General features: G+C 46.3%; 51 protein-coding genes (2 of these 51 only partly in view). 21 read left to right on the forward strand and 30 right to left on the reverse strand.

The features are described from left to right. From FEM55_RS03245 to FEM55_RS03260, 4 genes are all read right to left on the reverse strand, one after another. Positions 1-481, reverse strand: partial view of a cell division protein FtsX gene (locus FEM55_RS03245; protein WP_138279867.1) — the 5' portion only. The gene continues 398 nt to the left of window position 1, outside the view; the window shows 481 of its 879 coding nt (coding positions 1-481); the start codon lies at positions 479-481; its stop codon lies beyond the left edge, outside the window. Between the two features lie 129 nt (positions 482-610). Beyond that, complete coding sequence (locus FEM55_RS03250; RefSeq protein ID WP_138279868.1) at positions 611-1,207, reverse strand: bifunctional nuclease family protein; 597 nt, start codon at positions 1,205-1,207, stop codon at positions 611-613. A 348-nt stretch (positions 1,208-1,555) separates the two neighbouring features. Continuing rightward, positions 1,556-2,530, reverse strand: a complete 975-nt coding sequence (locus FEM55_RS03255; protein ID WP_138279869.1) for an electron transfer flavoprotein subunit alpha/FixB family protein — start codon at positions 2,528-2,530, stop codon at positions 1,556-1,558. 33 nt (positions 2,531-2,563) lie between these two features. Further along, complete coding sequence (locus tag FEM55_RS03260; RefSeq protein WP_138279870.1) at positions 2,564-3,301, reverse strand: electron transfer flavoprotein subunit beta/FixA family protein; 738 nt, start codon at positions 3,299-3,301, stop codon at positions 2,564-2,566. A gap of 93 nt (positions 3,302-3,394) precedes the next feature. On the opposite strand from FEM55_RS03260, the gene FEM55_RS03265 reads away from it, so the two are divergent. Further along, a complete protein-coding gene (locus FEM55_RS03265) occupies positions 3,395-3,721 on the forward strand; it encodes a tetratricopeptide repeat protein (RefSeq protein WP_138279871.1) in 327 nt (108 codons plus the stop codon). Between the two features lie 169 nt (positions 3,722-3,890). Continuing rightward, the gene (locus tag FEM55_RS03270) at positions 3,891-4,247 is read left to right on the forward strand and encodes a hypothetical protein (RefSeq protein ID WP_138279872.1); all 357 of its coding nucleotides are present in this window, start codon (positions 3,891-3,893) and stop codon (positions 4,245-4,247) included. Positions 4,248-4,335: 88 nt separating this feature from the next. Here the strand turns inward: FEM55_RS03270 and FEM55_RS03275 are convergent, their stop codons facing one another. Beyond that, positions 4,336-5,640: a Gfo/Idh/MocA family protein gene (locus tag FEM55_RS03275; protein WP_138279873.1), complete on the reverse strand. Its 1,305-nt coding sequence runs from the start codon at positions 5,638-5,640 to the stop codon at positions 4,336-4,338. Positions 5,641-5,809: 169 nt separating this feature from the next. Then, positions 5,810-7,114 carry an acetylxylan esterase gene (locus FEM55_RS03280; RefSeq protein WP_138279874.1) on the reverse strand — a complete coding sequence of 435 codons (1,305 nt, stop codon included), beginning with the start codon at positions 7,112-7,114 and terminating at the stop codon, positions 5,810-5,812. Positions 7,115-7,264: 150 nt separating this feature from the next. Here FEM55_RS03280 and rluF point away from each other — a divergent pair, with 150 nt between their 5' ends. From rluF to ggt, 4 genes are all read left to right on the forward strand, one after another. Next, complete coding sequence (gene rluF / locus FEM55_RS03285; RefSeq protein ID WP_138279875.1) at positions 7,265-8,008, forward strand: 23S rRNA pseudouridine(2604) synthase RluF; 744 nt, start codon at positions 7,265-7,267, stop codon at positions 8,006-8,008. A 90-nt stretch (positions 8,009-8,098) separates the two neighbouring features. Further along, the gene (locus FEM55_RS03290; RefSeq protein ID WP_138279876.1) at positions 8,099-8,803 is read left to right on the forward strand and encodes a hypothetical protein; all 705 of its coding nucleotides are present in this window, start codon (positions 8,099-8,101) and stop codon (positions 8,801-8,803) included. A gap of 193 nt (positions 8,804-8,996) precedes the next feature. Beyond that, entirely contained in the window at positions 8,997-10,070 is a 1,074-nt protein-coding gene (locus FEM55_RS03295; protein ID WP_138279877.1) for an AI-2E family transporter, read from the forward strand. 105 nt (positions 10,071-10,175) lie between these two features. Next, positions 10,176-11,870, forward strand: a complete 1,695-nt coding sequence (ggt, locus tag FEM55_RS03300) for a gamma-glutamyltransferase (RefSeq protein ID WP_138279878.1) — start codon at positions 10,176-10,178, stop codon at positions 11,868-11,870. A gap of 10 nt (positions 11,871-11,880) precedes the next feature. Here ggt and FEM55_RS03305 read toward each other — a convergent pair whose 3' ends face one another. Both FEM55_RS03305 and FEM55_RS03310 read right to left on the reverse strand, forming a co-directional pair. Then, a complete protein-coding gene (locus tag FEM55_RS03305) occupies positions 11,881-14,010 on the reverse strand; it encodes an outer membrane protein assembly factor BamB family protein (protein ID WP_138279879.1) in 2,130 nt (709 codons plus the stop codon). A gap of 24 nt (positions 14,011-14,034) precedes the next feature. Continuing rightward, positions 14,035-15,990: a sialate O-acetylesterase gene (locus FEM55_RS03310; RefSeq protein WP_138279880.1), complete on the reverse strand. Its 1,956-nt coding sequence runs from the start codon at positions 15,988-15,990 to the stop codon at positions 14,035-14,037. A gap of 148 nt (positions 15,991-16,138) precedes the next feature. Here FEM55_RS03310 and FEM55_RS03315 point away from each other — a divergent pair, with 148 nt between their 5' ends. After that, the gene (locus FEM55_RS03315) at positions 16,139-17,044 is read left to right on the forward strand and encodes a glycosyltransferase (protein WP_138279881.1); all 906 of its coding nucleotides are present in this window, start codon (positions 16,139-16,141) and stop codon (positions 17,042-17,044) included. Here FEM55_RS03315 and FEM55_RS03320 read toward each other — a convergent pair. From FEM55_RS03320 to FEM55_RS03335, 4 genes are all read right to left on the reverse strand, one after another. After that, positions 17,019-18,020 carry a glycosyltransferase family 2 protein gene (locus tag FEM55_RS03320; RefSeq protein ID WP_138279882.1) on the reverse strand — a complete coding sequence of 334 codons (1,002 nt, stop codon included), beginning with the start codon at positions 18,018-18,020 and terminating at the stop codon, positions 17,019-17,021. The two genes, FEM55_RS03315 and FEM55_RS03320, sit on opposite strands and share 26 nt — an antisense overlap. A gap of 2 nt (positions 18,021-18,022) precedes the next feature. Continuing rightward, a complete protein-coding gene (locus tag FEM55_RS03325) occupies positions 18,023-18,958 on the reverse strand; it encodes a glycosyltransferase family 2 protein (RefSeq protein ID WP_138279883.1) in 936 nt (311 codons plus the stop codon). Positions 18,959-18,962: 4 nt separating this feature from the next. Then, entirely contained in the window at positions 18,963-20,783 is a 1,821-nt protein-coding gene (locus tag FEM55_RS03330; RefSeq protein ID WP_138279884.1) for an ABC transporter ATP-binding protein, read from the reverse strand. A gap of 112 nt (positions 20,784-20,895) precedes the next feature. Further along, positions 20,896-21,879: a glycosyltransferase family 2 protein gene (locus FEM55_RS03335; protein WP_138279885.1), complete on the reverse strand. Its 984-nt coding sequence runs from the start codon at positions 21,877-21,879 to the stop codon at positions 20,896-20,898. Between the two features lie 787 nt (positions 21,880-22,666). Here FEM55_RS03335 and FEM55_RS03340 point away from each other — a divergent pair. After that, the gene (locus tag FEM55_RS03340; protein ID WP_138279886.1) at positions 22,667-23,851 is read left to right on the forward strand and encodes a putative sensor domain DACNV-containing protein; all 1,185 of its coding nucleotides are present in this window, start codon (positions 22,667-22,669) and stop codon (positions 23,849-23,851) included. 36 nt (positions 23,852-23,887) lie between these two features. Here FEM55_RS03340 and dinB read toward each other — a convergent pair whose 3' ends face one another. Next, on the reverse strand, positions 23,888-24,994 hold the full coding sequence (dinB, locus tag FEM55_RS03345) for a DNA polymerase IV (RefSeq protein WP_138279887.1): 1,107 nt from the start codon (positions 24,992-24,994) through the stop codon (positions 23,888-23,890). 150 nt (positions 24,995-25,144) lie between these two features. Here dinB and FEM55_RS03350 point away from each other — a divergent pair, with 150 nt between their 5' ends. Next, positions 25,145-27,289, forward strand: a complete 2,145-nt coding sequence (locus FEM55_RS03350) for a M43 family zinc metalloprotease (RefSeq protein ID WP_138279888.1) — start codon at positions 25,145-25,147, stop codon at positions 27,287-27,289. A 67-nt stretch (positions 27,290-27,356) separates the two neighbouring features. Here the strand turns inward: FEM55_RS03350 and FEM55_RS03355 are convergent, their stop codons facing one another. Further along, positions 27,357-27,752, reverse strand: coding sequence for a hypothetical protein (locus tag FEM55_RS03355; RefSeq protein WP_138279889.1), 396 nt, complete (start codon positions 27,750-27,752; stop codon positions 27,357-27,359). 350 nt (positions 27,753-28,102) lie between these two features. Between FEM55_RS03355 and FEM55_RS03360 the strand changes: the two genes are divergently transcribed. The 4 genes from FEM55_RS03360 (at position 28,103) to FEM55_RS03375 (ending at position 34,853) form a co-directional block, all read left to right on the forward strand. Further along, positions 28,103-31,471, forward strand: coding sequence for a SusC/RagA family TonB-linked outer membrane protein (locus FEM55_RS03360; protein WP_138279890.1), 3,369 nt, complete (start codon positions 28,103-28,105; stop codon positions 31,469-31,471). Between the two features lie 12 nt (positions 31,472-31,483). Next, positions 31,484-33,082 carry a RagB/SusD family nutrient uptake outer membrane protein gene (locus FEM55_RS03365; RefSeq protein ID WP_138279891.1) on the forward strand — a complete coding sequence of 533 codons (1,599 nt, stop codon included), beginning with the start codon at positions 31,484-31,486 and terminating at the stop codon, positions 33,080-33,082. Positions 33,083-33,163: 81 nt separating this feature from the next. Then, positions 33,164-33,922, forward strand: a complete 759-nt coding sequence (locus FEM55_RS03370) for a 5'-nucleotidase C-terminal domain-containing protein (protein ID WP_138279892.1) — start codon at positions 33,164-33,166, stop codon at positions 33,920-33,922. Beyond that, a complete protein-coding gene (locus FEM55_RS03375) occupies positions 33,900-34,853 on the forward strand; it encodes a metallophosphoesterase (RefSeq protein ID WP_138279893.1) in 954 nt (317 codons plus the stop codon). Before FEM55_RS03370 ends, FEM55_RS03375 begins: the two co-directional genes overlap by 23 nt. 13 nt (positions 34,854-34,866) lie before the next feature. Here FEM55_RS03375 and FEM55_RS03380 read toward each other — a convergent pair whose 3' ends face one another. The 3 genes from FEM55_RS03380 to FEM55_RS03390 all read right to left on the reverse strand — a co-directional run bounded on the left by FEM55_RS03380 (position 34,867) and on the right by FEM55_RS03390 (position 38,498). Then, on the reverse strand, positions 34,867-36,480 hold the full coding sequence (locus FEM55_RS03380) for a Na+/H+ antiporter (protein WP_138279894.1): 1,614 nt from the start codon (positions 36,478-36,480) through the stop codon (positions 34,867-34,869). 25 nt (positions 36,481-36,505) lie between these two features. Then, a complete protein-coding gene (locus tag FEM55_RS03385; RefSeq protein ID WP_229209069.1) occupies positions 36,506-37,876 on the reverse strand; it encodes a cytochrome P450 in 1,371 nt (456 codons plus the stop codon). A gap of 142 nt (positions 37,877-38,018) precedes the next feature. Further along, positions 38,019-38,498: a Dps family protein gene (locus tag FEM55_RS03390; protein WP_138279895.1), complete on the reverse strand. Its 480-nt coding sequence runs from the start codon at positions 38,496-38,498 to the stop codon at positions 38,019-38,021. A gap of 204 nt (positions 38,499-38,702) precedes the next feature. Between FEM55_RS03390 and FEM55_RS03395 the strand changes: the two genes are divergently transcribed. Next, on the forward strand, positions 38,703-39,386 hold the full coding sequence (locus FEM55_RS03395; protein ID WP_138279896.1) for a lipid-binding SYLF domain-containing protein: 684 nt from the start codon (positions 38,703-38,705) through the stop codon (positions 39,384-39,386). Between the two features lie 221 nt (positions 39,387-39,607). On the opposite strand, the gene FEM55_RS03400 is transcribed toward FEM55_RS03395, so the two are convergent. The 9 genes from FEM55_RS03400 to FEM55_RS03440 all read right to left on the reverse strand — a co-directional run bounded on the left by FEM55_RS03400 (position 39,608) and on the right by FEM55_RS03440 (position 47,047). Next, positions 39,608-39,799 (reverse strand): hypothetical protein, encoded by a 192-nt coding sequence (locus FEM55_RS03400; RefSeq protein WP_138279897.1) that lies wholly within the window; start codon positions 39,797-39,799, stop codon positions 39,608-39,610. 30 nt (positions 39,800-39,829) lie between these two features. Next, positions 39,830-41,542 carry a GMC oxidoreductase gene (locus FEM55_RS03405; RefSeq protein ID WP_138279898.1) on the reverse strand — a complete coding sequence of 571 codons (1,713 nt, stop codon included), beginning with the start codon at positions 41,540-41,542 and terminating at the stop codon, positions 39,830-39,832. A gap of 12 nt (positions 41,543-41,554) precedes the next feature. After that, the gene (locus tag FEM55_RS03410) at positions 41,555-42,745 is read right to left on the reverse strand and encodes an esterase (RefSeq protein WP_138279899.1); all 1,191 of its coding nucleotides are present in this window, start codon (positions 42,743-42,745) and stop codon (positions 41,555-41,557) included. Between the two features lie 228 nt (positions 42,746-42,973). Continuing rightward, positions 42,974-43,453: a TlpA family protein disulfide reductase gene (locus FEM55_RS03415; protein ID WP_138279900.1), complete on the reverse strand. Its 480-nt coding sequence runs from the start codon at positions 43,451-43,453 to the stop codon at positions 42,974-42,976. Between the two features lie 182 nt (positions 43,454-43,635). Further along, positions 43,636-44,058 carry a VOC family protein gene (locus FEM55_RS03420; protein ID WP_138279901.1) on the reverse strand — a complete coding sequence of 141 codons (423 nt, stop codon included), beginning with the start codon at positions 44,056-44,058 and terminating at the stop codon, positions 43,636-43,638. Positions 44,059-44,089: 31 nt separating this feature from the next. Continuing rightward, positions 44,090-44,350, reverse strand: a complete 261-nt coding sequence (locus FEM55_RS03425) for a hypothetical protein (RefSeq protein ID WP_229209070.1) — start codon at positions 44,348-44,350, stop codon at positions 44,090-44,092. A 179-nt stretch (positions 44,351-44,529) separates the two neighbouring features. Beyond that, complete coding sequence (locus FEM55_RS03430; RefSeq protein WP_138279902.1) at positions 44,530-44,952, reverse strand: secondary thiamine-phosphate synthase enzyme YjbQ; 423 nt, start codon at positions 44,950-44,952, stop codon at positions 44,530-44,532. Between the two features lie 21 nt (positions 44,953-44,973). Further along, a complete protein-coding gene (locus FEM55_RS03435; RefSeq protein WP_138279903.1) occupies positions 44,974-46,299 on the reverse strand; it encodes an MFS transporter in 1,326 nt (441 codons plus the stop codon). A gap of 229 nt (positions 46,300-46,528) precedes the next feature. Beyond that, the gene (locus FEM55_RS03440) at positions 46,529-47,047 is read right to left on the reverse strand and encodes a DinB family protein (RefSeq protein ID WP_229209071.1); all 519 of its coding nucleotides are present in this window, start codon (positions 47,045-47,047) and stop codon (positions 46,529-46,531) included. Positions 47,048-47,245: 198 nt separating this feature from the next. On the opposite strand from FEM55_RS03440, the gene FEM55_RS03445 reads away from it, so the two are divergent. From FEM55_RS03445 to FEM55_RS03460, 6 genes are all read left to right on the forward strand, one after another. Next, positions 47,246-47,566, forward strand: a complete 321-nt coding sequence (locus FEM55_RS03445; protein WP_138279904.1) for a hypothetical protein — start codon at positions 47,246-47,248, stop codon at positions 47,564-47,566. Between the two features lie 36 nt (positions 47,567-47,602). Then, positions 47,603-47,749 (forward strand): hypothetical protein, encoded by a 147-nt coding sequence (locus FEM55_RS24850; RefSeq protein WP_171036455.1) that lies wholly within the window; start codon positions 47,603-47,605, stop codon positions 47,747-47,749. Between the two features lie 42 nt (positions 47,750-47,791). After that, positions 47,792-47,914 carry a hypothetical protein gene (locus FEM55_RS25285; RefSeq protein WP_262710575.1) on the forward strand — a complete coding sequence of 41 codons (123 nt, stop codon included), beginning with the start codon at positions 47,792-47,794 and terminating at the stop codon, positions 47,912-47,914. A 745-nt stretch (positions 47,915-48,659) separates the two neighbouring features. Continuing rightward, entirely contained in the window at positions 48,660-50,897 is a 2,238-nt protein-coding gene (locus FEM55_RS03450; RefSeq protein ID WP_138279905.1) for a bifunctional alpha,alpha-trehalose-phosphate synthase (UDP-forming)/trehalose-phosphatase, read from the forward strand. A 5-nt stretch (positions 50,898-50,902) separates the two neighbouring features. Then, positions 50,903-51,490 carry a Crp/Fnr family transcriptional regulator gene (locus tag FEM55_RS03455; RefSeq protein WP_308420185.1) on the forward strand — a complete coding sequence of 196 codons (588 nt, stop codon included), beginning with the start codon at positions 50,903-50,905 and terminating at the stop codon, positions 51,488-51,490. Between the two features lie 70 nt (positions 51,491-51,560). After that, positions 51,561-52,142 (forward strand): DinB family protein, encoded by a 582-nt coding sequence (locus tag FEM55_RS03460; RefSeq protein WP_138279906.1) that lies wholly within the window; start codon positions 51,561-51,563, stop codon positions 52,140-52,142. A gap of 41 nt (positions 52,143-52,183) precedes the next feature. Here FEM55_RS03460 and FEM55_RS03465 read toward each other — a convergent pair whose 3' ends face one another. From FEM55_RS03465 to FEM55_RS03480, 4 genes are all read right to left on the reverse strand, one after another. Beyond that, on the reverse strand, positions 52,184-53,254 hold the full coding sequence (locus FEM55_RS03465) for a dipeptidase (protein WP_138279907.1): 1,071 nt from the start codon (positions 53,252-53,254) through the stop codon (positions 52,184-52,186). 143 nt (positions 53,255-53,397) lie between these two features. After that, complete coding sequence (locus FEM55_RS03470; protein WP_138279908.1) at positions 53,398-54,510, reverse strand: D-TA family PLP-dependent enzyme; 1,113 nt, start codon at positions 54,508-54,510, stop codon at positions 53,398-53,400. Positions 54,511-54,561: 51 nt separating this feature from the next. Next, complete coding sequence (locus FEM55_RS03475; RefSeq protein ID WP_138279909.1) at positions 54,562-55,038, reverse strand: RidA family protein; 477 nt, start codon at positions 55,036-55,038, stop codon at positions 54,562-54,564. 33 nt (positions 55,039-55,071) lie between these two features. Beyond that, positions 55,072-56,376 (reverse strand): gluconate:H+ symporter, encoded by a 1,305-nt coding sequence (locus FEM55_RS03480; RefSeq protein WP_138279910.1) that lies wholly within the window; start codon positions 56,374-56,376, stop codon positions 55,072-55,074. A 276-nt stretch (positions 56,377-56,652) separates the two neighbouring features. On the opposite strand from FEM55_RS03480, the gene gyrA reads away from it, so the two are divergent. After that, positions 56,653-57,671: the 5' portion of a DNA gyrase subunit A gene (gene gyrA / locus FEM55_RS03485; protein WP_138279911.1), read on the forward strand. 1,615 nt of this gene lie beyond the right edge of the window; only the first 1,019 of its 2,634 coding nucleotides appear in the window; the start codon lies at positions 56,653-56,655; the stop codon falls past the right edge of the window.

Below are 57,671 nucleotides of genomic sequence, written 5' to 3' on the forward strand. Positions count from 1 at the left end.
CATTTCGGTTGATGTTGTCCGCCAGATTTTCCTGATAAACAACTTCATAAACACCTTTTATTTTTTCAAGATCTTTTTTAATCAGCTGCAATTTGGCTTCTTCAAAATAGTCTTCCTGAATTCTTACACGATAGCTGTCCCGTAACGGATTTTCTCCCAAGAACGCCACAAAGTCTTCCTTGGTACCCTGAATAAATTCCTTGGCAGCTTCTTCCTTGGAAACAAAAGTAATCGGTTGTACTTCGGCAGAAACAAGAACGTAAGGTTTGGCCTGGATTAAGCTCAGTATGGAATCCTGGCCGGCCTTGTTTACTTCTTTGTCAACAAAAATACGTACTTCAATATTTTCACGGATAATGGAAACCAGTTTCTTGGATTGTATTACCAGAAGCCCGCAAAAACCGATCAGGAACAATGCAGCCGTCAGGCTAATAACAATCATGGTGTTGGGATAACTTCCGATCTTCTTTTTTTTCGGCATAGCAGCGTAAAATTTCGCTTATCGTTAGAAAGGTTAAAACGATTAACGGCAAAAATAAGGATTTAAATCTTAAATGAGCGAACCGGAGCAATCCTTAACTATTTTTAACTCTGTGGAAAACGGTGCGCCTTAGTTTCTGCGGCCCATTTCATCCCGGATTTTAGCAGCTCTTTCATAATCTTCCTTCGACAAAGCATCTTCCAGCATACGCTGAAGTTCGTCATAGGCAAGGTCGCGAAGCTGGTTTTTTCCGGCTCCTGCGGTTTTAAGTGTTTCTCTTACTGCTTCTTCGTCTTCATCCTCATCTTCGGACAAGGAACTGGAAACAATTCCGGCTTCAGACAAAATAGCTTCGTAAGTATAAATTGGTATGTCAAAACGCAGACCGATTGCAATGGCATCCGAAGGCCGTGCGTCAATTTCAATTTCCCGAAGTGTATCGGTGCAAACTATTTTTGCGTAAAAAATACCTTCTTTAAGATCTGAAATGACAATTTCCTTTAGAGTATAATTCATTCCATCCGCAAATGACTTAAACAGATCATGCGTCATCGGACGATTGGGAATAATGTTTTCAATCTGTACAGCGATAGCCTGGGCTTCAAATACACCAATAATAATAGGCAAACGGCGGTTGCCTAATTCTTCTCCAAGAACCAGGGCGAAGGAACCCGCCTGTGACTGGCTTGGGGAAAGCCCCAGAATTTCTAACTTGATTTTTTTCACGTTAAACTAAATGCAGTAGAATTGTTTTAATTGCAATGGACTGTGCTTGCGATCTGTAATGTCTTCTTCTATTGACAGGTGACTTTCACAATTCTGATTCTGCAATTGATAGTCAATGCATTAACATCTGAGCGGTTGAAAGTGTTCCTGTCATTTCATATCCCGGATACGAATGAAGGTGCAAAAATAATTAACCCATGCTGCATAAAAAAATGCAGTATGGGCTAAAAACGGGTTTTGCAATATTTAATTTTAACAATCCGTGTTAAATCACTGAGTAAGAAGGTACTTCTGTCATGTTAAGAAACAATTGGCCGCTTGTTTTATTAAAATAAAGCCGTTTTGTCTTCACTTCAACTTTTTTGCCGCTTCGGTTAGTCTGGGCAGAATTTCGAAGATATCGCCGACGATGCCGTAATCCGCAGCTTTGAAAAAGGGTGCTTCCGGATCTTTATTGATGACGACGATGCATTTAGAGCCGTTCACGCCGGCAAGATGCTGGATCGCGCCGGAAATTCCGCAGGCAATGTACAGGTTTGGTGCAACCTTGATCCCGGTCTGGCCAATGTGTTCATGATGCGGACGCCAGTCGAGGTCGGATACCGGTTTGGAACAGCCGGTTGCTGCGCCGAGTGCATGGGCAAAATCCACAAGTGGCTGCCAGTTTTCAGGACCTTTCATGCCGCGTCCGCCGGAAACAATGATATCGGCTTCGGTCAGTGAAAGTTCGGTATTCGTTTTTTCAACCTGAATGACAGTCGCCTTGAAGTCCTCTCCGCGGAATGCCGGTGAGAATGGCACAATTTCAGCATTCCCGGTTGCAACTGCATTTTCATCCACTTCGATGACATTCTTTTTTACAACCAGAATTTTTATTTCCGAATGGATCTGAGTTGTTGCAAATGCCTTACCGGAAAATACGCTGCGTGTTACGGTGAAAACGCCGTCGGTTTCCGGAAGCTGCGTAACGCCGGAAACAACCGCCGCTTTCAGTCGTGCCGCAGCGCGTGCCGCCATGGCATCACCCAGGCCGGATTTGGGAAGAATGACTACTTTGCTTTCTTCCTGCTGAACAGCCTGCACCAGAATGTCGGCATATGCCATGCTGTTTTCGTGTTCCAGCCTTTGATCGGTTGCATGAAGCACTTTTGCAGCTCCGTATCTGCCCGCTTTTTCCAGTTCGGATGCATCGGCATTTCCGATGGCTAGAACAATTGCTTTTCCACCGTTCTTTTCCGCAACTTTGGCGCCGTATGCTATGGTTTCCAGCGAAGTTTTTTTGATTGAACCGTTTTCCAGTTCTATATATATCAGGACTGACATGTTCTTTTATTTTAATGGTAAAAAAATCAGTGATTAAAGAACCTTTGCCTCAGTTTTCAAAAGTCTTATCAGCGTTTCTGCTTCACTGGCCGGAATCATTCTGCAGGCACCTTTAGGCGCCGGCAAGGTATATTTTTCAGGCGTTGTCAGGATTTCGGATGCAACGGGTTCCACCACGTTCAGCGGTTTGGTCCTTGCGGTCATGATGCCGCGCATGTTCGGGATTTTCCATTCGGCGATCGGTTCCTGGCAGCCCAGGACCAGCGGCAGTGACACTTTTAGGATTTCATTTCCGCCATCTATTTCTCGGGTGATCGTTGCCTGGTTTCCATCCAGATCCAGCTTCATGACCGGCGAGTAGGAGGGAATTCCGAGCATTTCACCAACAAGTCCGTGAACAACTCCGCTGTTGTAGTCAATTGATTCGCGGCCCATCAGGATCAAATCGTAACTATTTTGCTTGGCAACCTGTGCAATCTGGAGTGCTGCATAATAGGAATCCAGTGGTTCCGCATTCACCCGGATAGCATCATCAGCACCGATGGCAAGCGCTTTCCGGATCTGTGGGTCTGCTTCGGCGCCACCGACATGCAGCACAGTCAGTGTTCCTCCGGACTGTTCCTTGATTTCCACGCCTCGTGCGAGTGCATAATCATCATACGGCCCGATGATGTACTGTATGCCGTTTTTATTTAGCTTGGTGTCGTTGTCTGTAAAGGCTATTTTAGCGGTTGTATCCGGTACATTGGTTATACAAACGAGTATTTTCATGGTGATGCAGTTATGAATTGTAATACTTCTGAGAATAACTTTGTCCATGCAATTTACGGAAAAACTTAAATAGTATGCAAGCATAATAATACCATGACAAATTCTCTGCTCGAAAATTTACTGGCTTTTTACAGGGAAGATCCCGATGATCCGTTCAACATGTATGCACTTGCCATGGAATATGCCAAGAGCGATCCGGCCAAAGCCGGTCAGTTTTACAACATGTTGCTGACGGAGCACAGCGCGTATTTGCCGACTTATTATCATGCAGCAGCTTTTTTTGCATTGCGCGATAAAGTGGAACAGGCTGATGAAATTTACCGGAAAGGCATTGAACTGGCTCTTTTACAAAAGAATAATAAAACACATCAGGAATTGGTGAGGGCCTACCGGAATTTTCTGGATGAAATGGATGATTAAGTCATTTCATTTGTATTTGGTCATTGTTGCTAAAAACCGTACCTTTAAAAATTAGTAAGAATTACTGCATTTCAACCGGGTTCGGTTAACACTTTTCCTCAGCACAGGTTAGTTATAAGTATATTGTGGAGTTCCCCATTATGGAGGGCAAAATTATTCGTTAAAATTTATGGAAAAGGAATTATATATTCCACTTGTTGTAAAGTGGGCCCAGGCTCATGGATTCAAAGACATTCAGGCAAATATGGAAGGGTATGAAATCCCGAAATCATATGAAAGAGCTGCGGACAATATCAAGTTCACACCCGATGTTACGGGCGTGAACATGTTTAATCGTCATTATCTTGAAGTTTCGGTTAAAACAGATCAGCTCCGCGGCAGCATCAGCAAATGGAAACTGCTGAGCGAACTGGCCGGAATGAAAGGCGCAAAACTATACCTGATGGCGCCAAGAGGGCACGTAAGGTTCACACGCGAGCTGATCGACCAGTATAACATTCCTGCGGAGGTAGTTAAAATTGACTGAAAACCGGAAGTTAGCCTGGATATAGGTTTCGGGTGTTGTTAGGAAACGTTCCTAACAACACCCGATTTCAAATTGTATATTCCGTTTTTCAGGCTTTCGGATACTTCCATTCACCTCTGTATTCTCTGCTCAGTAATTTGTTGGCTTCTTCATCGCCGGTGATCAGTTCCTTTTCTCCGTCCCAAACAATACTTCTTCCCAGTTTGTAAGACAACATTCCCAAAAGTGCCACATTGGTCGACCGCTGACCGGTTTCTATATCGCATACCGGTGGTGTGTTCGTTTTGATGGAAGTAAGAAAATTGGCCCAGAGCTGCTGTATGTTCTGGTCGTCCGGCTTGTTCAGCTGCGCATCCTGATGAATGACCGGTTTGTTCGGATTGGCAGGGTAAAATGTCCAGCCGTCCAGCCAGCCCATGTGGAAAGTTCCTTCCGTACCGTAAAAATAAACGCCGACTGCTTGTTGCGGATGCGTTTTTTCGGCATGATTGGCTGCAAAGTTCCGGTGTTCCCATTCCAGTGTAAAGCCGTCAAAATCATAAACTGCCACCTGATGATCCGGTGCATCCGTATTGTCCTGACGAATGGCTCTTCCGCCAGTCGAATACACTTTCTTTGGATATTTCTGCTCCGACCACCAAAGTACCTGATCCAGCCAGTGAATTCCCCAGTCGCCCAAAGTGCCGTTGGCAAAGTTGAGGTAATTCCGGAACCCTTTCGGATGAATGGTTTTGTTGTAGGGAATCAGGCTGGCGGGGCCGCAGTAAAAATCCCAGTCCAGTCCTTTCGGCGGTTCCTCTTCGGCTACTTTTTGTCCGGGGCCGCCGCCATAATGTACAAATGCTCTTGCCATACCGATTTTTCCGGCTTTTCCTGATTTCAGAAATTCCATTCCGGAGACATTATGCGGAGAAACACGCCGGTGCGTGCCCACCTGAACAATTTTACCCTGTTTACGCGTGGCATTCACCATGGCGCGTCCCTCATTGATCGTGTGAGAAACCGGCTTTTCCACATAAACGTGAGCGCCCGATTCCACAGCCGCAATGCAGCACAGCGCGTGCCAGTGATCCGGCGTAGCCACAATTACAATTTCGGGCTTCTCTTTCAAAAGCAGTTCCCTGAAATCACGGTACAGTTTCGGTTTGTCCGAAGTAAGTTTCCCGACTTCATTCTGACAGATTTTGAGCTGGTTTTCATCTACATCGCAAAGTGCGACCACTTTGCTTTCACCGGCCTGTATGGCACAGCGCAGAATATTTGTTCCCCACCAGCCTGCTCCGATCAATGCGGTCCGGTATGGCGCTGCGCGTTTTAACGCCGTAAAAAGCGGAAGTGCAGAAAATGCAGCACCTGCCAGTGAAGATTTTTCAATAAAGGTTCGACGATCCATATATGGCTGTTACTGAATGAATTTTTTAATTTTAGTCATGATCCAGAGGTGGCTTTTGGCGGTTGGCAGTCGGCTTTTAGCTGTTAGAAATGAATTGTAAGCATACAATGTCAAACCAATCCCTACCAATCAATCCCCTTCTCCCTTCCACCTTTTTCCCTTTTTCCTTTCACATCTTTCCCCCTTTTAACTTCCCGATCAGCCAGTTATTCATCAGGTCCTTTTCTTCCTGATAAGTCCAGTGTCCGGTATCCTGATAAAGTTTCAGCTCTTTTGGTGCAGTGGTCACATTGTAGGCGGCGTACATGGAAGTAGGAGGGCAGGTTTCATCGTTATAGCCCCAGATGTAAAATCCCGGAACTTTCAGCCTTCTTGCAAAATTTACAACATCGTAATAGCCCAGCGTTGCCAGCTTTTCTTTTGTATTGTTTGCCTGAATGCTTCCTTTATCAAAATAATGCGGCCAGCCGCCGGCGCGTCCGTGAAGATAACCCGTGACATCGCTGAGCGCTGGATAAAAAGCGCCGAGCCATTTGACGCGCGGGTCAAGCGCAGCCGTAACAATGGAAAGCGCACCGCCCTGACTTCCGCCGGTAACAGCCAGATTTTGTCCGTCGAACTGTGGAAGGCTGGTCAGAAAATCATTCGCGCGAACGCAGCCCAAGTAAACCCTTTTATAATAAAACTTGTCCTTGTCGTCCAGATGATACGACTGATAGCCATTCAGGGCGCCATTGCCAAGGTCCGTATAAACCGAGGGATCCATGATGACAGAAATGCCGTGTATGCCTATTTCCAGGGTAATGATTTCCTTGTCTGCCGTTCCCATATCGCCATAGTACGGACGTATGCCGGCGCCGGGAACTCGCAGCAGCGCAGGATATTTTCCTTCTTTTTTCGGAATGCTCAGAATGCCGTAAACTCGGGTTCCCTGCCGGTTATTCTGTAGATTAAGGTGATAAACATTCGTTTTCTCCGTGCAGCGTTCCGGGATCAGTGTCATTTTTGCATCCATCGGAACGGCAGCGAGTTCTTTTTTGGCAGTTTCCCAAAAAGCATCAAAATCATCCGGATTGGAAACAGTCGGTTGTATTTTTTCCGGTTCAAAACCTGCTGTTGCAAGCCCGCGGTATTCGCCGCCGTCCACACTTGCATAAGCAATGCATCTCAGAAATCCGGGAGTTTTCAAAGTGCCGCCGTCTATGTCCAGTTTGCCCTCGGCCAATGTTTTGGATTCTTTGACAGTCGGTTCCATTTTTTCGAGGCCGATTTCATAGCGTACCGGAACATTTTTAACCAGATTCCCATTTCTTAAAACAGCTATCGAGAATTTTACTTTTTCTCCGGATTTGTAAGTCCAGTTTTCATGATCTGCCGTTACAATAACTTCAATGGCGCGACGCGGAGGCTGCGCATACAGACCGGAAATGAACAGCCATAAAAAAAGGTTGAAAAGTAAAATGCGAGTTTTCATGTAAGGATGGAATAATTTGCAATGATTCTACTTTGAGATAAAGAAAACATCAGCCGGAATCTTTACCGTAAATGGATATTTTTTGTGATTTGGTGTAATTTGCAATGCACGACGTGATCTTCAGAACGCAGTTTTTAAAATGAAAAGGATTTGATCAGGATCAATAAATACATCAGTGAAACGGGTTTTTGTTCAAGAAGAGAAGCAGACAAGCTCGTGGAACAAGGCCGGGTTATACTTAATGGACGAAAAGCGGTGCTGGGCGACAAAGCTTCCGCCGAAGATCAGGTTTTTATTGACGGCAAACCGCTGGTGGTAAAAAAAGCCGGCGTTTACATTGCCTTCAACAAACCGGTGGGCATTACCTGTACGACGGAAAGGCATGTAAAAGGAAACATCATTGATTTCATCAGGCATCCCGAACGCATATTTCCCATCGGGCGGCTGGACAAACCTTCGGAAGGGCTTATCTTTCTGACAAGCGACGGCGATATTGTAAACAAAATCCTGCGTGCCGGAAACAATCATGAAAAGGAATATGTCGTGACGGTTGACAAACCGGTTACGGCGGAGTTCGTCGCCAGAATGTCTGCCGGCGTTCCGATCCTGGGAACCGTTACACGCAAGTGTGTTGTGCGAAAAGATAGCAGCTATGTTTTTACCATTATCCTGACGCAGGGACTGAACCGGCAAATCCGGCGCATGTGTGAATTTCTGGGCTACAATGTTCAGAAGCTCAAACGTATACGAATTATGAACGTGACTTTACAAAATCTACCGACAGGAAAATGGCGGAATCTGACGGCCGATGAATTGAAGTTTATTCAGGATGCCGTAGCCAACTCGGTCAAAACGGAAGAAGGCTCGCTGGCAGCAGACTGGGATGAAGAGTAACCTGTTTTTTCATGCCGGATCAAACAAATAAAGAGGTTACCATACCAGAATTGTCTAAATTTAATAGCATAAGTTTAAATACAGACAAACATGAAAAGCACGCTGCTGATATTGCTTTTTTCGGTCATCCGGTCGATTGCATGGGCACAAAGTGCCGAACCCGTTTATAGAATTAAAGATCCGGGCGAAATCAGTAAAGTCATTCCGTTTAAAGACCGGTTCCAGTTTGACCAGTTTCAGGACGGGAAAGTACATTTCCGGAATGGGAAAGTATCCGCAGCCAAGCTGAATTACAGTTATGTTTATGCGGAAATCATGTTCATTGCTCCCAAAAAGGATACTTTGCTGCTGGCAGATCTGGATTATATCCACTTCGTGTCACTTGCAGACCGGGTGTATTTTTACCTGAAAGGGCATGGTCACATGGAGCAGATCGCCAATTTTGGTCGCGTTGGGCTGGGCAAGAAAACTTTTTTTATGAACCTGGGCAATGAAAGGTATGCGGCTTATGGACAATATTCGTCAACATCTGCCATTTCAAGCTATTCTTCTTTCATCAATCAGGATGGCATGATACAGTTTCTGAAAGGCAACAATAAAGTAGTCATGAAAAAACACGCTGCCTACTTTTTTATTGACCGTAATGAAAGGTTTCTGATCGCCAACCGGCAAAATCTGCTTAAAGTATACTCCTCGCACAAGAAAGCAATCAATCAGTATTATAAGCAGCATAATCCTGATTTTGACCAGGAAACAGATTTGAAAGCGTTACTCGAATTCTGCAGTACGCTCTGAAACCAGCTGTTTGCACGTATACGGATACACGAAAGTTTTTTTTCCGGTAAAAACATTTCTCACGCCTGCCCGTATATTGCTTGCAGGCAATTTCCGCATCAAGCATTAGCCCCTTGCTGGATCTGTTTCCATTCATTTTAATCCTTTTTTAATCCGTGGAATGGTTTTTTGAAGTTATCAAAAAACGAAATTCATGAAGGAAGAACTATCAAAACTGTTAAAATGGGTATTGCTGCTGATTGCGATACCGGCCGGATTATATCTTGGAAAAACTTTTCTGGCACCCTTGGCCATTGGTGCCGTTCTGGCCTTGATGCTTATTCCTGTCATGGACTGGTTTATTTCCAGAAAGATCAGCAAAGGTTTTTCTGTTGCGCTGAGTACTTTGATTTTGTTGCTGTTTTTCATTTTTCTGGGCGGGCTGTTGTTCGTTCAGGTGAAAGTAATAGCCAAAGACTGGCCGGAAATTGAAAAGCAATCCGGGCAATATCTGGAAAAAGCACAACGTTTTGTTGAGGAAAAATCGGGACTGAACCCGGATCAACAACTGGATAAAGTCAAGAATGTCATTTCAAAACTGGGCAGTTCCGGGCCCGCTGCGCTTGGTTCCGTCGGAAGCGTTTTTGCCAATTTCATTCTGGTTATTGTTTATGTCGTACTCCTGCTTTCCCAGCGGGATCGGTTTGTTGCATTCATTTTGCGCCATTTTCCGGAACAGGAGCATTTCAGGGTGCGTAAGGCCATGAAGGAAATCCGGAAAACTTCGGGCGGCTATTTTTTCGGAATGCTGAAAGCCATGATGATCCTGGCGATTCTGTACGGAGCCGGATTTCTGATCGGAGGCGTTAAATATGCTTTTCTTCTTGCCTTGATTGCAGCGGTTTTTTCATTCATTCCTTATGTCGGCAATGTAGTCGGCGGCGGACTGGCTGCGGTGCTGGCCCTTGTTTCCGGCGGACCTTCCAGCGTTCTGATCGTTGCTATTGTCATGACAGCCGCCCAGATGATCGATAATTATGTGACGCAGCCGTATGTTGTCGGTAAGGAAGTGGATCTGAACCCGTTCATGACCATTACTTCAGTCATTGCCTTCGGAATTCTCTGGGGCATTCCGGGTGCCATCATTGCCATTCCCGTTACGGGAATCCTGCGTGTCTTATTTGAGTATCTTCCAAAAACAAAGTCTCTTGCATTCGTGATGGGAAACGAGAAACCGGAAAAATTTTTGCTGAAGAAAGAACCGGAGGATGCAGGTAAAAACGCCTGATTGTCAGCACGCGTCTTTTCGGGAATTTACAGTACCCACGTTGGAAATATGATGGGAAAACTTTAAACTCGTGTTTCCGGTTCAGAAAATTCATCTTATGCCCACATGAAAAAACTGAGTTTATTCCTTATCTTTTTATCCGGCTTTTATGCGCTGCATGCACAGGATCGCAATTACGGTAAAACGTTTTCCAAAAGATCCGTCGTGATGGCACAAAACGGTATGGCAAGTACTTCCCATCCCTTGTCAACGCAGGTTGCTGTGGAAGTCCTGAAATCCGGCGGCAATGCCATCGATGCGGCCATTGCAGCCAATGCCATGGAAGGGCTGGTGGAACCGCATGTAAACGGAATCGGCGGCGATCTTTTTGCCATTGTATGGGATGCGAAAACCAAAAAACTGTACGGGCTGAATGCTTCGGGCCGTTCCCCTTACAGCCTTACGCTGGAAGAGTTTAAAAAACGCGGGCTTACATCCATTCCGTCCAAGGGACCATTGCCGGTGTCGGTTCCGGGCTGTGTGGACGGCTGGTTTGAACTGCATAAAAAATTCGGTAAACTGCCGATGACGGCTATTTTGTCCAATGCCATCAAGTATGCCCGAAACGGTTTTCCGGTTCATGATGAAGCTGCCGGTTCATGGGCAAATATGATCAATGCGTTCGGTGACCTGCCTAATATAAAAACAACGTATGCACCAAACGGGCATGCGCCGGCCCGCGGTGAAATTTTCAAAAATCCGGCATTGGCAAATACTCTGGAAAAAATAGGTAAAGGCGGGCGCGACGTATTTTACAAAGGTGATATAGCCAGAACGATCGCTGCTTTTATGAAACAGGTCGGCGGTTTTATCACGGAAAAAGATCTGGCCGATCATACTTCAACCTGGATCGAGCCGGTATCGACGAACTACCGCGGTTACGACGTCTGGGAATTGCCGCCGAACGGACAGGGCATAGCAACCTTGCAAATGCTGAATATTCTGGAAGGTTATGATTTTTCCAGAATAGCTTACGACAGTCCGGAACGCATTCACTTGTTTACAGAAGCCAAAAAGCTGGTTTTTGAAGATCGTGCCAAGTATTATGCGGACCCTGAATTTGCAAAAGTTCCTATAAAGGCATTAATATCAAAGGAATATGCAGCAGAAAGAAGAAAGCTGATCAATCCGAAAAGGGCAGCTTCCCGTCTGGAAGCAGGTAATCCGGCACTGAAAGACGGGGACACCATTTACCTGACCGTTGCAGACAGTGAAGGAAATATGGTTTCACTGATCCAGAGCAATTATCGTGGATTCGGTTCCGGAATGGTGGCTGAAAACCTGGGATTTATGTTCCAGAACCGCGGCGAAATGTATAGCCTTACCGAAGGTGAAAACAATACCTATGCACCGCATAAAAGGCCGTTTCACACCATTATTCCTGCTTTTATTACCAAAAACGGCGTTCCTTACATGAGCTTTGGCGTCATGGGCGGCAGTTTTCAGCCACTTGGACACACGCAGATTGTGATGAATATGATCGATTACGGCATGAACCCGCAGGAAGCAGGCGACGCGCCACGTATTGATCATCAGGGATCATCAGAACCCACCGGCACTAAAATGACCGACAGCGGCATCATCACCATGGAATCCGGCTATTCTTACGAAACAATCCGCGAACTGATGAAAATGGGCCATAAAGTAGGCTATGCCGCCGGAGCCTACGGCGGTTATCAGGCTATTATGTTTGATGCCGCCCATAAAGTTTATCATGGTGCCACCGAATCCCGGAAGGACGGACAATCAGCCGGTTATTGATTACCAAAGTTTAATTCAGTGCAAAGGCGACATACTTGTTGCCTTTTTTTGTGCCCAGCTTTGTTCCGCCGCAGGCAATGACCACGTACTGTTTTCCATTTACTTCATAGGTCGAAGGCGTAGCGAACCCTGCGGCGGGCAGTATGGTTTCCCATAACAGCTTGCCGTTTCGTTTATCAAAAGCGCGGAATTTGCCGTCTTTGGTTGCGGCTATAAACAACAGTCCGCTTGCCGTTACGACGGGTCCGCCGTAATTTTCCGTTCCTGTAACCGCAGCGCCCTTCGATTTCAACGATTCCACTTCTCCGAAAGGAATTTTCCACAGATATTCGCCGGTATTCAGGTCAATGGCATTCAGTGTTCCCCAAGGCGGCGCAATGGCCGGAAGTCCCCTGGCATCCAGAAATTTGTTGTATCCGGTGCTTTGATATGGAAGATACGTTTTCTCGGAGGCCGGCATGGAGGCAACGGCTTCTGTTTTTTCATCCCCGAACAGAAAGGAAATGACGGCCTGTTTTTCGGATGCAGACAGCATTGTAAATCCGGGCATCCGGCCTTTGCCGGCTGTTATAATCTGACTTACGTAAGCACGATCACGGCGTGAACTGATGTCAACCAGCGACGGATAGCCGCTGATGGCATTGCCTTTTCGTTCCGGTCCGTGGCAGTTTGCACAGTATGTAGTATATGTTTTTTCACCCGGGCTCAGGCTGGAAAGTTCACTTTCTTTCGGCGTATCTTTCATGGTCAGAATCCACGCCATTTCATTGCTGTTGACGTACAAAATGCCTTTGTCCGGATCAGCGGCTGCGCCGCCCCATTCCGCGCCTCCGTCGAATCCCGGCATGATGATGGTTCCTTCCTTGCTTGGCGCAGCAAACAATTCCTTTTTATAATTTTTAAACTTCGCGATCAACGAATCACGATCGGGAGCGTACAGGCTGATATCTTTTTCGGTTAGCGTGTAAGCATGGCGCGCAAAGGATGCCGGTTTGGAAGGCACCGGCTGTGTAGCCCACGGAAATTCTCCTTTCAGTGCCTGTTTCGGAGCAGCTACTTCCTTGATCGGAAACAATGGTTTGCCGGTAACCCGGTCAAATATAAAAACGTAACCCTGTTTGCTGACCTGTGCCACGGCATCAATACTTTTTCCGTTTTGCTTAACGGTAATCAGGTTTGGCGGAGCCGGAAGATCCCGGTCCCACATGTCGTGGTGCATCGTCTGATAATGCCAGAGCCGTTTTCCGGTACGTGCGTCCAATGCAAGTAAACAGTTGGAAAACAGATTACTGCCTTTTCGCTTGCCGCCATAAAAATCGTATCCCGCAGAACCCGTCGGCACGTATAGTATGCCTCGTTTACGGTCGATGGCTGTTCCTGACCAGTTGTTGGCAGCACCGGTGTACGTGTTTTTATAAGCGTCCGGCGGAAACGTTTCATAGCCGAATTCGCCCGGATACGGAATGGTATGAAACGTCCATGCCAGCTTTCCGGTACGTACATTGAATGCACGAAGGTCACCCGGAGCCGCATCGGATTCTTCCGAAAGCCTTAAAGGCATAATGATCAGATCTTCGAAAACGGTTCCGGGCGTGTTGGAAACCATGTATTTGTTCAGCGCAATTTCCGGTAGTCCTGTATGAAGGTCTATTTTGCCATGATCACCGAAACTGTCAATCGGTTTTCCGCTTCTGGCATCGAGTGCGTATAAATAATGACCCATCGCATGCATGATGCGTTTGTCGTTTCCATCACTCCAGTAAGTAAGTCCACGGCTTGTATTGGAACCGTTGCTGGATTTGTCGCCAAACAGCCAGAGCTGCTTTCCCGTAGCTGCTTCCAGTGCGAATGCCTGAACGGTGGCGGTAACGCCGTAAAGCACGCCGTCCACAATGATCGGGTTCACCTGCGTCTGACCGGAATCCGGCATTTCGTACGTCCAGGCTACTTTCAGGTTCTTGACATTTTGCGGATTAATCTGCGTCAGGGAAGAATAATGGTTGCGGTCGGGACCGCCGAGGTATTCGGACCATTCGGTATTTTCAGTTTCCTGATCGGAATAAATAGTTTTCCATGCACTCAATGTCAGTGCAGATAAAGCGAGGCAAACGGTCAGCGGACGAAGGATTGTACGGAACATTCAGGGATGTAATTCAGATTCTAACTATTCAAACTTTTTGTCAACGGTGATGCCCGGCCATGAATCCGACCGGAAACTGCTTGCCGGAAACCCATCGGTACTGTACAGGTTTACTTCTGCCGGGGCATCTGACCATGCATATCTTACGGCTACCGGATTAGGAACTTTCGGATTGTAAACCACCACGTTTTTACCGCTTATTTCAGCTTTGGCATAATGAAAAACCTTATCGTCACCGGCAATTTCAAATCCTTTCAGATAGCCGTAACGGTCTTTCACCATCAAGCCGTTTTCCGCATGTCTGAAATAAACTTCTGCTTTCCCGTCCCTGAATTCCACATGATCCATTACGGGGGAAGCAAAGGGTATATCCATGCCATAATCCAGTTTCAATGCATTGGCAGCAAGCCTGTGCGCAACGTCCTGCTTGTTGACAGGATGGATATTATTCGGGTTTCCAACATCGGTACTGACAGCCATGCCTGTTTTTGGAAGGCTTAAAGTCATATTCTGTGCTTCGCGGAGTTCTGCCCAGCCACTGCCTTTGTTGCTGCCGTTATCGGAACCGAAACTGGAAAGCTGAACCCAGTAAAACGAAAAATCGTCTTTCCAGCGTTCTCGCCAGTCATTGATCAGCAAGGGAAACGTTCGGCGGTACTGAAAAGATCGGCCCGCATTGGTTTCACCCTGATACCAAAGCGTTCCGCGGACAGCAAATGGAATCAGCGGAACGATCATGGCATTGTAAATCGTAGTGCCGACATTGTTCATCAAATGCGCATAGGCATGTTTTTCCGCAAAGGAAGGCATCAGTTTCCAGTCCGTGGAAAGACTGATTTTACGCTTGTTGTACTCGATATACAAATCAGTTGCAGAACCTGAAAGGCCGGGCCCGAACCAGGGTGTATTCACCATATTTCCCAGTTTGATCACCAGCTGGTTTTTCCCTTCCTGCCAGGTATTGGCTGCCAAAGTTATTTTCCTGATGCCATTCTGAGCGCCCTGATACCGTAATTTGCCGTTGATATAAATTTCATTGGGGCTGTCATTTTCCGAAAGCGACAGAATTGTTTCTTTCGAGACGAGGTCTGCAGGAATAGTCACTTCCTTTGCCATAAATCCATTCCACCGAAACCCCATCAAACCTTTCCAGTCCCATTGTCCGACGGGATCGGAGGCTTCCTGCCAGTTTGAAAAATCGGCGTTTCCGGAAACGTACTTGCTTTCATCTTCCGGCGTCGGATTGAAAGACGCATTTTTAAACAACTGCTTCCGCAATTTGGCATCCATCATGGCGTCGGCAGTTTCCCAGGTTTCAGGCAGGTTCTGCGCATACGGTTTCAGCTCTTCGTCTGTCATCATGGCTTCCTTACTGATCCAGCCTTCAATCTGGGAACCGCCCCACGAAGCATGCAGAATGCCGACAGGCACATGCAGTTTCTGATGTATTTCCCTTGCAAAGAAAAATCCGATGGCGGTAAAATCGCCGACCGTTTCCGAAGAAGCCAATTTCCAGTCACCCGATTGAAGGTCATCTACGGGTTTAAGTGTCACTTCATGTTCTACCTTGAAATGCCGGATTTGCGGGAAATCTGCATTTTGCCTTTCTGCTTCATAATCCTTGGCCGAAGACACCGGCCATTCGATATTGGATTGCCCCGAACAAAGCCATACTTCGCCGATCAGAACGTCATTAACAGTTGCATTTCCGGACTTTGCCGCAGCAATCAGAGTATGGGGGCCACCGGCTTCCAGCGGGGTAAACTTTACCTGCCATTTTCCGGACTGATCGGCTTTGGTACTTGCGGTTTGTCCGGCAAGGGTCACTTTGACTTTTTCTCCGGCTTTTGCCCAGCCCCAGACAGGAACCGGTTTCTGGCGCTGGAGTACAACATGATCTGAAAAAATCCGGGCAAATTTTACCTGACCAAAAACGGTCGATTGAACAAGGAAAAAAAGCAGAAAACAAAAGCGGTTCATCGGGCAAAAGAAAATGGGAATATTGTTTATAAATGCTACAGAGATGCAATTTCTACTTAAAACATTAATTTTGCATGCCTGATCAGCCGGATGCTGAAACATTTGCCCGGAAGAATCTGTAGCCATTATTCTTACTCATCGTTTGTGAATGATTTCTGTTATCATCTGTTCAGCCAATGCTGAAGACCTTTTGCTCGTTAAGAAAAATATTGCTGAAACCATTGGCGTAGCACATGAAATTGTAGCCATTGACAATCGTAAGGCAGGAAAAGGCATTTGCGAGGTTTACAATGAAGGAACACAGAAAGCCGCATACGATCTACTTTGTTTCATGCATGAAGATGTGCAGATCAGGACCCATGAATGGGGAAAAACGGTTCTGAATATATTTTCTGATGATGCCGACACAGGTGTGCTCGGCGTGGCCGGCGGCGGCTACAAATCACTTGCTCCTTCCGGCTGGTACCAGTTCGAATTTCATTCGGAAGAGCGGTCTTATCAGAATGTGCTTCAGGGTTTCAAGCTGGACGAAAAAGACGAGATCCATGCGTATCATAATCCCAAAAACGAGCATCTGAGCAATGTAGTGTGCGTCGATGGTTTATGGTTTTGTACACGGAAAAGGATTGCTTTGAAATATCCTTTTGACGCAAGGACATTGCAAGGTTTTCACGGGTATGACCTTGATTTTTGCCTGAGCGTTTTTCAGGAATATAAAGTGATAGTTACGTATGATATTCTGATGAAACACGCTTCGGAAGGAAATTTCAATAAATTGTGGTTTGATGAAATCCTTAAACTGCACAGAAAATGGAGTAAAGTACTACCGCTGACCACATCGGACGTCAGCGACAGGGAATTTTATTTTACCGAAAAAAGGTGTCTTAAAAAAGCCATAGAACAGATGCTTCGCTGGGATTATTCATTTTATCAGATCCATCGGATGATTATGAATGCTGCGAAATCCAGAGTGCGCACCAAACTTTACTTCAAAGCATATTTGCATTTGCTTCAACTTAAACTGAACATTATTCCTCTTCCACCCAAAAGCTGAACATGCGGACCCAGAGCAGTTTGGCGCGCAATCCCCAGATCTGACGGTAAACAAACGCTTTTTTGGTAGCTTTCCGGTATTTCTGAATAAAGTATAAAATGTCGAAATGCCTGTCGATGAACTGGGCATACCGGAAGGAAAAAAAGGTATCCAGCCGTTCTTCGAAAAGGGTCAGAAATGTATTCAGAAATTCGGGATTTCTGTTTTTCTGAAAAGTAGCGCATTGCTTGATCCATTTGAGATCTTTCCGTAGCTTTTTGATGTCGCGGTTTTCATGGTAATTTCTCCTGAATTTCTTGCGCTTGTTCAGAATGTCCGTTGACGTGGTCGGATGCTGGCGGTAACTGACGAGTGCTTGCGGTACAAAGTCGATCGTTCCCAGATTGACGGCTATATAGGCAATCCAGTGATCATGAAAATGTTCAGGATGAAAAGGCAGGATTTCATTGACGAGTTCCTTGCGGAAAAAACAGGTATGGCCCGAAACACAGTTGAAAAAATAAAACACTTCCGGCTGGTTTCCGCGATATAAATGAATGATATCCGACATTTTCATATCGATCATTTTGCCGTTATCTTCCATAAAGGCAGAATCATGATAAATCAGCAGGTTTGTACCGATGTGTTCGTATTGTATCCGGATTTTGTCCAAATGCCAGATGTCGTCCTGATCAGAAAGCGCGATGAATTCACCGGTGCACAACCGGATTGCTTTTTCGAAATTCTTGACATAACCCAGATTGAATTCGTTTTCAACGACTTTGAAAAAAGGAAATCGCTGCTGGTATTCTTTCAGGATAGCCCTGGAAGAATCCTTGCTGCAATCGTCTACGGCAATGATTTCCAGGTTCGGGTAACTTTGACCTACGAGTGAATCAAGCTGTTCACGCAGGAATCGTTCTCCGTTATAAACACAGAGTGCAATGGATACAAGTGGAAGGTCAGGCGATTTATCGTTTGGCGGATTGAACTGCATAGTTACCCGAGAACCCTTTTAGCTTTGGGTCCCCATATTTTTCTGATTGTAAAAAAAAACTTGCTTACTTCTGACTTTTTAAGCAGCGCAAGCAGGATTTTCCTGTTTCTCCATATGGTGATGGCATAAGGAACATACACAAAGGAAGCATTTCTGGCAAGGCTTTGCTGATATAATTTCAAAGTAAGCCTTTGCGGCTCATGTCCGAACTTTTCTGAACAGAGTTTAAGCCAGTTACTTTCCCTTTCGATCTCTGCAATTTTCTGGTTCGTGGATCTGGCCGTTGCATGCAGGGCGAGCATATCTGTATTGTTTTTCTGATGCTGTCTGTATTGAACAAGGCACTGATCAACAAAATCGATGGAACCGTTTTTTGTTGCCACCAATGCTAGCCATTGATCGTAATGAAAATCGCGCGGAAACGGAAGGGCCTTTCGCAGAACGGACTGCCGCATGAAAATGCTATGGCCGGAAACACAGTTCAGGTAAAGGAAAGCCTCCGCGCGATTGCCACGGTAAAAGTTAAACTTGTCCGATATTTTTGTTTGCATGGAATTCCCGGCATGATCAATGAACTCGGAGTCGTGGTAAATCAACTCGTTTTCCTGAATGGCTTCCAGTTGAATCTGTAATTTGTCCGTATGCCAGATATCGTCCTGGTCGCAAATGGCAATGTACTTGCCGCGGCAAAGTTGCAGCGCTCTTTCAAAATTTTTATTGTAGCCAAGATTCTGATCGTTCCGGTACAGCCTGAAACGCAGATCCTGCGAAGCATATTCATTCAGGATCTTCCAGGTATCATCGATGGAGCAGTCGTCCACAGCCACGATTTCCCAGTTTTCAAATTGCTGCTTAAGAATGGAATCCAGCTGTTCTTTCAGAAACGCTGCGCCGTTATACGTGCAAAGCGCAATGGATACCAATGGCGGGTTCTCCATCCGGCTACTCGTTGAACGTTTGCATGTCGATCAGCCTTTTGTAAAGACCTTCGCGGGCGATCAGTTCCGTGTGATTTCCCTGCTCCACAATTTTTCCTTCTTCCAGAACCACAATGCAATCTGCTTTCTGAATGGTGCTCAGGCGGTGGGCGATCACAAGCGAAGTCCTGTTCTGCATCAGGTTGTTCAACGCTTCCTGAACCAGTTTTTCTGATTCGGTATCCAGCGCGGAAGTGGCTTCATCCAGCAGCATGATCGGCGGGTTCTTCAGAACAGCTCTGGCGATGCAGATGCGCTGTTTTTGTCCGCCCGAAAGTTTCATGCCCCTGTCTCCGATATTGCTCTGGTAACCGTTATCGGTTTCCATGATAAAGTAATGCGCGTTGGCCACGCGAGCGGCAGCTTCTACTTTCTCCGGCGTGGCGTCGTGATTTCCGAAGGCAATGTTGTTGTAAATGGTGTCGTTGAAAAGCATCGATTCCTGATTAACCACTCCGAACAAAGCCCACAACGATTCCTGCTTTACCTGTTTCACATCCATGCCGTCAATGCTAACGCTGCCTTGCTGTGCATCAATAAATCGTGGCAGCAAATCCATCAACGTTGATTTTCCTCCTCCCGACGGTCCGACAAGCGCAATCGTTTTTCCTTTAGGAATCGTCAGGTTGATGGATTTCAGGACGTTCTTTGACTGATAGGAAAAAGATACATTGCTGAGCTTGATCTGCTGACTGAATTCTTTGAGTTCAATCGCATCCGGCGCATCGTAGATTTCCGGTTTTTCATCAATCAGGTCCAGCACGCGTTCTCCGGCTGCTATGCCGGCATGGATCGTGCTGAACGAATCCGTAAGTGCTTTCGCCGGGCGCATGACTTGTGAAAAGATGGCAATGTAACCCACAAACTTGGCTACCGTAAGCTCCGACTGATTGTCGATAATCAGCGATCCGCCGTAAAGTACGATCAGTGCAACCATGGCAACACCCAGAAATTCGGAAACCGGGCCGCTCAGCTGCTGCCTTCTGGCCATTTTGCGTCCGAGATCAGAATAACGTATATTTTCCTGATGAAACTTGTCCTTGATATCTTCCGTCGCGTTAAATGCCTTGATGATCTTGATGCCGGACAATGCTTCATCCAGATAACTGATCATCAAACCGAACATATGCTGGGCAAGTGCAGCCTGCTGCTTCAATCTTTTTACGATCTTGGAAATAAGAAACGCAGAAATCGGGATCACCAGAATGGCAAACAGCGTAAGCTTGACAGAAGTGGCAAACAATACGAAAACATACGCAATGAGTTGCAGCGGTTCTTTAAAAACAACCTGAAGTGTTCCCGTTACCGAGAACTGGACAACCTGCACGTCCGAAGCAATTTTGGAAATAATATCACCTTTACGCTGGTTACTGAAATAGCCGACATGCAGATTCATGACGTTATTGAAAACCGTTTTCCGCAAATTCAGCAGCGTATGGATACGCAGGTTTTCCATGACCCTTTGCGAAAAATACTTGAATACATTGGAAAGCAGAACCGAAACGACAATCACGCCGCAAACAAGCTGCAGAGCACCGTGCGGACCGTACAGGATATTGGCCTGCTGTGCATAATAACTCAGCAGGCCGGCCACATCCCAGCTTTCCGGTCTTTCCATCAGTTGCGCTCCTTCCTTGCTGCTGTTAAACAGCGTGCTGAGCAGAGGAACCAGAAGTGCCAGATTTAACGTATTGAAAATGACACCCAGAATCGTAAATAGGATATAAGGAAATGCGAATTTGGCAATCGGCTGGGCAAAAGATAATAGTCTGAAGTATGTTCTCATTATTTAGGAAGGGCATATGACCATATGCCGGAATATAAATAGCCGGAAACTTTGAAAAATTTCCGGTTCGGGGTGCAAATTAATGCATATCGGTTAAAAGTGCCGCTTAACTTTATAATTTAATTACCTGCTTGTATTTAAGCATCATCTTGATATTTTCGATCACATCAATGATTCCGATGTTGGATTTGTGATTTTTCATCTGTGTTTTGAATGCCGTTTTTTTCATCGAAAGCTCGTTCATATTTTTCAGGAAATCCAGATAGGCCTGAGCCTTGTAAAACTGAAAAGTAAGAATGCTCGGCAATACGTCACTGAGAATCACCTGCAGATGATAAAAGTTCAGGTCCATGCCATGCAAATGCAGATGATGCATGTAATAGCGGTTCCTGAAATAGATTCTTTTTACTGAATAATTGTCCTTGTGTCCTTTGGTGCTGGCAGATACTTCGTGGCGGCAGACGGCATTGTGTTCGTAATAGCATTTCCAGCCCAGCCTCCATGCGCGGATCGACATTTCCTGATCTTCGCCGTAATAAGGGTTGAACATTTCATTGAACCCGTTGATGGCTTTCAGTTTCCGTGTATCCATCAGCGCGATGGCACCGGAAAGGTAAAAGGTAGGCGTGAGGCTGTCGTTATCCTTAAGATAAAAGAAATTGCTGGGTTTTATCTTTCTGCCCAGAATCTTCGGGGAACGTGCCGCATCCAGAATGTTATCGTCGTCCATGCCGATGATCCTGCCCATGACACCAAAAGTGTCTTCCAGTTCAAAGTACTTGTAAAGTTTTTCAAAATAGCCTTCTTCCAGCGTTACATCCGTATTCAGCAGAAAAATCAGATCGTTGGTTGCTTTCTGAATGCCCAGGTTGCAAGTGTGGGAAAACCCCGAATTTTTTTCCTTGCGAATGATGGTCAGGTCGTTTCCGTAATTTTTTTCAAGGTAATCAACCGAATCGTCTTGCGAAGCATCATCAACGATTATGATCTGGACTTTGGTACCAAGATTTTTCAGGATCCTGTAATTACTCTCGAAATATTTTTCGAACAAATGCTTACCGTTGTAATTAGGTATGACTACCGAGATGCTTTTCATTAATATTCCCATTTAAGTGTAGAGTATATTTTTACCCGATAGTTATTTGTTTAGATTCACCTCTTTACTTAATGAAACGGCGTGCACTGACTGCCAATCAAACGCCATTGTTCCGTATTTCATTGCCTTTCTACGATTTTTCATCAACTCTTCTAAATTATCGAACCATAATTAATCCAATTCTGCAGGAAAATACCATGCATATACGCGTATGCGGTAATTGAATCGGATCAATGGTAAATGGATTTTCTGTTCCTGCATTAACATTTTACTATCTGTAAGCTGAACAGGTTCGGAGAACCGGACGGGCCTTTTAACAAAATTTCAGAGAAGTGTTCGCTGAACGGTTGTCAAAACATACAGGAAGTTCTTCACCGTTTGTATATTTTTACTAAAAATTTGAATGCTTCGTTGCAGGCAATATATACTTTTTCCGTGATCAGTAACCTTGAGTGTCATTTTGGTCAATTAATTATTGGTGTTGGCAAATATGCATTTTCTGATTTATACGACTCGTTCAGATCTGCAAAGGTTGGAAGCTCTGGTAAATTATTTATACAAATATGAAGGTATAATTAGTTTTCGGAGACAAATTATTTGAAATCTGCAAGTAGTTGCCTGGTAATCTGGGTGATAATCTTGCTATTTGAGCAAAAAAATACTCAAACTGTTTGCCCAACTTTTTGTCGTTCCGGTTTGTTACTATTTTAAGATTGGCCCTGAATCTTGTCCATTTGTTTTGCCTTCACTGGTCTAGTGAAAAACTTTATTTTGTAAGTCGCTGATTATGATACTGGATAATATAGAATCGAACATTGCGAACGGCGAATCTGTGCCGGTGACAGCGTATAAGTCAGCCCGTGCGGTTGCCGGACTTGTGGAAAGTCATTTTGAACGACATCACCGATCGGTCAGCAAATATGATGGTCAGGAACTAGCTCCCAAACCGGATGCAAAAACCATCGAGGCCATTATCGATACGACTTTCTGGGCCAGCCTGAGAAGAGAAGAAGGAAGATCGCCCAAAATCTCGATCGCGTTTATTCCTCCGAAATGTGCCGTTAACCCGCTTGTTTTTGGTGAAAAGCTGCCATTTACATCCAACACATTAACGAAACTTGCACCGGCTGTCGAACGTTCGGGCATTCACCTCGGGGTCTGGATGGAGGACAATATGCTGTATATCTGGGGTACAACCCGCGTTATTCCCGGGCTTTGCTTTGTACTGGAAGTAATTGAGCCCGGTATGCTGGTGATCAAACACAGACGTGTGGACGGATTCGGAAAGTTTGTGAATGTGGCTGTGCTGAAAGGGGACCAGGTAAAAATCGTGGATGAAGATAGCGGCAGTGTCCGCGATTGTCCGTCCATCATCAATTCCATGATCGGTTTTACATCGCCCAATTTATGGAATGATTCGCTCAATTTGCTTGTGCAGCTTGCCGTTTCCATGCGTGGTCACGAACGCGGAGGCATTTTGCTTGTGGTGCCGACCAACAAGGAAGAATGGCGTAAATCCATTATACATCCGATTACGTATCCGGTTCAGCCGGCGTTTTCCGAGTTGTCAGAACTTTACCGGGAGTATCTTCTCGATCCACATCCGGGCAAATCGCAAAGTCAGCTGAGCTCGGCCATTAACGGATTGGCCGGACTGACGGCTGTGGACGGTGCAACGATCATCAATGATCATTATGAACTGCTTGCGTTCGGAGCAAAAATCGGACGTGCGCCAGGCGGTCATCCGGTAGAGGAAATGCTTGTAACAGAACCGGTAATCGGAAATAAAGGTATTGTCGTGCATCCGGTACAAACGGGCGGAACACGGCATTTGTCCGCGGCACAGTTCGTGTTTGATCAGCGCGATTCCATTGCGCTGGTTGCATCGCAGGACGGGCGTTTTACCATTTTTTCATGGTCACCATGTGAAGGGAAAGTACAGGCGCATCGGGTGGATGCTTTGTTGCTGTGAGTAGTGAAATGTGTTTGTTAAGATTTGAAAAAGGTTTTATGTGAACAGTTCCAGTTGTTCGGGGTCTCTGGGTTTTCTGGACCTGATTTCGGGTTCACCGAAGTTGGAAAGTGAAATGCCCAGCAAACGGACGGTTTTTTCTTCGAAGTTCACTTTTTCGAGCAATTGCCGTACTGTTTCAATAATCGTGTCAAGATCGCCAACCGGATTGTTGAATGAATGGTTTCGTGTGATCTGGGTAAAATCGCTGAATTTAATTTTCAACGTTACAGTCCTGCCTTTCAACTGCTTTTTGACAAGCCGGTTATGAACGGTTACTGCGATCCGGTCGAGCTCTTTGTACATTTCTTCCAGATTTTCCAGGTCGTACTGAAACGTATCTTCCGCACCCAGCGATTTGGTTTCCCGGTGCGTTTGTACTTCGCGGTCATCCATGCCGCGTACGATCTTGTAATAGAAATGTCCCGTTTTTCCGAAATGCTTTACAAGTTCATCTTCGGTTAGTTTCTTCAGATCAGCGCCGGTAAAAAGCTGCATGTTTTTCATTTTTTCGGCCGTCACCTTTCCAACGCCAAAAAACTTTTCTACCGGCAGGTTGTTAATGAAATTCTCTACTTTGGAAGGTCCGATAAAGGTCAGTCCGTCCGGTTTATTGATATCTGAAGCGATTTTTGCAACAAACTTGTTGATGGAAATCCCGGCCGAGGCAGTTAGGTTCAGTTCATCTTTGATTGCTTTTTTTATCTGCGCCGCAATTTCCAGTGCAGAACCTATCTGCAATTTGTCTTCAGTCACATCCAGGTAAGCTTCATCCAGCGAAAGCGGTTCGATCAGATCGGTATAACGATAAAATATTTCCCTGATTTTGGCGGAAACAGCCTTGTAAACTTCAAACCTCGGATAAACAAACACAATATCCGGACAAAGTTGCATGGCTTTTCTGGACGACATCGCTGAGCGTACCCCGAATTTTCTGGCTTCATAACTCGCTGTCGCCACTACGCCTCTGCCCGAAGGAGATCCGCCGACAGCCAGCGGTTTGCCCCGATATTCGGGAAAATCGCGCTGTTCCACCGATGCATAAAATGCATCCATATCGATATGAATGATTTTGCGGAATTTGACCGGTGCCGGAGCTGACATACAGGAACGGTTTTATATAGATAGATTCGTTGTTAAAAACACATTAAAATAAAAAAACAGTGCATCAGTCACGCACGTTTTATCGTAGTACCATCATGCTCATCCGATTTTTTTATCATCCATTTTGCTTTAAGTTATAGTAACAAAATAATGCGATATACTGTACCCGGTTTTAAATATTTTTTCACATTTATTCTGCTGTTCTTTTTCCTTGCGCCGCCTGTTTTGTTTGCGCAGGAACGCTGCGGTTCCATGAGCCTGCTGAACAAAAGGTTTCAGGAGCGCCCGGATTTAAAAGTCTTGTTCAATCAGCGGGAAGCGCGGCTCAAACAAATCATCAATGCGCGCATAGCCGCGGGGAAATCGATGAAAACAACGGCAGAAGTAACGATTCCCGTCGTTTTTCATGTTGTCCTGACCCGGCAGTCGCTTGTAACGGATGAGCAGATTCTGGCGCAGCTGGACACCATTAATAAAGACTATGCCGGATTGAATGCCGGTGCAGAAAAAATCCCGCTGTATTTCAAACCGCTTTTCGGACAATCCGGCATCCGGTTCTGCCTGGCTCAGCGAACGCCGGATGATGTGCCTTCTACGGGAATTGTAAGATACACTACGCTGAAATCTTCCTTTGATTATACAACCAACCAGCTCAAACATGCGGAATCCGGCGGAGCCGATGCGTGGGATACAGACCGCTATCTGAATATCTGGATCACGGATTTATCCAGTACAACCTTGGGCTATGCAACTTTCCCGGACGACGGCGTTCCGGACGAGCAGGGCGTTGCGATTGATTACAGCAGCTTGCCCGGTGGCAGTGCAACGGGTTATAACCAGGGCAAAACCCTTACGCATGAATTGGGTCATTATTTCAGTTTGTATCACATCTGGGGCGATGACAACGGAACCTGCACGGGTACGGATGAAGTGGAAGATACGCCTAACCAGAGCAATAGTACAAGTACATGCCGGACCGGAATCGTAACCGACAGGTGCACCCCTTCGGCTCCGGGAATCATGTACCAGAATTACATGGACTATACACCGGATGCCTGTCTTTACATGTTTACCAAAATGCAGGTTGCCCGCATGGAAGCCGCATATGAAACATATCGTTCCCTGCTGAGTCTTTCCAATGGCTGCGTGCCGGTGAATCTCAAAAGCAAGGATGCTTCCATTAATGCCATTACGGAACCTGAACAAAGACTTTGCACCAATGTATTTGCGCCGAAAGTTACGCTTATAAACAAAGGCCGTGAAACGTTAACTTCCGTCATAATTCATGCCGTCATTGACAATGGAACGGTTCAGAACTATAACTGGCGCGGTTCGTTACAGACGTATGAAGAGACGAGTGTTACACTTCCGGCCTTAACGACTACCGAAGGAAACCATGTCTTGAGTGTCTATACAACCAATCCTAACGGCGGAACGGACGAAGATGCCACGAATGATGAAGCCGAGTTTGCATTTATTTATTACGAAGCGTTTGATGCGCCAGTTACCGAAAGCTTTGAAAGCCTTTTTCCTCCGGCAGGCTGGGATATTGTCAATCCGGACCGGGGTATAACGTGGCAGCAAACCACTGCCGCAGCCAAAACCGGCAATGCTTCCGTTCACATCGCCAATTTCAATAACCTGGCGATCGGGCAGAGGGATTTTCTGAGATCGCCTGCTGTCACTATTGCAGGCACCGATTCTGCCTATGTTTCGTTCCAGGTGGCAGCTGCGACCTATACGAATGCATCCGCCGTTCAAAATGTCTGGGATACTTTGCAGGTGATGATCAGTACGGATTGCGGACAGACTTACACGAGTGTCTACAAAAAATGGGGGTCTTCACTTGTAACCAGAAATTCTGCCATACAGACCGCATTTGTACCGAATGCCAATGAATGGAGACAGGAACAGATCAACATCACCCGTTTTATAGACAGCGGCGAAATTCTTGTGGCATTTGTAAATACAAACGGCAATGAAAACGATATTTTCCTGGACGACATCAATATCCGAACCGTTACAGTAAATCCTAATCTGAAAGAAGCCGGATTTCTGGTAACGCCCAATCCTTCAAACGGTGTCGTTTCCGTGCAGTTTTATCCGCATCCGGCAGGATTGCAGTCAGTGGAAATTTACAATGTGAACGGACAAAAAATAGCGGAACAGGTCATTGCGGGAATTGTCAGCACGAATGTTTATGAATTTGACCTGACAAACAATCCATCAGGGCTCTATATTGTGAAAGCCATGTTTGAAGACCGGGTACTTACCAAGAAAATCGTGAAAAACTAGGCGGGATAGCAGGAGCGCATTCCGGCTTTTTCCACAACAACTGGGAAACGGCCGGAATGCGATTATTTTAATATATTCTTTTGACCACTACTTTGCTGTTGGTCTGGGAAATAGCAAAATCCTTTGCGTTTTCATTAGGCGGTGAAATGAAAATCTGTTTTTTCTTTTTGCCATCCGTACTGATCCAGTTGGCCGAGTAGATTTCCGGTAAAGTTCCGGCATAAATAGGACGGTTATCCGAATACATGAAAACTTCTTCCTCTTCGTAAGCCATTTCAAGATCGCTTCCTTCTATGACATCGCAAATGATTTTCAGCTTGCCATAATCGTCATCCACCAGTCCTTTTATCCTGGCTTTTCCGAAAAAAGGATCTTCTTCAAAATCCCACCGAATATAATATTCAATCACATTACCTATTTGAGAATCAATATAATCAGCAGTTAGCAGTTGTTCCTGGCTCATGGTCGTATCTGGTTTCTTATACTCCTAATTTTCAGTTCATTTTCAATCCCAGGAGATTTGGGCATTTTGACAAATGTAATTGTATCGGTCATGTTTCCAAAAATAATGACCGGTGTTTCCGCTTTATTTGAAGATTAGCAAATTACATACCTGTCCGTATTTTCGGTGCATTGTATGCACAGATAACAGCAGGTTAGCACCATCCGGCATTTTATTCATTTCCGACACATTTGAACACCCCGAAAATTGATTGAAAAAAGTGAAAACATACAACGGTATAATATTTGCTCTGGCACAAATAGCTTTATCCTATTCTGGACATCGTCCAGTCACCTAGCCAAGAAGTACATATGCAAAAAATTCAACCGTTGAATTTCTTCAGGCAGTGTTATGGCCCTTTGGTTTTTCCACGATCCGGCATAGTCCTGCTGCTGCTGATCCTTTTTCCTCCTCCGATTATACTGGCACAACAGAGCAGACCCGATACTACTTTCCGACCAGATTCTGTAAATAAAAAACCGTCCGTTCTGCCCCGTCCGCCCCAGAATTTTGACCCGCTTGTAAAACCCGCTCCGATCGATACAAGCAGCACTCCTGAAAACAGAACAGACAGCCTTGGCCAGGCTGAAAACAGTAATTCAAGGACCCCGGCAAATTCCCGCATTGTAAAAGGAAAAATAGTGGATGAGAAAGGTTCAGGTCTTCCCGGCGTTAGTATTTTAGTAAAAGATATCAAAATACAAGCTGTTTCAAATCCGGACGGTCAGTTTGAAATTCATGTTCCTGAAACGGGTTCTATTTTGGTTTTCAGCTATATAGGGTTTAAAGCCAGGGAAGTTGCAGTAAATAATCAAAGCCAGCTGAATGTGCAGCTGCTGCCAGAAGCCAAATCGCTGAACGAAGTCGTGGTTGTGGGCTACGGTACGCAAAGCAAGCGTGATCTAGCAGGAAGTACTTCCCGGGTTTCTGCTACGGAGTACAAATCGGCCGTGATCAATACGGTGGATCAGGCTTTGCAGGGCCGGACTACGGGCGTTCAGGTTGTGGAAACTTCGGGTGAGCCCGGCGCTGCTTCCGTAGTCCGGATCAGAGGCAACAACTCGTTGAGCGGAAACAACGAGCCGCTTTATGTAATCGACGGCTTTCCGATGCCGCCTTACCGCGAAGCCGGCGCCAACTTTACCGGTGCATACACGCAGAACGGGCTTTATGGCATCAACCCGAATGATATTGAAAGCATGGAAATCCTGAAAGATGCCTCGGCCACAGCTATTTACGGATCAAGGGGTGCAAATGGCGTGGTACTTATTACGACAAAATCGGGCAAACGCGGCGAAGGTCGGATTGAGCTGGTTAATAAAACATCGTTCGGCTCCATTGCCAATCCGATCCGCATGATGAATTCCAGACAATATGCCGAAATCATCAATGAAAGTTACAGCATTTCGGGCCGTATGCCGCCATTTGAAAATCTGGATAGCGCCATAACGAGTACCGATTGGGTTGACGCCATCACGCAACCCAGTTTCCGGGAAGACATTACGTTGAGCCTTTCAGGCGGTTCGCCCAAATCATCTTATTATATTTCGGGTAATTACCTTCAGGAAAAAGGTACCATCATCCATTCGGATAATAACCGGGCAAGTCTGCGCGTAAATCTGAACAATGAACTGAATGACTGGTATAACGTTAAAGGCCAGTTTGCCTTCACACGGCAAAAGTCCAACCGTGCCGTTACGGCTTCCAGGGCATGGCCAAGTTCCGGCGGATTGATGGACGGCCTGCGTGCCGCACCCACATTAGGTCTGGATTATCTCGGTAACAACAGTCTGGGAATTCCGGATTACCAAGGCTATTATTTTTCAAATCCGTACAACGAACTGACTGCCAAAACGGATCTGACACAAAACGATTACTCCGTTCTGAACATTGAAAATTATTTTAAAATAGTCAGTGGCTTGCAGCTGGTCGTCAGTCTGGGCGGAAACCAGAACCTGACGCGCCGGAAAGTTTTCCTGCCGCCATCCACTGCAGAAGGAAACCCGGTTAAAGGAAGAGGAAGCAACAATACTTCCAATACATACAGCTACAACGTCAATGCCTACTTCCTTTTTGAAAAAACCTTCACCCAGAATCATTATCTGAACGCCACCATGGGTGTGGAATATAACGACCAGACTGTTGAATTCGTCAACACAAGCTATTCCGGCTTCAATGTCCCTTATTTTGGCGTGGACAATATTGGCAGTGCACAGTCGCAGGCCATAGGCTCATACAAGGAAAAACGCATTCTTCAGTCCGCATTTCTGCGTGCAAACTACTCTTTCAAAGGCAAGTATGTTCTGAATACGTCCATCCGGATGGACGGCGCTTCTGCTTTTGCAGCCAACCGGAAATACGGATTGTTCCCATCGCTGGCACTTGCATGGAACCTTGAAGAAGAAGCTTTTATGAAAGGTCTTACTTTTATTTCCAATGCCAAGCTGCGGGCGTCGTATGGCGAGACGGGCAGTCAGGCCATCGGGCCGTATTCGTCTCTTTCCCAGTACAGCAGCGGATTTTACGAAATTGGCCCCGCCGGAAGCGGAAGTGTAGTCAATACCGGCATTTACCCGAATACCATTGCAAATCCCAATCTTTCGTGGGAGCGTACACGTCAGTTCAACGCCGGCGCAGATTTCAACATGGCCCGGAACCGGCTGGTTTTCAGTTTTGATTATTACGATAAATTGACTTCCGACCTGTTGCAGCCAAGGAAGGTGCCGACGCAATCGGGTGTGGGAACCATTACCGATAATTACGGAACCATGCGGAATCGCGGGCTGGAACTGAGCATTCAGGCATTTGTGGTACAGAAAAAGAATGTAACTTTCTCATCCCGTTTCAATATCTCCCGAAATGTGAATACCCTTGTGGATCTGGGAGAAAGAACGCAGTCGGATTACGTGAACATCAATGGAAACCTGTTGGGCGGTGTATCCGGAATACTCACGCCCGGTCAGGAAGTCGGACAGTTTTTCGGATATAAAGTGGCAGGATTAACGCAGCTTACCGATTTCGATGAAAACGGAAACCCGACTTTTCCCACCTTTGAAGGTCCGCGCCCGCCGGGAAGTACCGGAACTCCGCTTTACGGTGCATGGATTTATGCGGACACAAACGGCGACAACATCATTACCGCTGACGACCGCATGGTTCTGGGCAAATCCACGCCTGATTTTACTTTTGGATGGAGCAATGATCTAACGTGGAAAAATTTTACGCTCAATGCTCTGATTACGGGTTCAGTCGGGAACGATGTGCTTAATCTGACAAGCTTTTACATCAATAACGGTGTGGTGGATTATGGCGGGGTGGGTTTCAACCAGTCTGAAGAATGGTTTTACAAACGGTATACGACAGCCAATCCGCACAACAATCCCAGATATCCCGGCATTCAGCGCGGCATTGCTTCAGGCGATATTAATTCCACCATGCTGGAAGACGGCAGTTTTGCGAGACTGAAAATGCTGAGTTTGTCCTATACTTTCCCGAAAATCGGTCCTATTAAAGATCCGCGGCTGTTTGTAACAGGAACCAATTTGTGGACACTCACCAGCTACACCGGTTTTGATCCCGAAGTGAGTTCCTATGCACAATCGCTTTTGCAGCAGGGTATTGACTACGGCGCCTATCCGTCGCAGCGTTCTTACACCATCGGTTTTTCCTGTAATTTCTGAAACGGCATTCTTATGACTAGCATCAATTCTTCTGTTAAAAGCGCCTTTGCTTTCGTACTGTTCATGCTTTGCCAGGCTTGCCGTGAAAACCTGGAAGAATCCCCGTTTTCTTCCCTGAGCAAGGACGTTGTCTTCAAAGATGAAGACGGACTGAATCAGGCTACGATCGGGGTTTATCAGGCCTGGACCGCTCCCGATTTTTCCGATATAACAAGCCGCTTTATTCTGGCTGAATCCGGCCATCGCTATGCCACTGCGGGAATTTTGGGTTCGGGTTCCGATCCTTATTACCGTTTTGGTCATGTGGCTTCATCTGGCGCATTTGAAGCTGTTTGGGCCAGATTTTACAAAATCATTTTTCGTGCCAATACGGTCATTGATAATGCAAAACAGGCAGTTCCGGCCGAAGAGGAAGAAGCTGATCCGTACCTTGCAGAAGCAAGATTTTTACGGGCATACGCCTATTTTAATCTGGTAAGGCTTTTCGGAGGTGTTCCATTGATAGTAAAGGAAATCAAATCACTGGATGACACCGAGCTCATATTTGCGCCGAGAGCAACCGATGCAGCTGTTTATGAGGCGATTATTGCGGACTTGACTTTTGCTGAAAACAATCTGCCGGATTCCAGAGGAGGAGCAGAGCTGGGCCGTGTCTCGGCAGGAACCGCCAAAGCGCTGCTTGGAAAAGTTTATCTGACCATGGCGGGCAAGCCGTTATCCAGAACGGAAAATTACCAGAAAGCCGTAGATAAACTGAGTGAACTGACCGGTCCTGAGAATGAAGAAAAATATGATTTCGAATTACTGCCGGACTTTGCGGATGTCTTTGCGCTCAGCAATGAACGTAACCGTGAAATTGTGCTTTCCTTTGGTTATTTCATCAATTCTTCCAACCCGAACGGCAATATTCTTCCCTTCAATCTCTTTCCGTCCGGACTAGTCAACGGCGATGAGCAAACCAATTACGGGCTGACGTATGCGTTTTACCAACAATACGAAAAAACCGATACCCGCCGGGATTTTACGCTTGTGGAACGTTACGTCTTCAGGGGCACTGCAAGAGCCGGCGCAGAACCGGGCGACAGCCTTATTTATGAACCCGGAACAGGCAATTACATTAACAAACGTACCAAAACGCCACTCGGCCATAACGATTTCAGATACGGAATGGCTTACGGAAAACTGGCCCGTGAACCGCGTCCGGCCGGCGCTGCCATTCAGGGTTACAGTGCCGATCTTATTGAGATGCGGTTCTCGGATGTTTTACTTTGCCTTACAGAAGCATTGGTGGAAACAGGCAAAACAACGCAGGCACTGCCGCTGCTCAATCGCGTTCGCGCGCGCGCCAAGGCAACTGCGCTGAAGCTGGCGACAGCGGCAGAACTGAGAACAGCCATCCGCAAAGAACGGCGCCTGGAACTGACGGGCGAGTTCAACACGGTATTGGATATCCGCCGCTGGGGAACGCTGAATGAAGAGATAGCAGCCATGTCGTCGGATCAGATTGTGGACAATAACCTGGTGCCTTACACGCCCAGACTGGAACTTTACCCGATTCCGCAATCGCAGATGGATGCCAATCCGAATCTTGTACAAAATGCCGGCTGGTAATTGATCTGATCATTCAGGTTTTTCCGGCATGGCCTGAACGGTAAGTGATTTCATACTACTTTTGTATTCAAATCGGCAACTATGAATTTACCCGGAAAATACCTTCATAAAGCGTTTGCGCTACTGTGTTCTGTATTACTGATTGCTTCCTGTCACCATCCTTTGACCGTTGCCACAAGCAATTACAAGCAGTATGCGATTGATGCACAAACCGGTGCAGATTCGGCTTTTATAAACTACTATTTGCCGTACAAGGAAAAAATGCAGGCGGAAATGGATAAGGTTATCGGCCAGACCGAACAGGAACTTACCAAACCTGCAGCGCCGGAAACGCTGATGGGCAACTTTTTTGCAGATGCCCTGCTTACCGAAGGATTAAAGAAAGATCCGTCTATTCAGTTCACACTTTCGACCAAAGGCGGCTTGCGTACCACATTTCCGAAAGGCAACATTACCGTTTCGCATGTGTTTGAACTCATGCCATTTGAGAACGAAATGGTGGTGCTGAAACTCACTGGTGAAAATGTCCGGAAGCTGATTGATTTCATTGTGAACAAAGACGGTGAACCCATATCCGGCATGCGCATGAAAATCCGGAACAAACAGGCCTATGACGTTACCATCGCTGGCCAGCCTTTTGATGTAAACAAGACTTACAACCTGCTTACGTATGATTACCTTGCCGATGGAGGCGACGATCTGGAATGTCTGCGAAATCCGCTGGAAAGGCATGAAATCAACAAGAAAGTAAGGGATGCACTGCTCGAAAATATCACGGACTTAACCCGGCAAGGAAAAAAAATCAACGCTCAGCTCGATGGAAGAATTGTTATTGAATAAAAACAGCCGCAGGGATTTTCTCAGGAAGACAGGTGCTGCCGCAGCGTTAATGACATTGGGTCCGGTACCGTTTGCTGCATTGGGCAAAGATGCCGTCGTACAGCTTACCATTCTGCATACCAATGACGTACATAGTCGTATTGAGCCATTTCCCATGGACGGATCGCGTAATCAGGGCCTTGGAGGCGTAGCGAGAAGGGCTGCATTGATAGCGAAAATACGGCAGGAACAAAAGCATGTACTTCTGCTGGATGCAGGTGATGTTTTTCAGGGAACGCCCTATTTCAATCTGTACGGCGGCGAACTGGAATTCACGCTGATGAGCAAAATGGGATACGATGCGGCTACCATGGGAAACCACGATTTCGACAACGGGATTTCCGGTTTTGTAAAACAGCTTCCGCATGCGAATTTTCCGTTCATCGTCAGCAATTACAATTTTGATAATACCGAGCTGCAGGGAAAGGTGTTACCGTACAAGGTATTCAAAAAAGGAAGTGTAAAAGTCGGTGTTTTCGGGCTGGGCATCGAACTGGCCGGTTTGGTAAACAAGAAAAATTACGGCGGAATCGTTTATACGGACCCGATTGCCAAAGCCAACGAAATGGCTTCACTGCTGCGAAACGAACTGGGTTGTGAAATGGTGATCTGCCTTTCGCATCTTGGCTATAAATACAAGGACGACAAAGTGTCGGATCAGGTTCTGGCACGTTCAACCAGAAATATTGATCTGATCATCGGAGGCCATACGCATACGTTTATGAAGGTGCCGGAAGAAATCATGAACCTGGACGGTAAGCCGGTTCATGTAAATCAGGTTGGATTTGCAGGAATAAATCTGGGCCGGCTGGATTACTTTTTCCATAAAGAAACAGGAAAGAAAAAAATGGTGGCTTCTGTTTGCCCGGTAAATGAATACGGCATGGTATAGCAGCGGCCAAATGTCAGTCGATATGCAGAAATTGCTGTCTTATTTTTTCTTCTTCCAGATCAAGCTGCGCCAGGTGCTGCCGGATCACTTCCTCTTCAAACATGGCTTTTTTATTGAATTCATGCAGCAGCGACCTTTTATGGTTTAATAATTCTTTGGCAATCGCCCGGTAAGCAGCAATATCCGCAAAGCCGGAACTGATTTCTTCGGGCTGCTGAATATGGTTCAGAAATCCGATATCGCCTTCAAGCTTGTATATAAGGCTCTGCAACAAATCATTCTGCGTGATCTGATCTGCAAAGCGGGTATTGATCATGTTCAGCGATTCCTCCGCCAGTTTCCTTCGGATCATGACATCCTGCTCGTGTGATGACAAGGAATAATCCAGTTCTTTTACATTCATCCACCGGATAACCAGCGGTAACGTAAGACCCTGAAAAACCAGCGTCACCAGGATGACCACAAAGGTGATGAAAAGGATGAGGTTACGCTGGGGAAAAGGCTGTCCGTAATCGGTAAGCAACGGAATGGACAATGCCGAAGCCAGCGAAACCACACCGCGCATCCCGGCCCAGCCGAATATGACCGGCCCTCTGAGTCCGGGCCTGCTGTCGGCTGTCGTAATAAATCGGCTGATCATTACGGTAAAGTAGGAGGCACCGATGGTGCTTGCCATGCGGGTTACAATAACAACCATTGAAATGATCAGTCCGTATTTGATGGCTTCTGAAAGCGAGGTTTCACCCAGTTGCCTGACAATAACCGGGAGCTGTAAACCAATTAACATGAAAATGATTCCGTTGAAAACAAACCCGACCGTAGACCATACCGTATTCGTATACATTCGGCTTAAATGACTGAAAATAATCTGGCTGCGGCTGGAAAGGAACAATCCGCCGGTGACAACCGCAATAACGCCTGAATAATGGAACTCTTCGGCCGTAATGTACATGGCATAAGGTGCGACAAACGTCAGCGTCGTATCGATACTGGGCGTTGTAGGCATCCATCTGTGAATGGCATATAACACCAGTGCAATGAGTAGCCCGATGGCAAATCCCATGATAATGACCATAAAAAAGCTGCCGACTGCATCGGAAAAAACAAAAGTCCCGGAAGAAATCGCTATGACTGCAAACCGGAATACGATGAGGCTGGAAGCGCCGTTGAGCAAACTTTCACCTTCTATGATGGTAATCAGCCGTCTGGTTACCTTTATGTCTTTCAGGATGGAAGTGGCAGCCACTGCATCGGGTGGCGATATGATTCCGCCCAGTAAAAAGCCAAGGGCCAGCGTAAATTCCGGAATCAACAAATGGTTGACGTAAGCGATCACGCAGGAAGTCAGAATTACGATGCCGAATGCAAACGAGCCGATTACGCGCCGCCATTTCCAGAAATCTTTCCAGGATGTCTGCCATGCCGCTTCGTACAAAAGCGGCGGCAGGAAAATCAGAAAAATCAATTGGGGATCTACCGTAACCACCGGCAGCCCGGGAACAAAACTCAGCGCCAGGCCCCCGATTACCAGCACAATAGGGTAGGATATTTTGATCCGCTGTGCCAGCATCACCAGAAAAAGTATAACGACAATCAGCGAAAGGTAAAGGATAATGGTATGATGCATAGGAGGACTCTGATGACGAACTTGGTTATTTTACAAACAGTTTGATTCCGCTAGTCGATTTGAGTACAATCTGCGGCAGCATGCCAACCGGATGAGAAGGATCATTTTCAAATGTAAACCGTTTGACAAGCGCCGCCAGAATCAGCTGCATTTCCATCAAGGCAAATTGCTGTCCGATGCAAATACGAGGTCCGGCTCCAAATGGAAGATAATTGAACTTCGGTCTGTTCCTGACGTTTTCCGGACTGAAATTTTCCGGGTCAAACGTCAGCGGATTGTTCCACAAGTCGGGATTGCGATGAAGCTCAAAAACAGACAGAAAGATGGAAGTGCCTTTTCCCAGCCGGTAACCTTCAATTTCGGTATCCGATACTGCCTCACGCGTCATGGTCCAGGCCGGCGGGTACAATCTTAATCCTTCTTCCACAACTTGCCGGGAATATGGCATGGCCATCAGCTGTTCGAAGGATGGCACATCCTGAAAGATTTCGGCTTCTTTTCTGAGTTTTTCCACGATGGCGGGCTGCCGGGCAAGTTCCCACAAGAGCCAGCTCAGTCCGGTTGCAGAGGTTTCATGTCCCGCGGCAAACATGGTGATTGCCTCATCCCGGATCTGCTGATCGTTCATCTGTTCGCCGGTTTCTTCATCGGTACTGTCAAGGAGCAACTGAAGCAGGTCATTGGGTTTTTCACCGGAAATTCTGCGATCCTGAATGAAGTCAAAAACAAGCTTGTTAAAATAACGCAGATCCGTGCGGAACTGGCGGTTTTCTCCATTCAGTGCCATGAGTGGAATACGGTACGGCCTTCTTACGCGAGTAACCAGGTATCTCTGTGTCCGGCTGACCTGCTGGTAAATTTTTGCCTTATCCTCGTTGGTCATGTTCCCAAACAATGTTTTCAGTGCAATGTCGGCGGTAATTCCCATCATACTGGCATCGATGTCAATGGAATTCTTGCCTCTGAAAATTTCCATTTCATCCAGAAACCGTGAGGTCAGCGTGCCCATGGCAAGAAAAAGTTCCTGCAACCGTTCACGGTGAAAAGCCGGCTGAACAAGCCTGCGCTGCCGTAGCCAGAAATCGCCGTCACTCGTTACCAGTCCGTTTCCAAGAACCGGATACAGCATTTTGGAAGAACTCCCTTTTTTGAAATTACGGTTATTCTGCTGCAGTATATGCCTGAAAAAAGCAGGATCACGGCTGATCACAAATTCCCGGAACAACCGGAGTTTATAGGTGCTGCCGCATGTTTCAAAACCCTGATGAAGGTAACGAAGCGGGTCGCTTGCAAATTTAAGTGGATCAAACAGGCTTATTTTTCCGATGTTAAAAACAGGAACAGGAGGCATCGTTACAAATGGTTTGAGAATAATTGCAAGTAAGCCATTAGACAAACAAAAAACCACCCTGATTTCAGGATGGTTTGACAATTTCAGGTAATTAGATGTATTGCTTTCAGCGATTAGCCGTCAGACGTTAGCTTTTAGTGTGTAAGTAACTATTCACTAACAGCCATTAGCTAACAGCCTCAAAAAATCACTTCTTGCCGGCAAAGGATCGTAACATCCAGGTATTTTTTTCTTTATACTGCATAAAGCGGTTTACCATATCATTGGTACCATCGTCGCCGGCTTCTTCCGTAGCCATCAGCAGAACACGTTCCATTTCAATCAGCTTCGCCATATCGTCAAGCAATGCATCCACCATCTGCAGATCCGGCATACCGATGGTGTCTATTTCCTGAATGCTGGATTCATTGATATAGTCCTGAAAACGGCTGTGCGGCGGTTTCCCCAATGTCAATACTCGTTCGGCAATTTCGTCAATGGTTTGCTGTGCGTTGGTATATAATTCTTCAAACTTCACATGCAAGGTGAAAAAGTTCTGTCCTTTGATATTCCAGTGGCAGCCTCTGAGTTTCTGGTAATGAATATGGTAATTGGCAAGATAGTCGTTCAGAAGATCTACAGCAGGTTTTACTTCCTGTTCATTCAGGCTGATCGTTTCGGCATTCATAATATGATGTATTAGGTTGATGTTAATTCCATTTTGACCATACCAAAATCATACCAGAATTAGGATGTAAAAGGTATATACGTCCACAGAGTCAACATTCAAAAACCGCCTCGTACTGGCATTCAGACATAATTTTATTGGCTCGGACTGTACAGCGGCATGATCCTTTAACGTTTGTATCTCAACAATTATCCGATTTACAACATGCGTATTGAAAAACTTAGATTGCTCAGATTACAGATTGTATTATTCCTTGCTGTCGGACTAATCACACCGGCTTTTGCACAGGACAAGGAAGAAGAAAAACTGGAAGCTGCTATTAACGTACTGAACGGTTTCAGCGAAATGCAGGAGAATATCCCGGCACAACTGCTGGCTATTTCCAAAGGAATTATCATTGTACCGAGAATGATCAATGCCGGGCTTATGATTGGCGGAAAACACGGCAAAGGCATTGCCATGGTGAAAAAAAGCAATGGAGAGTGGAGCGATCCGGTTTTTATCACGATTACAGGCGGCAGTATCGGGGCACAAATTGGGGTGCAGGCGGTAGACCTTGTTCTGATCTTTAAGAACAGCAAAACGCTTACGGATATCGGGAACGGCAGTTTTACACTGGGCGGCGATCTTTCCGTAGCAGCCGGACCGATGGGCAGAAGCTCTTCGGCAAACACGGATTACAAGTTGGAAGCAGAAGTTTATTCCTATTCGAGAAGCAAGGGGCTTTTTGCCGGAATTACCCTGAACGGAGCCGCACTGGGCGTTGACAGCAAAGCAAACAACGCGTTTTACGATAACTTTTCAGATGCGAAAACCGTATTTACCCGTTCCAATGATTCTTCCAAAACAGTTAGAGAATTAAAAGAAACACTGGATGATCTGAATTGATTTTCCTGAGCCTCAATTTATCAAGAAATCATTCCAATAAGTAGAACTTTCTACTTTGTCAAACTGAGCCAGATAATCCCAAAGCTCAGTTTGACAATTCCTGAAACGAACCAAAATCCCAGTTTTCCAAAAAGTCCATGACTATCCATGACAATCACATGACTATTCATTACACTCCATGACAATCCCTGACAACCTATGACAATCCATGACGTCACAAGTCAAACCGCTTCACAATTCTTTTCATTATAAAACTTGATTTCCCCTGTCTTTTCGCTTCTGCATTTGATTTTCCCCGTCACCTTTGTAACAGCTCCTTTCTGAATGGATTCATGATTCAGAATAATCCAGACATCCGGTTTTCCTTTGATCTTTACACGGGTACCGTCGAAGAATTTCTGAACACTGGCCATTGTATCTTTTTACTTTTTGTTAAACAATCCTCAAATATTGCCTTTTTTCATTTCTTCCACTGCATGGTTTGCCGCCCGTGCCGTAAGTGCCATGTAAGTCAACGAGGGGTTTTGCGTGGAGGTGGAAGTCATGCAGCCGCCGTCTGTCACCAGCACATTTTTGCAGTGATGCAGCTGGTTCCATTTGTTCAGCATGGAAGTTTTGGGGTCGTTACCCATTCGTATGCCGCCCATTTCATGGTTTTCACTGCCGGGATTGCGCTTGGTATCAGCGGTTTTGATGTTTGTAAATCCTGCTTTTGACAGCATTTCACTGAGTTCGGTATAAAAGTCCCGGACCATTTTCATATCATTGTCATCAAAAGCCACATGCATTCTCAGCTGCGGAATTCCCCATGCATCTTTCAGTTGCGAGTCAAGACTTACAAAATTGTTTTCTTTCGGAATCGTTTCGCCCATCATCTGAATGCCGAGGTTCCAGCCGCCGTTTTCTGTGCCAAATAAACTTTCCTTTAAAGCCGTTCCGATTTCAGAAGTATCATTTCCCATTTTGGAAGCTGAAAAAGACGCTGCGTATCCGCGCAGAAAGTCCGTTTCCTGTTTGAATACATTCCTGAAACGCGGAATGTAAGCACCGTTAGGCCTGCGTCCGTCAACGGTAAATTCATGAAAACCGTCGTAATCCGCACTGACACGGCCGCGGTAATTGTGAAAACCGATGTATTTGCCAAGTACGCCGCTGTCATTACCGAGTCCGTCTGGAAAACGGCTGGACCGGGAATTCAGTAAAATAAGATTGGAGTTTATGGCAGAAGCATTTACAAAGATAATCCGGGCATAATACTCTGTCACTTCCTTCGTCAGCGCATCTACAACCCGCACGCCGGTTGCTTTCTGCTTTTTCTCGTCATAAATAATGGAATGAACAACCGAATGCGGCTTCATTGTCAGATTCCCCGTTCTTTCTGCCCAAGGAATGGTGGAAGCATTGGAACTGAAATAGCCGCCGTACGGACAACCCCGCTGACACATGGTGCGGTGCTGGCACTTGGCGCGTCCCTGTTCCGTATGGATCGGCTGCGGATCAGTAATATGTGCGGCCCGGCCAATGATGATCGGTCGGGTATTCTGATAATTTTTGGCTGTTTGCTCACTGAAATGCTTTTCCACGCAAGTCATTTCATGCGGCGTAAGAAATTCTCCGTCCGGAAGCTGCGCGAGTCCGTCTTTGTTACCTGAAATTCCTGCAAATTTCTCCACATAACTGTACCACGGCGCAATATCGGCATAGCGGATCGGCCAGTCAATGGCAAAGCCGTCGCGCGCCGGACCTTCAAAGTCATAGTCAGACCAGCGTTGCGTCTGCCGTGCCCAGAGCAGCGATCTTCCGCCAACCTGATATCCGCGCATCCAGTCAAACGGCTTGTCCTGCACGTACGGGTGTTCTGCATCTTTCACCACGAAATGCATGGCATCTTCCTTGAAAATATAATGTTTGCTCGCGATCGGATTTTGCTGCCGGATTTCCAGTGAAGGCTGGCCGAGATGTTCAAATTCCCAGGGCTGCATCCAGGCCGTTGGGTAATCTTTAATGTGCCTGACATCCTTTCCGCGTTCCAGCATCAGCGTTTTCAGGCCTTTTTCGGTCAGTTCCTTTGCCGCCCAGCCGCCGCTGATTCCCGTTCCGACCACAATGGCATCGTAAGTTTGTCCTTTTACAGCATCTATATTAAAGTATGGCATATCCATCGGTTTTTATTTCTTGTTCCACAAATTGGGGAGCAGTTTGTCATGCAGTAAAAGCCGCCAGGTTCCCCAGTCATGCGCGCCTTCGCCGCCGATAAAATACTCATGTCTGATTCCCCGTTTTTCAAGTGCTTCATGCAGCGCAGCAGACCTTTTACCCACAAAATCCAGCTCGCCGCTTCCAAGTCCGACCAGCAGATAATCCACTTTCTCTTTTACCTTCGGATCATTGAAAAAAGAGGGGTTGAGTTTTTCCGGTTCCAGGTCGCCGGCGCTCATGACGCCAAATGAACTGAACAGGTCCAGTGCTTTGAATCCTACCGCTTCGGTATGCCTTCCGCCCATTGACAATCCGGAAATGGCGCGGCCTTTTCGGTCGGTTACCGTACTGTACGTTTTATCTACAAACGGAATGATATGGTTCCGTAGTTCATTTTCGAACAAGGTATATGTTTTTTCCAGATGCTGCGGGTGATTCCGGTGTAAAACCTGGTTGTTCGGCATCGCAATGATCATCGGAACCATTTTACCTTCCGATAAAAGATTATCCGCAATGAAGTTGGCACGCCCATCCTGCGACCAGCCCGAAGCAAGTTCCCCGCTTCCGCCCAAAAGATACAGTACGGGATATTTTTTGTTTTTATTATAACCCGGTGGCGTGTACACAAACATTTCCCTTTCGCCGTCCAGTACATCCGAATGATAAATATGCCGCGTCACGCTACCGTGCGGAACATTGCGTGCATCGTAATACGCCGGACCTTTGTCAGGAACGATCACGCTGCTGTAACCGGGCTGATTGGAAGAACCTGTGAAAGTATTGTTCGGATCAACGACCTGAACGCCATCCAGTATAAAACGGTACACGTAAATGTCCGGTTTCACCGGTCCGACGGTCAGTGTCCATATTCCGTCAGCACCTTTTACAAACGGAATGGGTTGTTTGGTTTTCAATGCGAGCAGCATGGGCCCGCCGGTCAGTTCCGCTTTTTGTACATCCGGCGCTTTCAGCCGGAACGTAATGGTATGGTCATCATGAACTTCCGGCGAAACGACATTGCCGCCGTATGGAAAAAGATTCTGCGTATTTTTCTGAGGGTTCCAGTCCAGATTTACATTGGCTTGCTGCGCATAGGCATACGGAGCAACCGAGCATAAAACGGCTGAGAGTATGCGGAAGCATTTACCTGATTTGTTCATTTATTGAATGTTTCTTTGTTTTGGTGACCAAGTATAACTACCATTTCAAAGTCAGGGCAACAGCCGGATTACTTGTAAATACCGGAATAAAGTAAGTTGCTGTCCGAATTCGATTCCTTGAAATCAACTTTTCTGGAAATCAAAAAAAATCCGTGCATAGATCGATAGGATCATACACGGATCAGGGTGTTGAATGGCAGGTTAAAGAAATGAAACCGAAATTTGTATCTAGATCTGTTTCAGCGTTTTGAAGATTTCGGCATGCGGCTGTTCGCCTTCAAAGGTTTTCACCAGCTTGCCGGATTTGTCGTAAATCGCAATGTAAGGAAACGAACGGATCTGATAGTAGCGCTGCACGGCATAGGAAGTGCCCTCGGTTCCTACTTTCACATTGGAATAACTTCCCAGATTGTACTGCGATACAAACGGCTTCAGCATATCCATGGCCTGAAAAGTCACCATCACAACCTGCTTGTTGGTAAAAACGTTGAAGTTCTTGATCATGTCTTTGGTAAAGTTCTGGCAATGTTCACAATCCGGGGAAAAGTAGATAAGCACCACCGGGCCGGCAGCCAGTTGCGAGGAAGTAAATTGCTGGCCGTTGGTCAGACGGATCTGAAACGGGGCGATTTTATTTTGTACTGCCTGCGAGAATGCAAGGTTTCCAACGATTAAAAAGAAAAACAGGAATATTAATTTACGGCTCATTGCTATCAGAATGATACAAGTTTAAGATTCTGCAAGTTATTACACTTTTGCTGTTTTATCCTGATCTGCAGCACGTATGTTTGTTAATTATTCTGAACGAATGATACTCAGCCCGGTTTTTTGCAGGGGCATGAAAACGGCAAATGATCCCATGAACTTGTGTCGGGAAAATGCTGCGTTGCTCAGTTGGGCGTGAAGTTCACCATCCAGTTAATGCCGAACTTGTCTGTGAACATGCCGAAATAATCGCCCCAGAACGCTTTTTCCAGCTGTACAATCACCTTTCCGCCTTTGGAAAGTCCGTAGAAAAGTTTATCCGCTTCCGCTTCACTTTCCGTTTGAATGGACAAATTATAATTATTTCCTTCAATCAGCCGCTGGCCCATGGATTCCAGTGCATCGGTGGCCATCAGTATCGTTCCATGACCAATCGGCAAAGCGATATGCATGAGTTTCTCCTGATCCTGCTCGGGCAGATTGCCTGCTTCAGGCGTATCTTTGAACCGTTGTACGGCCAGAAATTCGCCTCCGAAAACAGATTTGTAAAAGTTGAATGCTTCCTCGGTATTACCCTGAAAGTTGAGATACGGATTGATTGTTGCCATTTTTGTTTTATTTGGTTGTTTGAAAAATCGGTCAGGAATACATCATGGATTCCGGATTGATGATCTCATCAGCAAGAATTTCTGCATAAAACCCGAAATCATGCAGCAGGCGGATCAGGCACTCGGACTGTACCATACCTTCTGTAAAGGAAATCCGGAGAATCCGGTCACAGTCTTCCAGATCAAAACTGGCTTGGTACCCGGTGAAAATGCGGTTAATCTGTTCGATCAGTAAATGAGCCTGATCGTTGCTTTCAACATTGGTCTTGAAAATTTCTACCATATTCTGCATATCCTTCCAAATTCATTTCTGAGTGATCAAATGCGAAATTAAAAACGGGTATAAAGGCAAATGTTGTTGGTACAAACTAACCACAAACCAGCCAGTTCGAAAGATGCAATTTGCGACATTCAGAGGGGGAGAATGTGACAATTACAACCGCTGTATCCTGATAAAACCAATTTTCTATCCTACTCGCCGAATACCGTAATCAACAGGTTTCTGGCGCCTCCGTAGTTCCGGTGTTCGCACAGGTATATTCCCTGCCAGATTCCCAGCGCCAGTTTTCCGTTCCGGACGGGAATTTGCACGCTGCTGCCCATTAAGGAAGCTTTCAGGTGCGCGGGCATGTCATCCGGACCTTCGTCGTCGTGCCTGTAATCCGGATCATTTTCAGGAACTGCTTTGCTGAAATACATTTCAAAATCCTTCCGGACGGTCGGATCCGCATTTTCGTTGATCGTCAGCGATGCGGATGTATGCTGAATGAAAACCTGACACATCCCGGTTTTTATTTCACTTATCTGAGGAATAGCCTGCATGATTTCAGAAGTAATCAGATGGAACCCTCTCCGGCGTTCTTTTAACTGCAACGGCTGCTGAAATATTTTCATGCTATACTTTTACTTGAAGGTTTAAACGGGTTGCTTTTCGGTTTCTTCTTCTAATTCCGGATGAATATACTGACCGGACAATGCGCTGTAAGCCGGCGTTTTCATGGCGATCAAAGTGACGATCAAACCGATGATGCCGGTGACCGTAAACAAAAGGGCCAGTCCGCGGGCGGTTCCGGTACCGAACCAGGATCCGATGAGATGGACGCCGGCACCGGTGGTCATAAACGGGATGAAAATGTATTTGGCAATCGGCCCGATCATGAAAGCCGTCAGTGGCGAAGCGGCCTGTTCGATGCTTTGTGCAAAACCAAAAACCCGGCCCTGTCTTTCCGCAGGAATCACTTTCTGAAGGATGGTCTGTTCCGTAGCTTCCACAACCGGTATCAGGCAAAGATAAATGAACATACCTGTGGCCAAAAGGACGACCGATGCCTGAATGGTAAAGAAAATACAAATGCTCCACATGATGATGTTCGAGATGAAAAGCACCTTTAATGGGTTTTTGCCCAGACCGGTTCTGGCGACAATCAGCCCGCCGATGATAAATCCCAGACTCAGAAGCCCCCACAAGATTCCCCAGGTTTGTACCGAAACCAATGAAAGGCCGTAAGCATCCATTAAAGACATGAACACGCCGCCCAGAAAGTTATTGAACGTATTGAAGAAAATCAGTCCGAAAAGTCCGGGTACAATCCTGACCGAAGCAATCGTTCCGCGAAGATCGATGCTTTCCAGATGAGATTCGGTATGAACGATTTCCTTTTCTTCCATATGGATGGTCAGCAAATGCAGAATGACCAGTACGGTCAGTGCAACGGCAAGCAAAAGCATCCACTGCATACCCATAAAACCGATTACCAGTCCGCTGAAAATGGAAGCAACCAGAAATGAAACCCCATTTGCCGTTCCGACCAGGCCGTTTGCCTTGTCCCGCGTTTCTTCGGGAATAAGGATCGTGACCACCGTGGATAAGGCAATGGAACGTATGTTGCCCGTTATTGCCCCGAACAGTGTCAAGATGATAAACAGCCACAAACGGATGCTTTCCGGATTTTTGAACATGTTTTCCGGCGTGGATATATAAATGATCAGCGCGGTTACATACAAAATGAGGGTCAGGATGCCCGACAACATCATGGATGTTTTCTTGCGGTAGCGATCTACCACGGAGCCCAGGAAAAAACCGGAAGCGGCTACCGTAGCCAGATACACGCCTGCCATGACCGAAGTAGCCACAACGGACTGCGTTTGCAGGTAAACCCAGAATGTAACGGCAAACCAGACAAAATTGTTGGTCATGGATGCAGCCAGCGAATTGACCAGTATAGCGTAAAATGTTCTCATATCTTTCCGTTTCTAAGCAGCAATTGCCTTGCCGGGTTCAGGTAAATTCAGATCCGAAAACCCAATGGAATACGCAATCATACAAATTTACAATTTCTGCCTGCTTTCTGCAGATGTGATTAAGGACAAATTACGGGTGTGATTGTGCCATTCGCCCAGAACCATGCAACTGGCAGTGCAATGCCATACACGTGCATGATTCCGGACATAAGGAGTAATTTACAGGATTTTACCGGTCCCAGAAAGCGGGCGGCTCAATACCTAAGGATCGCAGATAAACATAACCCTGCCCGCGGTGATGAATTTCATTGTCAATCATGTAAAGCAACGTGCCGTAAACCGGACCTGCATACTGGCCGAAGGCAACATCGTGTTCCTGAAAGCGGTGAGGCGGTATTTGCGGCCAGATGGAACAGAGCAATTCCGTTACCTTGTCCCATCTCGTCAGTAATTCCTCTTTACTCGCCGGTGTTGGTGCGTTAAAACCGATCGCCGGATCATCGATACTCCAGTCACCGAAAGCGATGCCGCGTATTCCCGGTGCTGTCATGCCGGTAATTTCCATAGCCATATCGGCAAACGTACGCATGCCACCGATGGAATAAGTCAGCAGTTTATCTTCGGGAAAAGCTTCAATGACCCTTCTGGTCAGTCCGCGGTGCCCCTGCCAATGTTCGAGCAGCTGTTCGGGAGTAAAGATTTCTGTCGGGTTGTTCAATATGCTGTTTGTCATTTGGTTAGCTTCCATTTTGTCAAAGGTTATGTGGATTTAAATCGTTTACGGATCAAAATAAACTGCGACTTATGACAGCAGTATGTCAGCAGGGTTAAAGTTTTTTTAAGTCCTTTAAAGCAAAAAGTTTTCTGTTGAAAAGTGTTTATACTATTTACAGGAAAAAGTAAAATGCAGGATGGTCAGGGATAAAAAAAGCGGGAAAAATTTTCCTTGAGTAAGCTGACAATTTCATCGGGTTTCCCGCAGGTGGGAAATGCCGGCCAGACCTTTAAACCGAACAATGATTACAATACCAAATTCCGGACTTCGCTGCCGCTGTACAATACTGAAATGACGTACAACAGGCGCAATCGTAAGGAGCCAATCCATTTTCAACAGGCCGAAGTGGACGTATATAAAAGAGAGTTGGTGAAGGAAACCAAAGTCAGCCGTTATGCTTGTATGCAGTCGCAGGAAGCGGTTGCGGTACTGGAAAATTCGGTTGTACTTGCAAGGGAAATCCTTAGTTTCAACCGGGTGCTGGCAAATTGATCGTCAGGAATTTATCGCCAGGCCATCCGAACGGTTGTGAGTCGTTCCGAAAATGGATTTGTCTATATGGAAGCGATGCTTGACGATGCCAGTTTCCAGTCTGCCAATGCAGCGGCGTATTTCAACCTTTTGCTAAACTATCCGCTGGACACGGTTCTAGAAGTTGAAATAACAGATCAGTAAAATCGGCGGAATGATCCGGAGTAGGCTGGTAAAAGAAAAGAATTGCTGAAACTGGAATCGGCTGCAAAAGTAAACCTGTTTGCAGAACAGCTTTCAAAAGCATCTGTGGGCGGGCTGGCCATGCTTTCCCGTAATAGCCAGTGGAGGTTTGCCGCTGGTGATTGAATACAACGCGCTTTATTCACCGATTGCAAGGGTGCTCATCGGCGGACTGATCCGTTCCATATTGCATTGCTTTCCAGACTGGCGACTCCGGTTATGTATAAACAGCTGCCGCCGGTTATCAGCAGAAAAGAAACTGAAGAATGAATCCCGGAACTGCAGTACTGAAATCCGGGGCCACATTCATGAACAGTCCGGCTGGAATATTTTTCAAACAAAAGGTACGGGAGATAAAAAATACCTCAGAGGTAATCTTTCCGAGGTATTTTTTTTATTGCTTGTACATATATGTAATTCATAAAAAATGGCGGTCATGATGACCGCCCGCAACCCACAACAATAAGTGGCGCAGTTAGATAGCTGCGATTACGTGATTGTAGTTCTGGACTAATGGCAGGTTTTGATGCCTGTATTTGTGTTCAGTACTCATCTTGGTTTAAGGAAAACAGCAAATTCAATTGCTTGCAAGGTTATGGAGCCACTTTAAAGCGGACACACCTTGCCTCGGATCAATCCGGTTCCGTTTAAGATTATGAAATAGGTTGCGGGTACTAAGCTAGTACAAATCGGTACAGTATCAAATTAAGCCTGTGTTAAATATCCGCACGGGATTTCCGCATTCCGCTTGGCACAGGTTTTTTGACTTTCAGCAAACAAGATCTTATTTATGTAACCGGTATATGCTTCTTTTGACAGTTGCCAACATATCACAATCCAATGCATTCAGCAAACGGATGCTTTGAATCAAATGGAAAATTCAAACCAACAAGAAAATAACGGAAGACTAATCATTGTGGCATACAGGCTGCCATTCAAGATAATACGGGAAAATGATCAGATACAGCTGTTTCAGAATTCAGGCGGCCTGGTTTCTGCAGTATTGTCGCTGGTAGCAAACCAAAACGGTCCCGTTTTTCAGTCTACTGAAAAAATCCAGTGGATCGGGTTTTCGGAAAATTCAAGAGAAGAACTGGAAGGACAGTCGCTGGCGAATGAAAGTTTTCAGGCGCATCCGGTTTTTATTTCCGATGAAGTGAATGAAAATTACTATGAAGGTTTCTGTAATAACCTGATCTGGCCTTTATGCCATTATTTTCCGTCACTCGCCCGCTTTGATGATGCTTATTTCGAAGCGTACCAGATTGCCAATCAGCTGTTTTTTGAAAAACTGGACGAGGTAATCAGGCCCGGCGATGTCGTTTGGGTACAGGATTATCAATTGATGCTGCTTCCGGATATGATCAGGCAAAAGCATCCTGACAACAAAACCGGTTTCTTTTTTCATATTCCTTTTCCATCCTACGAAATATTCCGGTTGTTGCCGGTAACATGGCGTAAAGCACTGGTGAATGGCATGCTGGGTGCGGATGTACTTGGGTTTCATACCAACGATTATGTGGAGTATTTCCTGAAATCGGCCCGCCTGGTTTCCGGACTGGGCAACAAACTGCACTATATCAACATGAGTAACCGGATTGTGAAAGTGGACGCGTTTCCGATCAGCATTGATTTTGCCAAGTTCAACGATGCTTTCGATGATCCGGCTGTGGTTAATGCCCGGGACGAAGCGCGTCATTCCTTGAAGGAAAAGATTATTTTTTCAGTTGACCGGCTGGATTATTCCAAAGGCATTATTCACCGTCTGAAAGGCTTTGAACGCTTTCTGGAAAGATACTCCGAATGGCATGAAAAAGTCTCGTTTGTGATGGTTGTGGTGCCATCGCGTGACAGCATCGAGCAGTATCAGCAGATGAAATCCGATATTGATCAGACCGTCGGCAAAATCAATTCCGACTATGGAAATATTTACTGGCAGCCGATTATATACCAATATCGCTCCATGCCGAACCATGAACTGGTCGGAATGTACACGGCCAGCGATGTGGCTTTGATTACACCGGTCCGGGACGGAATGAACCTCGTCTGCAAGGAATATGTAGCCAGCCGCAAAGACCGCAAAGGCATTCTGATCCTGAGCGAAATGGCCGGTGCAGCCGCTGAACTCGGTGAAGCGCTGATCATTAACCCGCTGGACAAACAGGATATTGCCGATGCCATCCAGAAAGCTTTCAATATGCCTGAGGAAGAACAGACCAAACGAATGGACGCCATGCGCGAACGCATCCGTAACTACGATGTGTTTGCCTGGACCAATGACTTTTTTACCCAAATGACCATGCTTGAACACGAACATGAAAAACTGAAACAGGTTTTTCTGACCAATAAAGGAATCGACAACATCCGCAGGGCTTATCAGTCGTCCTCCAACCGGATACTGTTTTTTGATTATGACGGCACGCTGGCACCGATCGTTTCCGATCCTTCCAAGGCCATTGTTTCCGAAGAAATGAAAAACATCATTCTGGAAATTGCCCGGGAAAATACAGTCATCATCATCAGCGGTCGCGACCGTTACTTTCTGGACAATCTTTTTCAGGAACTCCCGGTGCATATCATTGCAGAACACGGCGCACTGATCAAAAACAAGGAAAACAACGAGTGGATGCTGAACGAGCACTATGAAGAAAACTGGAAAGAAAGCATCCGTCCGATCATGGATATGTATGCACAAAGATGTCCGGGTGCATTTGTGGAGGAAAAAGAAACCGCGCTGGCATGGCATTACCGCACGGCCGAAGACAGGGAATATGCAACCCGGAGGGCACAGGAACTGCTCTGGCAGCTGAAAAGCTACATTCAGCCGGAGCTGAACCTGCAGGTTATTGACGGAAGCAAGGTTGTGGAAGTCAAGAAAACAGCTTTCAACAAAGGAACCGCGGCAAAAGCATTTGTGGAAAACGGGATGTATGATTTTATATTAGCCATTGGCGACGATACTACGGACGAGGACATGTTCCAGGCACTTCCGGAAACGGCTTACACCATCAAAATCGGAGATGATCTTTCAGCGGCCCGAAACCATATTAAAAGTCAGGATGAAGTGTTTCATTTTCTTAACTTTATGGTTTCGGTAAAAACGGAGTAATTCCCATGATGCAGGAACCGCTTGTGCTTCTTAAAGTTTCCGTGAATGCAGTATCGCCCGTTTCAGAGGAAAGCTGGACGGAATTTTCCCGCATATGGAAACCATTTCATGCCGGGCGCAAGGAAGTGATTTCCGGTGCCGGCATGCAGGAGAATTACCTGTATTTTGTTACCGGCGGCGTTCAGCGCATTTATTTTCCGGATGATTCGGGGCGTGAAGCAACGCTGGTTTTTGTATATGCACCGTCGTTCGGCGGAATTATTGATTCGCTGCTGCTGGAAAAGCCTTCCATTTATATTTATGAAACACTCACCCCGTCACAGTTTCTAAGAGCCTCGGGTTCTGATCTGCGTGAAGTGATGCACCTTTATCCGGATATTGAACGTATGATCCGTACCGGAATCACACAAACCCTTTCGGGTATTATGGAGCGGCTGATGGAAGTACAGAGTTTTTCATCGGAGGAAAAATTCAGGAAACTGCTGAAACGCAGTCCGCATATTCTCCAGCTTGTTCCGCACAAGTATCTGGCCAATTATCTCGGTATGGACGCGACCAATTTCAGCAAGCTTTTAAACAGGGTCAAGATATAAATATTGGTATTTACCAACTTTCATGAATTTCAATTGCTGCAAATTTGTACCGAAACTAAATCTGCCTGAAATGAAACCCGTTGATAAATACCAGTTCCTGAAAGATCTTGAAAGCATTGTAGAAAAGCATATTTCAGAATCCATTATGCTTTTTCAGAACCAGTCTGAAGAAGGACTGAACAGACCATCTGACACCGGCGGATGGAGCATTGCGCAATGTCTTGATCATCTGAACAGCTATGGAAATTATTACCTTCCGCTTCTGAATAAGAAACTGAGCAGCGCAGAAGAGGACAGCAAAGCGCCGTTCTCAGCAAGTTGGCTGGGATCTTATTTTTCCAAAATGATGGAACCCGGCCCGGCACAAAAGAAATACAAAGCGCATAAAAACCATGTTCCCGCTGCAAATCTGAATGCTTTACAAATTGTTGATACGTTCATCACACAGCAGGAAACCATGCTTCTTTACCTGCGTGAAGCACAAAGCAAGGATATCAACAGTCCTAAAATCCCGCTGTCAGTTATCAGGTTGGTGCGGATCAATGTCGGCGATGTTTTCCGTTTTCTGGTGACACATAATGAAAGGCATATGCAGCAGGCGAAAAGAAACCTTGTACCAAAGCCTGAACCTTCCGGTTTGCATGCATCATAAAAAAACCGGCAAGAATTACTTTGCCGGTTTTTTCAAGCATTTTACTTCCAGCTCCGTTCCAGAAACCCGACCCAGTTTTTCCACATGATCTGCTCGATGTCCTGCGGTGAATAGCCTCTTGCTGATAAAATTCCCGTCAGTGTCTGCAGATCGGCAATGGAGTCCAAGTCACCGGGCGACTGCTCTTTTCCATAAGCGCCGTCCAGATCGGAACCGATGCCGACATGCAGAGCATTTCCGGCAAGCTGACAGATATGGTCGATATGCTGCGCGATGTGTTCAATTTTCAGCCCCGTACTTTCCGGCGTGGATTTTCCCCTTTCCCAGCCGGGAATCATCATCCATGCATCAAACGCCATTCCGATCACCGCATTTCTTTCCAAAAGTGCCTTGATCATGTCATCCGAAAACTGACGGTTATGCGGTGTAATTTCACGTACCAGATTATGACTTGCCCAGACCGGACCGTTAAAGATGGAAAGTGCTTCCCAGAATGCCGTATCGCACAAATGCGTGGCATCGAGAATGATGTTCAGCTTTTCCATTTCACGGAGCAAATCCTTGCCTTTTTGCGAAAGCGGCTGATCCGAATCGGTGCCGTATGCGTAAACGCCCGGACCGTAATGTGCCGGCCCGATAGCACGTAGTCCGTAATGATAGGCAATTTCCAGGTTTTTCAGGCTGATGAATGAGTCTGCACCTTCCAAGCTTAATATATAACCGATCGGTAAATGTTCCGTGGATTCGGCTTGCTGCCAAAGCTGAAGATGGCTGTTCAGTTCATTCAGGTTGGTGATCTGCACCATTTCACCGGCTTCTTCCATGGCTTTGTACCACGCAATCTGCGCCTGCGTTTGTGCCCAGGCTTGCGCCTGCGAATGCCAGCCTGGTATTTTGCTGTCCGGTTTTACAAATCTTGCAATCTGGGTAGCGACGCAAATTCCGATGTTGCCCTTTCTCATTTCTGGAAAGCTGACAACGCCTTTTCCACGATCCGGTTTATCGGTGAGGTTTTTTTCACGCTCGCGAATGGCATACAGATCTTGTGTCAAATCGCGGTTCCATTCCACGGCATTCATGGAAAGGTCAAGATGTGCGTCAAAAAGGAACATGAATCTGTTATGGTTAAGTAGCTATTGGCTTTACGCTTTTTAAAATAAGCATCCAGCAGGCAGCTGTTAGACAAATAAATTATTTGAATGTTGATCCTTTGTACAAGCGATCAACATTCCTTGTTACAGGAAATAATACAAACTTAAATACTCAGTCGCCGGCTTCTTGCCGTGATTTTCCATTCTCCGGTTACGGTTCCATTTTCAATAATGGTGGCGAAATCATGCAGGGCAACAGTCGGGCAAATATGATAAGGCAGCGCATAAAGCACGTCGCCGGTCTGAATGGATTCCCATGCATCCGCACCGACCTGGATAACGCCATGTTCTTCGCTTTGGCTTAATACTGTATAGTTGCTCAGGTTCAGTAACCGGAAACGGTTTTCGATCGGATTTTCGGCGGAAACCGCCTTATGTCCCAGATCAATGGTTATGATTCCGGAGACGGGTTTGGAAACTACGCGCGTCAGGATCAAAGCGGCATGCTGGAACGGCTGACCGTCAAAACGGTCGCCGTAACCCCAGTCCCAAAGCACGTTGGTACCCGGGCTCAGGTATACTTCGGGCCGCATGGCATGTACGGTAAAGGAGGGCGAACCGCCTGCAATGATCATGGGTGCCTGACCGGTTTCCGCTTTGATCCGGTCCAAAAGTGGCAATACTTTCTCGAAAGCCTCGTCGGCAGCTGCTTTCCTGTCTGTAAATTCAGGATTCCGGATATGCCCGTCGTATACATGAATACCGGACAGCGTAATGTTGGGAAGTTTTGTAATATGCCTGTACAGGGAAAGAATAGATTCATCCGTAGCATGTCCCGTGCGGTTCATGCCGTTATTGACATCGATAAAAACTTCCGCAGTAAAGTTATTTTCGGCAGAAAACCCGTTGAGATCATCCGCCGACTTTTCGTTATCAACCAACGAAGAAAACGCCACATGCGGAAACTTTTCCCGCAGCCGGAAAAGCCGCTGAATGTTCGGGCCCACCATCTGATAAGCCAGTAAAATCCATCTTGCGCCGGCGTCTGCAAGCATTTCTGCTTCTGCGATTGTAGCGCATTTGAATTTACTGATGCCTTGTTCCAGCTGCAAAGCCACGATTTCACTGCATTTGTGCGTTTTGACGTGCGGTATGAGCCGTCCGGCATCTTCTGCAATGCTGACCATATTCCGGATATTGCTTTCTAGTCGGTCTTTATAGAACAGCAGGGAAGGAGAAATGACTTCTTCCGGGTTCAGAAGCTGGTACCAGTTCATGTATTCGGGAGTGAAATGTGAAATGTAGTCCGTTAGAAGTGAATAGTCGGGTTATTTTTCTTCCAGTTCAAAAAGGGCTTCGATTTCTACAGGAATATTATCGGGTAAGGTTCCCATTCCCACGGCACTTCTCACGCCGATCCCGTTTTCTTCGCCCCATACTTTTGCAAACAGTTCGCTGCAACCGTTGATGATAAAGGGATGCTTTTCGAAATCCGTCGTGCAATTAACCATTCCCAAAACCTTGATAACCCTTTTTACGCGGTTCAGGCTTCCTAGATTAGCTTTCAGCGTGGCCAGAATCGCCAGGCCGACCTGACGCGCAGCCAGTTTGCCCTGATCCGCATCCATATCTTTCCCGATTCTACCTTTGATGAGCGTTCCGTCTTCCTGAACGGTACCGTGTCCGGAAACATAAACCCATCTTTTATCGACGATCAGTAAAGGTTTGTAAACACCGACAGGTTTCGGGGCAGGAGGCAAGGTAAGTCCCAGCTGAGCAAAGTTTGATTCAGGTGTATTATCCATGATTTTGAAGTTGTAAATAAATAAATCAGATTTCTAAACGAACAAATTTAGTACTAATACGCCCAGTAATCCCATTATGGACACAATTGTTTCCATAATAGACCACGTGAGCAGTGTATCTTTGATGCTCAGATTGAAGTATTCCTTAAAGAGCCAGAAGCCGCCGTCGTTGAGGTGCGAAAACATCAGGCTTCCCGATCCGATGGATAAAACAAGCAGTTCGGGAGCCACGGTGGAGTTGGCAAGAAGCGGTGCGAGAATGCCTACGGTAGTCAGTCCTGCAACGGTTGCCGATCCGACGCAAATGCGGATCACGGCTGCAATCCCCCAGCTCAGGATCAGAGGAGAAATGTCAATATTTTTCAGGTTTTCGGCTATGTAAGTACTTACTCCGCTGGCTGTCATGATTTCTTTGAACACACCCGCTCCGGCGATGATCAGCAGGATAACCGAAACACCTTTGAATGCTTCTTCCATTGATTTACTGATGCCTCTCATGGTCATTCCGCGACGGCTGCCGAGTACATATGCTGCAAATAACACGGAGACGAGCATGCCGAAGTAAGGCTCGGCAAGCAATCCGATCAACCGGCTGTCAGGATTCAGTCTTTTAACTCCTGACATGGTTGTGAGTAAAAATACAGGCAGCAAGGCCGTAACCACGCTGATTCCAAGGCCGGGCAGTTCGGCCAGCGGACGCGGTTTTACATTGAAGAGGTCTGCATCCGGTTTGGGCTGAAATCTTTTTAACGTACTTCCGAAAAGCGGGCCGGCTACCGCAATGGCCGGAATGGAAACGATGATCCCGTAGAACAGCGTTTGTCCGAGATCGGCATGCAGCTGGCTGGCTATGGCAGCGGGCGACGGGTGCGGCGGAAGGTAACCGTGCGCAACTGATAACGCAGAAAGCATCGGAATTCCGATATATAAAAGCGGAAGCCTTGCCGTGGCGCTGATCATGAAAATGAGCGGAATCACAATGACAAACCCGGCATTATAGAAAAGCGGAATACCAATGACAAACCCGGCAAGCGCCATGCCCCATTGTATATACTTTCGGCCAAAAACCTCGATCAGCGCATCGGTAATGCGCTGTGCCGCGCCGCTGTCCGCTACCATTTTCCCGAGCATGGCCCCGAAACCCACGATCAGTACCAGGTCTCCAAGCGTTCCGCCGACCCCCTTCTGAATGGCTTTGCTGACCGTCTCCACATCGAGGCCACTCGCCAGTCCGAGACCGATGGAAACGAGTAAAAACGAGATAAACGTGTCAATTTGAAGCCAGGCAATCAGTAAAATCAGCGTCAGAATAGCCAGAAAGGTAAGAAGTAAAGGCATAGTGAAAGTTATGGAAAAGATAAGCTTTAGGTAATAAGCGGGAAGAAAGTAAAATTTAACGATTTATACGAATTAACTTTTCCTGCGTTATTCCGGAGATAAAATCGGAAGGATCAGAGATATACAGCCGTAATGTACAATTAGCATGAAAGATAGCTTGTTTCAATGCTTAAAAATCGCGAAATTTGTCTTCTTGGAACTTATAATATTCATATTTTGACTGGGTAGCTGCCAGGACAGCACGCAGTTGAATTTTCGATTCTTTTTTAATTCTTTATGGCAGAATCTTCTGGTGAAAACATTATCCCCATTAACATTGAGGATGAAATGCGTGGAGCATACATCGATTATTCGATGTCCGTCATTATTTCCCGCGCTTTACCCGACGTTCGCGATGGTTTGAAACCGGTGCACAGGCGTGTGTTGTACGGGATGTCCGATTTGGGGGTAAATTACAATCGCTCGCATAAAAAATCAGCTCGTATAGTAGGGGAGGTTTTAGGTAAGTATCACCCGCATGGTGATTCTTCGGTTTACAATACCATGGTGCGTATGGCACAGCCATGGTCGCTCCGGTATCCATTGGTGGATGGCCAGGGAAACTTCGGTTCTGTTGATGGTGACAATCCGGCTGCCATGCGTTACACGGAAGCCCGTCTGAAAAGGCTTGCCGACGAACTGCTGAACGATCTGGGGAAAGACACGGTGGATTTTCAGCCGAACTTCGACGATTCTTTATCCGAACCAACCGTACTTCCTGCCAAGTTTCCGAATTTGCTTGTCAATGGTTCGTCCGGTATTGCGGTCGGGATGGCAACCAACATGGCGCCGCACAATCTTTCCGAAGTGGTGGACGGCGTTCTTGCCTATATCGACAATACGGAAATTACCATACCGCAGCTGATGGAATACATCAAGGCTCCCGATTTCCCGACAGGTGGTATCATTTACGGTTATCAGGGCGTGCGTTCCGCGATGGAAACGGGCCGCGGAAGTATTATCATGCGTTCCAAAGCGCAGTTCGATGTTACCAAAAGTGGCCGTGAGCAGATCATCATCACGGAAATTCCTTATATGACCAACAAGGCGGCAATGATCGAACGCATTGCTTCGCTGATCAATGAAAAGAAACTGGAAGGGATTTCCGATATCCGGGACGAATCCGACCGGGACGGCATGCGCATTGTATTCGATCTGAAAAAGGATGCGGTACCGAATATTGTGCTTAATCACCTTTTCAAATACACACCTTTACAATCTTCCTTTGGCGTCAATAATGTCGCGCTTGTAAAAGG

The organism is Dyadobacter sediminis, from assembly GCF_005860765.1.
Taxonomy (GTDB): domain Bacteria; phylum Bacteroidota; class Bacteroidia; order Cytophagales; family Spirosomataceae; genus Dyadobacter; species Dyadobacter sediminis.

Excerpts from the sequence above, each read along its gene's own strand:
- FEM55_RS03255 (WP_138279869.1), bottom strand. The coding sequence starts at position 2,530 with ATGTCAGTCCTGATATATATAGAACTGGAAAACGGTTCAATCAAAAAA.
- FEM55_RS03260 (WP_138279870.1), bottom strand. The coding sequence starts at position 3,301 with ATGAAAATACTCGTTTGTATAACCAATGTACCGGATACAACCGCTAAA.
- FEM55_RS03265 (WP_138279871.1), top strand. The coding sequence starts at position 3,395 with ATGACAAATTCTCTGCTCGAAAATTTACTGGCTTTTTACAGGGAAGAT.
- FEM55_RS03270 (WP_138279872.1), top strand. The coding sequence starts at position 3,891 with ATGGAAAAGGAATTATATATTCCACTTGTTGTAAAGTGGGCCCAGGCT.
- FEM55_RS03275 (WP_138279873.1), bottom strand. The coding sequence starts at position 5,640 with ATGGATCGTCGAACCTTTATTGAAAAATCTTCACTGGCAGGTGCTGCA.
- FEM55_RS03280 (WP_138279874.1), bottom strand. The coding sequence starts at position 7,114 with ATGAAAACTCGCATTTTACTTTTCAACCTTTTTTTATGGCTGTTCATT.
- FEM55_RS03290 (WP_138279876.1), top strand. The coding sequence starts at position 8,099 with ATGAAAAGCACGCTGCTGATATTGCTTTTTTCGGTCATCCGGTCGATT.
- FEM55_RS03295 (WP_138279877.1), top strand. The coding sequence starts at position 8,997 with ATGAAGGAAGAACTATCAAAACTGTTAAAATGGGTATTGCTGCTGATT.
- ggt (WP_138279878.1), top strand. The coding sequence starts at position 10,176 with ATGAAAAAACTGAGTTTATTCCTTATCTTTTTATCCGGCTTTTATGCG.
- FEM55_RS03305 (WP_138279879.1), bottom strand. The coding sequence starts at position 14,010 with ATGTTCCGTACAATCCTTCGTCCGCTGACCGTTTGCCTCGCTTTATCT.
- FEM55_RS03310 (WP_138279880.1), bottom strand. The coding sequence starts at position 15,990 with ATGAACCGCTTTTGTTTTCTGCTTTTTTTCCTTGTTCAATCGACCGTT.
- FEM55_RS03315 (WP_138279881.1), top strand. The coding sequence starts at position 16,139 with ATGATTTCTGTTATCATCTGTTCAGCCAATGCTGAAGACCTTTTGCTC.
- FEM55_RS03320 (WP_138279882.1), bottom strand. The coding sequence starts at position 18,020 with ATGCAGTTCAATCCGCCAAACGATAAATCGCCTGACCTTCCACTTGTA.
- FEM55_RS03325 (WP_138279883.1), bottom strand. The coding sequence starts at position 18,958 with ATGGAGAACCCGCCATTGGTATCCATTGCGCTTTGCACGTATAACGGC.
- FEM55_RS03330 (WP_138279884.1), bottom strand. The coding sequence starts at position 20,783 with ATGAGAACATACTTCAGACTATTATCTTTTGCCCAGCCGATTGCCAAA.
- FEM55_RS03335 (WP_138279885.1), bottom strand. The coding sequence starts at position 21,879 with ATGAAAAGCATCTCGGTAGTCATACCTAATTACAACGGTAAGCATTTG.
- FEM55_RS03340 (WP_138279886.1), top strand. The coding sequence starts at position 22,667 with ATGATACTGGATAATATAGAATCGAACATTGCGAACGGCGAATCTGTG.
- dinB (WP_138279887.1), bottom strand. The coding sequence starts at position 24,994 with ATGTCAGCTCCGGCACCGGTCAAATTCCGCAAAATCATTCATATCGAT.
- FEM55_RS03350 (WP_138279888.1), top strand. The coding sequence starts at position 25,145 with ATGCGATATACTGTACCCGGTTTTAAATATTTTTTCACATTTATTCTG.
- FEM55_RS03355 (WP_138279889.1), bottom strand. The coding sequence starts at position 27,752 with ATGAGCCAGGAACAACTGCTAACTGCTGATTATATTGATTCTCAAATA.
- FEM55_RS03360 (WP_138279890.1), top strand. The coding sequence starts at position 28,103 with ATGCAAAAAATTCAACCGTTGAATTTCTTCAGGCAGTGTTATGGCCCT.
- FEM55_RS03365 (WP_138279891.1), top strand. The coding sequence starts at position 31,484 with ATGACTAGCATCAATTCTTCTGTTAAAAGCGCCTTTGCTTTCGTACTG.
- FEM55_RS03370 (WP_138279892.1), top strand. The coding sequence starts at position 33,164 with ATGAATTTACCCGGAAAATACCTTCATAAAGCGTTTGCGCTACTGTGT.
- FEM55_RS03375 (WP_138279893.1), top strand. The coding sequence starts at position 33,900 with ATGGAAGAATTGTTATTGAATAAAAACAGCCGCAGGGATTTTCTCAGG.
- FEM55_RS03380 (WP_138279894.1), bottom strand. The coding sequence starts at position 36,480 with ATGCATCATACCATTATCCTTTACCTTTCGCTGATTGTCGTTATACTT.
- FEM55_RS03390 (WP_138279895.1), bottom strand. The coding sequence starts at position 38,498 with ATGAATGCCGAAACGATCAGCCTGAATGAACAGGAAGTAAAACCTGCT.
- FEM55_RS03395 (WP_138279896.1), top strand. The coding sequence starts at position 38,703 with ATGCGTATTGAAAAACTTAGATTGCTCAGATTACAGATTGTATTATTC.
- FEM55_RS03400 (WP_138279897.1), bottom strand. The coding sequence starts at position 39,799 with ATGGCCAGTGTTCAGAAATTCTTCGACGGTACCCGTGTAAAGATCAAA.
- FEM55_RS03405 (WP_138279898.1), bottom strand. The coding sequence starts at position 41,542 with ATGCCATACTTTAATATAGATGCTGTAAAAGGACAAACTTACGATGCC.
- FEM55_RS03410 (WP_138279899.1), bottom strand. The coding sequence starts at position 42,745 with ATGAACAAATCAGGTAAATGCTTCCGCATACTCTCAGCCGTTTTATGC.
- FEM55_RS03415 (WP_138279900.1), bottom strand. The coding sequence starts at position 43,453 with ATGAGCCGTAAATTAATATTCCTGTTTTTCTTTTTAATCGTTGGAAAC.
- FEM55_RS03420 (WP_138279901.1), bottom strand. The coding sequence starts at position 44,058 with ATGGCAACAATCAATCCGTATCTCAACTTTCAGGGTAATACCGAGGAA.
- FEM55_RS03425 (WP_229209070.1), bottom strand. The coding sequence starts at position 44,350 with ATGCAGAATATGGTAGAAATTTTCAAGACCAATGTTGAAAGCAACGAT.
- FEM55_RS03430 (WP_138279902.1), bottom strand. The coding sequence starts at position 44,952 with ATGAAAATATTTCAGCAGCCGTTGCAGTTAAAAGAACGCCGGAGAGGG.
- FEM55_RS03435 (WP_138279903.1), bottom strand. The coding sequence starts at position 46,299 with ATGAGAACATTTTACGCTATACTGGTCAATTCGCTGGCTGCATCCATG.
- FEM55_RS03440 (WP_229209071.1), bottom strand. The coding sequence starts at position 47,047 with ATGGAAGCTAACCAAATGACAAACAGCATATTGAACAACCCGACAGAA.
- FEM55_RS03450 (WP_138279905.1), top strand. The coding sequence starts at position 48,660 with ATGGAAAATTCAAACCAACAAGAAAATAACGGAAGACTAATCATTGTG.
- FEM55_RS03455 (WP_308420185.1), top strand. The coding sequence starts at position 50,903 with ATGATGCAGGAACCGCTTGTGCTTCTTAAAGTTTCCGTGAATGCAGTA.
- FEM55_RS03460 (WP_138279906.1), top strand. The coding sequence starts at position 51,561 with ATGAAACCCGTTGATAAATACCAGTTCCTGAAAGATCTTGAAAGCATT.
- FEM55_RS03465 (WP_138279907.1), bottom strand. The coding sequence starts at position 53,254 with ATGTTCCTTTTTGACGCACATCTTGACCTTTCCATGAATGCCGTGGAA.
- FEM55_RS03470 (WP_138279908.1), bottom strand. The coding sequence starts at position 54,510 with ATGAACTGGTACCAGCTTCTGAACCCGGAAGAAGTCATTTCTCCTTCC.
- FEM55_RS03475 (WP_138279909.1), bottom strand. The coding sequence starts at position 55,038 with ATGGATAATACACCTGAATCAAACTTTGCTCAGCTGGGACTTACCTTG.
- FEM55_RS03480 (WP_138279910.1), bottom strand. The coding sequence starts at position 56,376 with ATGCCTTTACTTCTTACCTTTCTGGCTATTCTGACGCTGATTTTACTG.